A 57,671-nucleotide genomic window follows, 5' to 3' on the forward strand; every position below is an offset into this window, starting at 1 on the left:
GTTGACCAGGAAAGGAACTGGCTCAGTCAGATCTGCAAGACAGCACCTTGCTGCGGTTGAAGCGAGTGTTGACACCCAAAGATTGACTTAAATGCCGGGAATGTCAGAGCAAAGCTGGTTGGGCGGAGTGAAGGTTTTTGCCGTTACACAAGGTTTTTGGGATCACGCCCTACAGCGCTAGGCTGAATACCTGTCAGACCAAAGTGCCGGCAAGGAGCTGGACGGGGGCAGGAGCAAATACCAGCGTCGGCCCGCGCCTTCCTTCACGCCCAGCAAGAGTGAGAGTACCGCGAGAGCGGCCCTCATCTGCTCCCGCTGGGCCGGCCTTCATCCGGACAACGCTACGGGGTCGGCGATCACCACGTGCCACCGCAGCAGGGCGAACCGAAATCGCCCTGCTGCTCCGCTTCCCTGAACTCATCTCGCATCACCAGTCCCGGCGCTTGGGTGTGCAGGAGGCTGGAGAGATTGTCGGCCAGCAAGTGCAGAAGCCGCGCTTCGGGGTTGTCGCCAATGGATCAGGCCTCGTCCATCCCTGCCGCCGGATTGATCCAGTGAGCGCCTTCACCACCACAGACTCACGCACCGGGATCCAGTGTGTCAGGAGTCAGCGGCATTGCTCTTGGGATCGGCAAGGAAGAAAAAGGACTGAGAGGCACCACCGCCTTCAGGTCGATGGTGCTCAGGTGCAGGAAGCTTCCGCCTTCTAGGGCAATGGTCGGCAGGCGAGGTGGCAGGCCCACCAGGTGTGGGTAGATCAGGTGCAGATTCCGCACCGCTTGCCCCCGCTGAAACACCGCGCCGTAGGCCAGCATCTGATAGGCATCTGCATTCGCTATGTCGAAAGTCGGGGCCTTGTCAGGTTTGAGCCGCTTCCATTTGGTGTCGGCCACGATCACTTCGCCTGACGGCAGGGTAATCAGCAGGTCGGGGCGCAGCCGGAAGGCAGGGGTCGTTCCGACGTTGCCCAAAGCGCGGTCGGTGACCTGTGTCTGCACCCGCCACTCGGGATGCTGGAGCCGCAGCAAGTGCGCCACATACGCTTCGTAGACCTTGTTCATGTCGAACAAGACCGCCTGTGCCCGTGCTGTCATGCCTCCGACCAGCGGGTTGAGCTCGTACAGCACCATGCGGCACAGGCCCTCCAGCGCCACAAAGTGCGCGTGCCCCCGCTCCAGGCGCCAGGCAGCAAAATCACGCCGAATGTCACGGCTGGGCGGCACGTTCTCCAGAACGACCAACAGCTCCCGCGCCAGCTGCTTGGTGGACGCAGCGCGCGTTACGCGGGCCACCCGCTCCACCGTCAACCGGGTAAGGCGCGTCTCAGGGCGATCCGGTAGAAACTCGTCATACACAACGTTCAGCCGGTGGGCGCGGTGAGGTGGTTGCCGTACCTGCCGGGGCAAGTCCAGCCTGCCGCGTAGGGAAGCCCGCTCTTCGGAGACCGCGACATACGCATGGGGAATGCCGCGCCGCACCGCTGCCTTGATGCCGTCAAGCACCGAGCGAAGCAGGATCTCGAAGAGCGGCATCCGGGCCGTATCCAAGTCCGCAGGAGGCGCTGTTCGGAAGCGTTCGTCAGTGGCCACCAACATGCGCATCAACAGGGCGCGGCTGCCGTGCAAGGACGCCTCAGGATCAAGCTGCCGTGTGCCGGGCCGCTCGTGGGTCTTGGGTAAAATCTCGATGGTGGTTCCGTCTGGCGTGCGAATCAATCCCACCCACTGCGACAGCTTCAGGGCGTTTTGCCGGGCCAGCTTGGTCGGTGCCGCTACAGAAGCTAATTCACTGCCCTGCCCCAGCACGAGGGCTTCCACCGCATCGAAGGCTTCCGCACTGAGGGTGGTTACGTTCTGCTCCCCTAGGGCGCTGGCCTCCCCACGCACGAGGAAATCATGTTCACGGGCGCTGAGGTGAACGGTCATGGCTTAAACGGGAAGGCGTCGTCGTTCATGCGGCTGTAGACCAGTGTGAACGCCTCAACCTCTCGAAACGCCGACTCATTGACACGGTACCGAACGCCGTCTTCCACCTTGTCCTGCTGCACGAACTGTAGGTGCCGTTCTTTCCCTGCGTCGGCCAGAACCTCACGGATTTTCGACCAGTCATCGAAGAAGTGCTCTTCCAATTGCGGCAGGATGCGTTCTCGCAGGGCGCTGGCCACGCCAGCCAGGGTGGCGGGCAGGCCCAACAGGTAGGCGTGCCCGATCACCTGCTCCCGGCTGAGCAACCGCTCGATGCGGTCGTTGATGGCATACAGGAATTTCCGGAGATCCAAGGCTTGCCCGTCGATCTGCACGACCTGAAGCAAGCTCGGCTCCGGCCAGACCGGATGGAACACGAAGCGGCGGCGCAGCGCGGTATCCAGCTGGGTCAGGCTGCGGTCGGCAGTGTTCATGGTGCCGATCACGTACAGGGAGTCCGGCACACTCAGGGCGCGGCGGCTCAGGGGCAACTTGACCGTCAGGGCTTCCGGGCCGCCTGCCCGCTTCTCGGTCTCCAGCAGGGTAATCAGTTCGCCGAAAATCTTGGCGACATTGCCCCGGTTGATCTCATCGATGATCAGCACATGGGGGCGCGTCCCCGCTTCTTGCTCTGCTTCGTCCGCAGGGTGAGACTGCGAAAGCCCCAGGCGCTGCACAATCTCCGCGGCGGTTGCTCCGGCCACCCGCTGCAAAGTGGGCGGCGCGAACCTGCGGCCCGTGATGGCCTGGGCACCCACTTTCAAGTCTGTAGCCAGCCAACGAACAGACCGGGCATGCGCGTAATTCAGGGCAAAAATAGGGTCGCTTCCCGGATTGAAGTGGTACTCGCCGTCCACAACGCCTACGGCCCCGATCTGGTCTGAATTGGTCGCCAGCAGAATCAGGTCGCCCACTCTCATCCCGTCCCGGAACAGGACTTGCGATGGATTGAGTTCCTCGCTGCTGATGAGGGTAAGGTCTTGTGGGGGCTTGTTCCAGCTGCCCACCCGCACTTCGCCCCGTTCCAGACACCGCTCGCGCAGTTGACTGCTGGGTGCTGCGCCGTCGATGTAGATCCGCCACACCTGAGCGGCAGCGGGCGGGCCTTGCGGCGCTTGTACCGCAGATTGACTTTCCTCTTCTTTTTCTGCTGGAGCCAACTGACCCCCGGCAGCCCGCACGGCTTCCAAAAAGATGCCGTCTTCAATGCGGTACTTCAGTTGGCTGCCTTCCATGACGGGTTTGATGCCCTCAACAAAATCCTCGTACCCGAACGACTGGTGGAAGGTGACGAACGACACGGCCCCCGCTGTCACGAAGTCATCGTAGCGGGCTTTGAGTGCCGCGCGGTTTTGCAGGAATTCAGCCAAGAAGGCGGGATCAAGGACGGCCAGAGCGCGTTCCACCACTTGAAACGTTTTGCCTGTGCCCGGAGGACCGTACAGGATTTGATTCAGAGGAACCCGCGCAGTCGTGACCACATCAGCAAGAATCTCTTCGCGGTGCCCGTGCGCTTCCAGCATGCCAGTCTCCTCGCTGGCTGTTTGGGTTAGGCCGAGCCGCGCCTGTCTGACTTGAGGCGGAATCTTGGACGTTATCCCCATCCATTTTCCGTAGCTGACCTCTTGACCCTGTGAATCGGTGAAAATCCAAAGAGAATTTTCGAACCCCCGACGCAGCAGTATTACGCCACTGGCAGCAGCCGCACCCTTAAAAGTTGTATCGACGATAAATTCCAGCAGATCCGAGTCCGGTTTTTCTACAAGCGCCCCTTGCGCTATGAGGTGCTCTTTAAGTTCCACAACGTCTCTGTCCATCTTGTCAGAGACACCTTGCATAGCTTCACTGCCTGTCAGAACCACAAACTCGCCTTTTTGCATTTGCGCGTATGCCTTCAGCTGGTCGGTTTTTAAAGTGAAAATTGGCGTGTCCTGCCCGCTCCGAACCTGAGTCAGCCAATCCGCATGGGACTGCTTGGCTCCATCTGGAGCTTGAACGAACCAGTCACGAATGCCGTTGACCATCCGCCCGGCCACGACACAGCCTGCTTCCGTACTGCCATTGAATGCCTCGTCACGCATAAACTGCAACTCGCCTGTAACTTGATCGTGTTGCAGTACGCCTTCAGCAATCAGCCGCTCGCGGTGCGCTCTATAGCCAGCTGGAACGTTGCGTTCATAACTGTCTACCACTTCGGCCCGCGCCTGGCTGCCTGCCAGCACCACAAAGCGCCCGCCACGCGGTTGGGCCGTAGCACGAATCCCCACCGATTGAAGAAAGAAGGTCGGCGGGTCAGAGGGTTGTGTCATGGCCCTAATGTAAAGCGCCCCAGGCGTGAGCGGAGGCTGGAATCCACGAATGTTAGGGGGCTGGGTGCTCTGCAGTGATTGTGGTTTCCATTGCGTTAACTAGATCAGCGTAAGTGCTTTTGGTTTGCTCAACAGCACATGCCGAGCCCCTCCCACCAACACGGTTGGGCAGAGTTTGTTTAAGACCTAATGTCAACTGCTTGATTTTCCTACTCCAACAGTGCTTTGAACAGGGCGTCGCGGGCATCCGTGTAATACAGCACCGTCAGCTTGGCCGCCACCTCATCGCTCAGGTCATTGAGTTGCCGCCGGGCACTGATAGGCAGCAGGAGTGCGGCCGCCCGCTTCTCTGCGGCCAGTTCCGCCAGGTCAATGGCGTTGTGCACCGGATCAATGCCGCCGCCCAAATTCAGGTGTCCGGCAGCAATCAGGCCGCCGCGTAAACTTTTGCCCAACAGGGCGCTGCACAGGGCCAGCAGAGCAGGCAGGCCCAGTCCACTCCCGCTGCGGGCCGAGTCGAAAGCCCGCAGCTGAATGCTGAATTCATGCTGGCGGGGGTCACGCTCGCCCACCAGGGCCAGCGCCTGCGCATACAGGTTTTGCTCTGCAAAGCGGACGCTTTCTTGAAAGGGCCGGGGCACCGGATTGTTCAGCACCCGCACGCCGCTGCCCGGCCCCTCGTTCACGTCAATGCGATAGAGGCCCGCGTGCTCGTCGGTCATGCTGGAACCCAGCGCCCACACCTGACCGGGGGGCAATGGATCGGTGCCGATGGCGTCGTCACTTTGCAGTTCTGGCGTGGTCACAAACTGTTCGATGCCGTCCTCGCCCAGTTGATAACTGAAATGCGTGTTGCGGAACTCGGCGCTGCCGATGCGCTTTTGCTGTTCCTTGACGCGGCGGCGAACCTCGAGGGCGAGGCGCACGGCCCAGTCCAGATCCGCGTCGTCAATCTCTGCTGCCTCGTCGGGAGAGATCAGCTTGAGCAGCCCGCTCAGCGTGCGCTGCACCGCCGTGGTGTCCCGTCCACTCAGCGCTCCGCCCAACCGAACCCGGTGGGCCACCCGGTTCCAGCGGCCTTCGAAACGCAGTTGATGCCAGCACTCTGCGAGGAAATCGCTCACCAGCCCAAAGTGATTGGTGAACAGACCCGCATGCAGTTTCGGCACGTCCCACCCAGGCAGGTAGGCATGAATCCGGTCCATCAGCGCCGTGTCGTCGCGCATCTCGGCCGGCATAGGGCCGAACAGATGGCCGATTCGCTGCTGGTGGGCCACATCCACGTCGAAGTTGCCTACCATGATCACGCCGCCGTCGGCCCGAATGCTTTCGCGGCCCCGCGAAAACTCGCCGCTTTCCATGTAGCCCTTCATGATGTTCACGCCGTCTTTTTGGTCGAAGGACACGCCGGACACCTCATCGAAGCACACCACGTCGTACTGCGTGACCAGGCCGCGTTGACCGCTGGCATTGTTGACGAACATCCGGGCCACGCTGGCCTTGCCGCCTGACACCAGATGCGAGTACGGGGAGACCTGCTGGTACAGGTGGGATTTCCCGGTGCCGCGTGGCCCCAATTCCACAGCATTGTAGTTGCGCTCCACAAACGGCACCATTCTGAGCAGCAGCACGTCTTGGGCACGGGTTGATAAGGTGTCCGGCTCAAAGCCCACGCTCCGCAGCAGGAGAGCCTTCCACTGAGCCGTGGTAAAGGCAGATCGCCCCTGGGCCATCTCTGAGAGTGCCGAGCGCTTGGAGAGCTGAATGGGCCGCAGCGACGCCACACCAAAGGGTCGTCCGCTTTTTTCACCGGCAATCACGGCGTCGTATTCCAGTTCCAGCTCCGCGTAAAAGCCGCCAGTCAGCATGCGTTCATGCTCCTGCACCAGTTCCGGCGAAATACGGACATCTTTGAGTTGCAGGCTGGGCAACTCGACCAGGTAAGCATCGGTCTTCGCGTCAAGACGGGCGGTGACCAGATCGATCAGCTTCACGCTGCCCCGTTCGCGGGCCCGGGCCTTGAACAGTTCCTGCGTGCCTGCCCGCACCGTGCGCTCGTTCATCATGCGCTGCACGACTTCCAGACCTTCACGGATCTCTTCTTCGTCGGTGCTGGCACAGTAGCGGCCCAGCAAGAATTCACCCACATAGGTCGGCACCGGGTACTGCCCCTTGAAGGTCTTGGCCAGGTCTTTGCGGACGGTATAGCCCTCAAAAGAGGCAGCCACCAATTGGTCGAGCGCGTCCAAGGTCATGCGTTTTCTCCCACCGTGACGGGTTTTTGCCGGATGGGCTTGTTCTCTTGAAGGGCCACCAGAACAGCGGCCGTGCCGTCCGTGTCATCGCCTGCGACCAACAGGGACACGTTACCGTCTGCGCCCACCTCTTTCGCTGCCGTCAGGAGCGAACTGCCTGCGTCGTTGGCCCGGCGGCGCAGATCCAGAGTCAGGCCCGCTCCACCGCTGACCTTGACCCGGCAGCGGTTGCCCGTCCAGCGCACCGACTCGAACTCTACAGGCATGACCCCGCCCTGCGCCCGCACCGTCAGCACCGGAATGACGCACTCCTGCAGGCTCAGGCCGCCGTGCGTGTACACCTCGCCCGCCTCAAAGGAATGCACACCGGGAGCCAGCGTGATCTGCACGTCCGCATCCCACGTCCACGGCAGGGAAGGATACGAACTGGCGTTCAGCACTTTGAGGACAGCACAGCGGCCTTTTTTAAACAACGTCAGGGGCCCCGGAAGCTCTGCTTTGGGGAGGCCCCCCGGCATCAGGAGCCAACCGTGGTCGGTGATGATCCGTACCTCCTGAAATCCGGCGTCGAGGAAGCCCTGCACCCGGTCTCGGAGGCGTCTTACCTCGGCGGGCAAGAGTCCGGCAAGCCCCACACCCTGACCGTGCCCAAGACTGTCCAAGTTACCGGTCTCCATCCAGACGGCCCCGCCCGAATCGCCTTTGACTGGGATGCGCACGGCCTTGAAGCCGCGCTGCGTCAAGAGGTCGCGCAGCAGCGCAGCATTCAGGCTGCGGCCCAAGTGCCCCAGAGTGAGCTTCTCGCCGCTCAGCACGTCCAGAGCACCTGCAACGGGCGCGGCGGCAGGCTTGGCGGTCGCGGTGATCGAAGGCAGGGCAGAAAATTGCCACGACAACTGGGCCGAGTGGGGAGCAAGCTGTTTTGCCAGCGAGGCCGCCACATCAAACCGCAAGCCGTCGACAAAAATAACCGCCAGTCCGGGGACAGATTGCCAAGAGGACGATGTAGGTTTTGGCAGGCTGTTTGCGGCCAACGTGACGGCGGCAAACCGCTCGTTCACTCGGGTCAGCCACTCCAGATAAGGGATCCGTAGCACGCCCCCTACCAACTCAAGGTCTGCGTCGGCCTGCACGGCCCCGAGCGCGCCCATAGCCTCTTGATCCGTGCGGTAACCGCCAGCGGCATAGGCGGCGGCCAACTCCGGCGCCGTGTCGCCGATCAGCGGGACTGCCGACAGGGTGGTGAGGTGGGCCAAATGCTGCAGGGCACAGGCCAGGGGCGACTCCCCCAACCTCCCCCAGACGCTGACGCGCCGGAAAGCGTGCTGCTGATCCAACTCCAACAGACCGGCCCGCACAGCCACTGCAGGCTGGTCTTGCAAAGCCTGCAACGCTGTCCGCAGGGCCTGCTCTGCAGCCGAATTGCTTTGCGGCCACACCTCAGCTTGCTCCGCCGTCCAAGTTGCGCCCGCTGCCGGGCCTGCGGTCGTTAGAGCGGTTCGAACGCCGGGGTACAGGTCGGGATTCGCTGCATACCGTTCCCAGATACCGCCCAGAGCCCCCTGGCGCGTCGTAAGCCGCGTAGCCGCTACCGCGACGCCCTCAGACACCTCCAGACCGTACTCCGACCCGAAGGCTTCCACGAGGGCTTGTGGCAAAACCAGCTGGGGATCAGACAGCCAGGTCAGCAGTTGGCCCGGCAGGTCAGGAAAGGCCAACCGACTCAGGGCAGGTAAGGTCAGGGGCGCCCGCGCTCTCAACTCGCTGATGGGTTGCCCCAGCAAGGTTCCCAGATGGCCCACCAATGCAGGGCGCGCACTGTCCGCCACGTCTATTCGGAGGTCTTTGGCCTCCTTAAAAAACGACGCGACAGACCAGGCCTTTTTCCTTGGCCCCAGGAACACTGCGCCACGGAACTGCAGGTCAACCAGAGGTCTGACGCCCTCAGAGGCCACCTCGCCGCGCAGGTCGTCTCGGCCCAGACCCAGCAGATACACGATGGTCGGTTCAGGCAAGACAGGTTGCCTGTCCAACACCGTGCGAATCCAGATGGCTGGCCCGGTGAGGCGGGCTGGATCGTAGTGGCCCAGCGTCAACAAGGATCGGCGCTGTCTCAGCAGGGCCGCCGCTTCCTGCCATTCGCCCGCCGGATCAGGCCACAAAATGCAATTGGGCGCGAGCACTTCGCCCCGCTGATGCCCACCCGCTGCGAGCAGGGCACGTTCAAGGGCGTCCAGAACTGTCGTCATTGGGTTACAGGATAAAGGCTGGGTGTAGGACATGAGGCGCAGTTGACGCAAGTGAGGCAAGAACGCGTCGCCAGAGCGGGCATAGTGAGGAATGCCCTCACAACTCAATCCACTGGTGTTGGATCTGTACTTCCGCTCTCCGGGCGGCGAATTGGCGACCGCATACTTTGCCGAATTGCCAGAGTTTGCGGCACGGATGCAGCATGAGTGGCCGCGCTACGGAGTCACCGACTATGTCGGGAGCCATGAGGAAGGCTCGGAAATAGAGTGGGAAGATGAGGCCCTGAACGACGACGCCGTGCGCGTCGTGCAGGCCGTTCAGAGTTTTGCCAGCCAGCATCCGGCTGCCTCTCCAGAGCAGGTGCAGGCGCTCTTGACTGCCCTCGTCACCAGCGGCCAAGTGTCTTTGTCTGGAGATGCCGACGATGTGCTGAACGTCAAGTGGGCCATGGAAGACGTGCACCTGGTCAGCTTAGGGCTGCACCTCGCGCACCCAGACATATTTGTGCCTTATGGATTCAAGAGCATGGAGGTCCCCTCACTTCACCAAGAGCTGCTGCAGATCGCTGCGGCCTTTGACATTGCTCTGCCCGCTGTGGCCGCCAAAAACGACACTTTAGGCCGCTGGCTTTACTTGGGTCAATTCAGCGCGGCACTCCAAGAGTTCAGGCAGCGCCATGACCTGACGGTGGCCGGGTTGTTGGCCGTCCTGTACCACTTTGGCCCGGCCTATGTCGCTTGCGAGCCTAGAGACGAACTGCCTGCGCCCCGCCACGCCTGGCTGCTGGTGGGCGGCGGCGAACAGGACGGCGATTACGGCTTTTTAGAAGAGATTTCGCCAGAACACGTCACCCACTGGCAGGGCAGCCTCGACATGCAGCGCGGCGACGTGTGTGTGATGTACATCCGCTCGCCTGTCAAAGAGATACATTCCCTGCTGCGCGTCGTGGAGGACGCCTACGTCGATCCGTTCTTTCATTACAAGCACGCGGTGCAGATCGGCGGCATCGTGCGCGTGCCCCGCGTTCCTTTTCAGGCCCTGAAGGCAGACGCTGTGTTTGGGGCCAGCACCCACATTGGCCGCAACCTGCAGGGCACCAGTGGGCAGATGCTCAGTGCCGCCGAATACAACGCTGTCCTTCAGATGTTGGCCGAGCGGGGCCTAGATCTCTCCAGCGTGCCGCACCTGCCGGAACAAGCTGAAGTCGATCTGGCTGATCTGGCCAACGAACGCGACGTGGAACTCCAACTGGTTGAGCCTCTGCTGCACCGACTCGGCCTGACCGAAAACGACTGGGTGCGGCAACTTCCGGTTCGCATGGGCCGGGGAGAACGCAATTATCCGGACTACGCCATTGGCGTGACGGGGACGCATCCAGAGCAGCGCGTGCATGCCCTGATCGAGGTCAAGTACCGGGCGTCCGGTGACCTCGCTTGGAAAGACGCCTTTTATCAGGCCAAGTCGTATGGCCTACGGCTGGGTGCACAGGCTCTACTGCTAGCAGCTGCGGACGGTGTAAGGCTCTACCAAAGACATCAAGACGACTTTATCTTCGAGCGTGGAGAGCCTTCTGACTGGAGGGACTTACACGATGACAATCTGCTCCAAATGAAGCGTTTGTTAATGCCTAGACGGTGACACTTTGCCTCATATCGAATCTAGGGTGCTCGATCTCGCCGCGTAATGGTGTAATGGCTTTGTTTGGGAACTTGATCAAAATGGAGTGACCATGAACTTAGAAGACGAAGCGGCACAACTCCGACAAGACCTTGAAGAGGCGGATCGGGCAGAGGTTCGGGTCGCTGTATTCGGCCAGCCTGGCGCCGGGAAATCATCTCTCGTTAACGCCATCCTTGGAGTAGATGAAGCGGTGGTTGGGGTGCATACAGATACCACGACAGGAATGAGTAGCCACTCTACCGCTACTGTTCCTGGCGTGGAGTTCTGTGACCTTCCCGGATATGGTACGGCGCGCTTTCCAAAAGAAACGTATTTCAAAGAATTTAAAGTGGATTCCTTTGATGTGTACCTTTGTGTTAGCAGTGGGAAGATCGTTCAATCAGATGCGGAATTCTTTCGTTATCTTATAACCCACAGCCAGCCGTGCGTGTTCGTAGTTAACCAACACGATCAACTCTGGCAGAAAGGGAAAACCACAGAGCAACTTGAAGAAGAGAAAATTGCTGATATCCAGAAACAGGTTGGTCTTGGTATACGGGTCATTTTCACGAGCTGCCGTCCAGATCGTGATGACAATCTGAAGGGAATAGACGAAGTGAAGGATGCCGTGCTTGCGCTTCTGGATGATGTGAAAGCTGATCGTTGGCGACGATCAATGCAGGCGAAGACAGAGGCTTCGCTGGAAGCCAAAAAGGCAGCTAGCAAGCGTCGTGTCTTGAAAGCCTCCATGCTTGCAGTTGTGAACGGAGCACTAAACATTATTCCTGGCCTTGATATTGCTGTTGACATGACCGTCATTCGCAATATGTACAAGGAGATACGGCGGGATTACGGTTTGACAGAAAAAGATTTAGATGGACTGGGTGACTACGGGGGATCAGAAGCGGAATTTCTTCAGGCTCTTCTGAGGGCTGCCTTCAAAGCTGCAGGAACGACGGCAGCATTCAAAATTCCGTTGAAATTTGTTCCGATTGTTGGGAATATTGTCAGTGGTACTCTGTCATTGGGTGCATGTGTCACATCCGGCAACGCTTACGTTGATGCCTGTCATGATCTGGCTTCCAAGAGACTCACTGAACGCCTGAGACGCTGAGATGTGGTGGTTCCTCGTCTTTCCTGTGGTTAAGCTCATTATTGGTGTCGTGGACGCGGTAGCAAGTGAAGCAACGCCAACTGCACCAACCAAGCCATCAACTTCTGACTTCAACTCAGGAATTGAAGTGGAAACGATACTGACAAGTAATCTGTGCCGTCTGCAGACTGAGCTTCGTAACTCATCGCTCCGCAAAATCGCCTTCATAGGTCAACCTGGTGCAGGGAAGTCCACTGCCCTAGATAATCTGACGGACGAATGCCTGCAGCCCAGGCCAGGTATTGGTGTCAGCACAGATATGACGGATTGGTCTGTAGAACGAGACGTGACCCTCTACTCATCATTCAAAGACTTTATTTTCGTGGATGCACCTGGATACGGCACAATACGGCATCCGACTGACACCTACCTCAGGCTCTTTCCCTTCGACCTGTTCGATGAAATCTTTGTTTTCTTGAACGGTAAGCTGCTGGATTCTGACGAGCGGCTTGTTCAATACGCCAGAAATCAGAAGCGGAAAATCACGGTTGTCCAAACACATGCACACAGGTTCAGCGTCTTAGAGCAGGAGATACGGCATCACGATCTGCGTGCACGACTCGGCGTAGAAGATCACCAGATTCTATACCTCGAGAACAGGACTGGGAGTGGAATTGCTGAGCTCAAGAGTGCTGTGTTTGGACATGGCGCTGCCAACTCGGTCTAATGTAATCTGCCTGTTCTGTCAGAACAAAGATGGTTGGGCAGCGCCTGAATTTCGCTTATTTCCTAATGCATCTAGGAAAGCCTGCTGCCCAGCGAGTGCCTCTGTCCAAATACCTGCCTGGCGCAGGCCTAGGCGCATAGCCGCACACCGCGCCTGACAGGCTGACGATTTTTGCGGATTAAAGGCGATGTCTGTGAAGCCTGCATAACCTTCCAGCGCGGCCAGATGCTCTGGATGCTGCGCCAACGCCTGGAGATACAGCCAGTCGTAAAATGCGGTCATAGGCTGCCTCGGCCACACTTCACCGAAAAAATCGAACTGCTGAATGTCCGGGCGCCCTTTCACACGCTCATCCAGCTTGGCGTCGCGGCTGCTGGCCCGGTACAGGTCAGGAAAGTGGTCGCCATTCTGGAAGACTTTGCTGCCTTGATAGGCCGACTCTACCGAAAGCCGCTGCCCAGTCGGAGCTTCAAACGTGAGGTTGAAGGCGCTGAGCTTGATCCCCAGCGGGTCGCTGCCCTTCGACGAGATCTCCAGCAACGGGCTAACTGCTTGAGCGGCAGCCGAGGTATGCAGCTCAGCAATCGAACGCTGAGCCTGAGCGCGCGAGAGGCCCGCATGCCACTTGAAGCTGACGGTTTTCTCCTGCACAAAAGGGGAAGTGGAAGAAGGGAGGAAGACAGGACGCTCAGCCATACCTAGAACCGTACCGGATTTTGCCAATGGACATAGTCCTGGCGAGCCTCAAACAACTTGGGCCTCTGTAGCACGGCGATAGAACGCCCCTGCCCATCTTCAACCTGATGAACGTTGGGCACGAAATTGACGTGGATTTCACGGATAAACCGCGTCGAAATGGCTTCAAAAACCAACACTTCCGCTTGGGGATCAGTAGGAAAATGCTCTGGCAACCGCAGTTGAGTTCGGATTGGCACATTGCCAAACATTCCTTCCAGTGCTGCCGCGCCTTTAAGAGTGGCCTCATCCCGCTGGGGAATTCCTGCACTGGCCGCGTTGATTTCCACAAATCCGCAATCCAGTTCCCAAAGCAATGAAGGCTCCAGTACCAGCACCGCCCATTTCACCTGTGGATGTTCTTGACGGTAACGGTAGAACATCCTGTAATTGGGATGGCTGATGCTCAGGCAGGTGGCATGCTCACGTTGGTCGAGGCGAAGCGCATCGTTCCAATGAAAGGCCGTCTGAGCCAGATCACGGCGGCTCAGAATGCCCTGACGCACAATGCCGGGCAAATTGTCTAAGCGGGTAAAGTGAACCAGTTGCTTGATCTGCCGCTCGTGTAGCAGCGTTCGGATAGCTGCTGAAGTTTCGTTGAATTTCGGCTGAACAAAAGTCCGCTGTGCCGATTGAGCTTCTAATAGGAGATTGGGCGGTAGGGTTTTAGACTCCCCCCAGTTTGCGTAGGTGGCGATCAAATCCACCCGTTCTGCTGGACGGTAATGGGCTAGCCAACCCTGAGTGTCGAGCCATTGTGCAACGGTTTGGATATCAAAAGGAATACTGGACGTTTCGCTCATTACCTGCCGGCTTAGGACAGAAGTCCGGAGGGTTTCACTTAGTGCTTGACGGAAGATACTGACTTGATAGGAAGCGGTAAAGGCTAACGGCTGCCCACATACCACGCCGCCGCCAACTTCAAAGACATACATGAGCTGCTGCGTTGAGAGGGGGGCTACGTCCCTTTTTGTAGCTTGCCGCACTCCACTGGTTGGCAAAAATTTGTGGTAGATCTCCTCAAACTCTTCAAGCGCCCGCAGATCAAGGCTCCACTTCTCGACCACTTTTCTGATCCAGTCGGTGGCCAGTCTGAGGCTGAACGGCTTGGCTTGATGGCCTTTTGACACAGGCAAGCTTGTCACGCTCACTTTGAGCACTTCGCTCACAGCTTGCTGCAAAGCTTGTGCCTGAGCAGGATTAGAGAAGCTCAGCGCACAGTCACACACCACCGACCCACCCAACTGGAGGATGACAACGTGACGCGAGTCAGCAAGCACTTCTAGATTTAATGGCTCCGGTGAATCTATGTAATCATCTACCACAATTGTGACTTCATCTTCTATGGCTAGTTCGCTCTCTGAAGAATCGCTGTCTTCATTCAAATCCTCATCGAGAATGTCGATGTACTGCATAGATTCAAATGGCGTTCCTTGCATCTGCTCATACTCACGCTCATATTCCATGTCATGAAATGCTCTTAAACTGGACCGGGAGAATGGGTATTCTTCTCTGTAGAAAAGATCAGGCTCACATCCAGCAACTCCATGACCTGTAAAAATATAAGAATCAAAGTCCTGACGTGAAACTTTAGATTGGTCTGTAGCCCATGCATCCGGTGGCCAAACCAATTCTCGTAAAGACACATCAGGGCAGTTGTCTTGAACAATATGGCCAGGCTTGACCAGATAAACCATGTTTTTATCGAGCCAAGCATCGACTTGCACCGAGCTAAAGATGGGTGGGTTTTGAATACACCATCCTCGCTGTACAGCTGAAGCTCTTGCGCCAGTCAAATTTCCAAGCCGACGTACGAGCCTCTCAACGTCTCTTCTGGTTTCAAAAAGAAATGGCGTCGCACCCACCAGACGCCCATTCAATAAGATGGCGTACTGTTGGGCTTGCTCTGATATCCCTGATTTAGGTTCTTCACTCTTGTTGATGCCCTCGGGCTGAGTGAATGATACAGACGAAACTTGACTCGGCTGATCAGGGTCACCGACTTCACTTTCAACCGATTCAAAGACCTCGTCTTGTCCCGCTAAATCAGGGCGTGCTTCTGCTCCCTGACCGACCTTCGCTGCAGTTTGCGAAGGCAAGGGTGGCAAGGGGTAAGTACGCTCTACACGCTTGACCTGCGTCCTCTCGAATTCGGCATATTCGCTGTAAAAGGCAAAGGGGCGGAGCTGATCCGGCGACAGGAGGCCCAACAGGCAGCAGCCAAAGAGGGTGGGCTTGAGAGAAGTCAGCCCCTGCTGCGCCAACCACTGCGCCAGATCCACCGGTTCCAGTTCCCGGCTGTAGTCACTGTCGCCGGTATAACGGACGAAATAGACCTGTTCTTTACTGAGCCGCGTCAGTAGGATTTGAAGCCCAACTAAATGCCGGAAGCTCTGAAAGCGGTAAGCCGTCGCATTGACGACTTGCCCATTGATGAGCAGGACATAGGTGAGGGGGACGGAGGAAGACGGGATTGGGGCGTTATTCAGACCGCTTTCGCTCACGCTTGCCCTATCTCCGTTTTCCCAGCTTCAGCCTTCTCCGCCAAAGTAAAGTGCAGGTCGTTGTGCCGCTCGTTGCTGAGGTGTTTTTCGATGTCCGTTTGCGGCCCCTTTTCACCGAAATCCTGCTTGCCGGGATCGTTGCCCCGGTCTTTGCCCCACTTCACGTTCACCTTGCCCCGCAGCACGCCCGCTTCCACAAAGGGACGGATATTCAGGCGCACGCCGTCATTCAAGTCAGGGTTCCAGCCCTGCGGTTGCCCCGCCAAGTCCTTCCAGCGCACGTAGATGTCGTAGGGTGGCTCGCCCAGCAAGATCGCCTCTAGCTTGCGCTGTAGCCCCAGCGCCGCCGCCAGCCGTTCCTGCGCTCCCTTCTCGCCCGCTGCACTGGCCGCCCGTTGCCCGTCTATCCACGCGCCCAAGTACGTATAGGTCAGCTTTTCCAGCCGCGCCCGGTCGAGCAGATGGTAATTGACCACCGCCCCAAAGCCGTCTTTGCGCCCGTCCCAAATGTGCCACAGGAAGGGCCGATGATGAAACAGCTTGGTGTGCCCCTCAAAAAACCCGGATTGCAGCCAACCCTCCAGCGATTCTGCGCCCACCTGTGCCAGCAGTTCGCGCAGTTTGGCGGCGTTCCAGCTTGCGCCGTACACGCTCGCCAACGTGTCCATCAGGCGTTCGTAGGCGGGGCGGGCCGCACGCAGTCCCGGCAGGGGCAGAATGCCGTCTGGTTCGAGCACGATTCCGTCTTCTATTTGATCCGGCCAACGGTAACCGAGCAAGCGGGCGAGGGCCACATGCAAAGGCTGGGTTGTTTCTGTGACCCTACCCTTAAACAGCCATTGGGTAGGATCATTGCTATACGGTTCGGGCAACCCATTGGGATACTTCTCCGCCGCGACTTGCTGCCAGTAAGGCAGATCAAAGGGTACTTTGACTAAAGTGGCATTCGCTACGGCAAGTTTTTGATCGATTTCTCTTACAGAATCTCTATAAATATCGCTGGATAGAAAGGCGTATAAGGCGGTCAAATTAGTTCTGTCTTTTGGAATAATTGGTGAAGCATTACTATCAAACAAATCTCCCAGAAATACAGCAACTGGAAGATCAGCCATTTGACTTACAGATACTCCCAAGTTACCCCAAGCTTTCATCCCCTGCAATCTACTGATTTCCCGTCCACTACTCTGCCACTTTATAACTGACTCAAGGCCACCATAATCTTTTGAAACATCTATGGTACTTTGAAAAAATTTAAATCCGTCCAAATTTTCTATTTCCCAAAAGTTAAATCTAAAGCGCGCATCATCTCCGGTTTTAATTCCTTGATAGCTGTCTGCATATTCACTCAGCAATGGAATATTTAGAGCCTCTACTAGAGCAACCCTTGAATCAGGATTCCCCTTTTGTCCTTCCTGTCCTAACTTCAAAATTTCCCCAATTAGCAACGCCTCAGATTTTCCATCCGTCGTTTTAGCCTCGCTCACATCAATACCCATCATTTCGTGGGTTCTTAAAGGCATTTGATTCGTCAAAGTTACAAACGAAATATTGAAGTCCCACATTGGCGTAGAGAAGGATTTAACTCCCAGCCTTGCTACCCAGTCCCATTGCTGTTCTTTCAGCAACACCTCACGTAGCTTTTTGTAGCTTCCTAAGAACAGCCAGTTTTGTGGCGTGACTAGGCTATAAGTTCCCCCCGGCTTGGCAAAGGCACGGGCACGTTCCACAAAGGCAGTAGCGAGGTCGGCTTTGGCGGCGGCGTGGCGCTGTTCTATAAACGTTTTTAGCGTGTCTCCCTGATTCCCACGTCCTAGATACGGCACGTTGGTAATCACCAGATGGTAGGTGTCGCCCAACAAACGGGCAGCGCGGGCCACACCCTGCACGGTGTCTCCAAAAATAGCGGCGGCGGGATCGTGGGCCTGCTCGCGGGTCAGCAGGGCGTCTATCACCTCGGGCAAGCCCTCTAACGCCTGCTCGCCAAAAATGCCCAGATTCTTTTGGATGCTCTGGCGCGGGTTGATCAGGCTGCCGAGGTCGGGCGCGTCCCTGAATTCTTCGTGCAAAATGCGGAACACGTTGCGGGTATTGGGGTCGTCGGCCAGACTCAGCCAGTCGTCTATGCCCGCGCCGATGCTCAGGCCACTGCACGCAATCTGGGGCGTGGGAATCGGGCGGTAGCCTCCGGCCTTCCACGCTTCTAACGTCAGATTAAAGGCGGCCAGTTGGGTACAGCGTGGGTCAAGCTCCAAGCCGTGCAGGTTGTCGCGCAGCACGGCTTCGGCGGCTTCTATTTCGCTCAAATTCTCTTCCAGCATCCGCAGGCGGCGCAGCAGGGCAAAGGCCGCCACCAAAAAATGGCCGGAGCCACAGCACGGGTCTATGATTTTCAGGTCGCGGGTGTGGGCAGGCCAACCGGGGAAACTGCCCGCAGCGGGCGTGCCGTCTTCGTTCAGTCTTAAATAGCTTTGGTCGGTGGGCAACGGCTGATTCGGGTTGCGGGCCGTCCACCACGCGCCAATGGTGTTGTGCAGCATAAACTGCACCATGTAATGCTCGGTAAACAGCTGCGTGACCGGGCTAATGTCTGCGCCCGAAATCTTGCGCCCGCTGGCATTCACCTGCTGTTTGCGGGCCGTCTGCCAGAACTGGTACACCCACCCGAGGCTGTCGTCGGCCACAAAGGCGGGCTTGGGAATGCCTTCAATCAGGGCTTCTAATTTCTGGCGGTATTCGGGGGCAAAGCGCACCCTCAGCAGCGGGTCGGTGGGCCTAAAAATACCGGGCAGCATCCTGGCGGCGTAGCGAGCAGCGGCGGCGTAAGCATCCGCGTCGCCTTCTTCCTGCGCCAGTTCGTCCAAGTCGTCCATGCTCACGCTCACGCCGTGTTCCGGGTGCATCAGCAGATCGCTGGCTTCCAGAAAGCGGGCGAACAACATGGCGTGCCACTGCTCGTAGGCGCACTCGCGGGTCAGGGCGTCGCGGCTGCCCAGTTGGCTCTGTTTTGCCAGCAGCATCTCCCGTAGCGTCAACTCGTCTGAGGTCAGGTAGCTGGGCGCGGTGGGGCCGTCCCCAATCAATCGGGCCAGGGCAGCGGCGGCGGCAGACTCGGCAGTCTCCCGCGCCTCGATGACTTTCTTTTCCAGAATCTTGCGCAGGGGGGTTTCAAGGGCAGGCATAGGTACTCCAAAAGATGGGAAAGGGGCGGAGATAAACAGTAAATAGCAACTGGAAAGCGGAGCCTATTCCCCCTGCACGATCACGGGCTGGCCGCCGTCCACGATCTTCAGCAGTTGCGTCCGCAGGGCATTCACATAGGCGTCCACGTCGCCTGTGGTTTTGAGGGTCGCACTGGGAGGACGCAGCCATTTCGCAGCGGGTTCCAGGCTTTTCAGGAACGCTTGCCGCACCCGGTCTACCCGGCTGGGCACCAATTCGGTGGCGTCTTGCCATGCTTTCAGGCTTTGCTGCTCCAGGGCACTGACAATCTCGTTGATGCCGCCCAGCTTGTCCTCGGTCGGCGCAGTCAGACTCTCTCGGCGCAGCCAGGTGGACTGCTCGGAAGCGGTCAGGGCGGTCCACTGAGGCAGTGTATCGAGGCCCTGCACACTGCTGGTGTAGGCCGCAGCGTAGGCGGCCCGGGCCGCTTGCAGGTCGCTGCGGAGGCTGTTCATCAGGGCGGTTCGCAGCGGCTCCATCGGGTCGGGTTCGGCCAGCAGCAGGCGGCCTGCTTTAATTGCCCCGGCTTGGCCTCTTAAGTCAGTGTCGGAGGTGTGGCGCAGCAGCGTCTGAAGCTTTTGCCAGTGGTCCAGCCGCTTCTTGATCAGTTCGGCGCGGTCGTCGGCGGCCTTACGAAGGGCCAACAGCTCAGGATTGGCCTGGGCCAATTGCAACAGCAGTTCCGGCCCGGCGAGGCCCTGCAAGCCCAGCAAAGGAGCATTCCCCAAGCGCTCAGGGAGGGGCGCGTCTCCCCCTGAAGCATTGATTTTCTCGTTCAGCAGTTTGAGGTAGGCCGAGGCTTGCGCGGCTTCCTGCCCGGCGTCCCCTTTCAGACCAATGTCCTGGTACAGCTTGCGAACCATCAGGAGTTGCCCTTTGGTCAGCGTGACGTTCTCCAGCCGGAATTCAGCCTTACTGAGCGTAGAGGCGTCCAGTTGCTTGGCCTGCACGGGCGAGCCGTTCACCGTGGCCCGCAGATGTCCAGTCAGGGTCAGCAGGGTCAGGGCGGTGTCTACGGCGTCTTGCGGCCAGCCTGTGGGGACGCCCGTCAACAGTTTGCGCAGGTCGCTTCCCTTTTTTCCGGCCCCGATTTCGCCCTGCACGGCCCGTACCACGGGATGTTTCAGGAGGTCATCGTGAAAGCCTACGGCTTCCAGAGCACTGTGGTTCTCCAGCCGGGCCTGCTTGTACGCCGCTTCCCAGCGGGCATGATCGCCGTCGCCAAAGCGGGGGTAGAGACGCGACACCGCAGATTGCAAGGCCGTGGACAGCGCCGCACGGAGGTTGCCGTCCAGTTCCTGTCCGCCGGCCTGAAAGACCTGTGCCCCGTCCACCGCCTGCGCGATCAGCCGCTCTACTTCAGCCAGCGCGATGTTGCGGCGCGTTTGCATGGCCGAGCGGGCCTCCTGGGATTCCAGGGTACTGGCCGTGGGCCGGGCCGTCAGCACTTCCCCGGTCGCCAGCCAAGTCGTCAACTGTTCTTTGAACTCGGCGCGTTTAGGTTCAGGAATGTACACGTACACGGTGGATGCGTCGCTCCCGGCGGCTAGAGCGTCGTCCCGCACCTCCTGCACCGAATCGTTCCAGCCGGGGCGCACCCACACGGGCACGTTGCCGCTACTGATAGGTGCGGTGTAAGTGACCTCAGCCTTTCGGGGAGTTTTGCTGACACCTTGACTGATCGTCAGTTGCCCTTTGGTCACGGTCTCTAAAGCACGGCGGAGCAAAGCGTCCCGCTCTTGAACCTGCCTGACTTCATCGTCTTGCAGGGCATTGAAGGCGCTGCGGTAGCTGCTTTCCCACTCGCCGCCCTCTTTGGTTTGCAGGCGGTATTCCGATCCGGTCTGCATCACTGTGCCTGCATTGATCATGTCTTTCAGCAAGTCAGGCAAGCGGGCCCGCAGGCCGCCGCTCCCAGCGCCCAAATCCTCAATCAGCAGGTCGGCGAGGGTCGCCTCGGTGGCCCGCACACCTAACCGGGAGTCAATCTTAGACAGAATAAACAGCAGTTGGGCCACCCGTTGGCGCAGCCGTCCCGCCTCGGTGTTGTCGTCCAGCCGCTCAATCAGGGTGTAGGTATCGTCCAGCAGCACAGACGTGGAGCGCAGATGCCCCGCCAGCGGGCGATACACAAAATCTGCGCCCACCACATGCCCCACGGCCTGGTTCGCAACCTGCTGGGTCGCCTCGTGCGTAATCCGCAGCTGGCTGCGCAGCTGCCCGGTGCTTCCCGCCCGGTCAATGGCCCGCAGGAACTCCTCCCAGAGGCGGCGGCGGGTGGGCAGGATCGGATAGTCCTGCGTCAGTACGGCCTGGTCGCTGCCTTGCGGAGCCAGTTTGGTGCCTGGCAGATGCCGCGCAATCTCCCCACTCGCCCGTTCCAGCGCCTGGGTGATTTCCGGCAAATGTGCGGGGTCTTTTCGTAAAATGACCTTGCGCACCACCTGATCCACGTCCGTGCTACTCAGCTCGATGCCGATTGGGAAGCGGTCTTTGATCTTGGCGAGCTGCGGCGTGGCCCCCATCGCCGACTGCCCAGTGGCGATCAGGATCAGGCGGCCCCCAAAGCGCTTGGTGACGGTTTCAGCGAGGCGGGCCACCTGATCCACGCGCTCCCGGCTGTCCCCGATGTACTGCTGAACTTCATCAAGGATGACCAATGTGCAAGGCAACTTGCCCGGCTTCTGACTCTGAAGGGCCATCAATTCTTCGGCCACGCTGACCAGTTCGTCTTCGCTGATGTCGTCGGTTTTCCGGAATTGCAGGCGCAGCAGTTCCCGGACAGTGGCGTCGTCCTGATACCCCGGGACGTGCAGCCGAATGGCCGCGGCCAAGGGTTGCGACAGGTACATGTTGCCCAGCGCAAAGCGCCAAGTTTCGCTGGAGGCTTCCACTGCGGCTTTCACAGCCTCATAGGCACCCTTTTGCATCAGCCACATCACCAGGCGGCCCTGCTGGTACTCAGCGGGCAGGCCAGCGGCACGCAGCAAAATTCGGGCAAAGGCCAGCCGCACCGCGCCCTCGACCTCGGCCCCCAAGGTGCCAGACGCGGCCCAGAGCCCTCCTTCCCGCCGTCCGGTGGTCGTCAGCTCACGCAGCAGGACACTGACCTCATCGGGCACCGTGACGAGTTCGCGGGCCGTGCTGCCGTCTGGAAAGCGGGTGTCAGCCCAGAGGTGTTCCAGCACCCGCACGAAATGAGACTTCCCGGAGCCGTAAAAGCCGCTGACCCACCAGCCTGGCTGCTCGGCCTCGTTGACCCGGCCCAGATAGGTTTGAAGCAGCCGTTTGAGGCCGTCCGCATACTGGCCTTCGCATACGAAGCTCTCCAGTTCCCACCGCAGGACGCTCCATTCTTTGTCGTCGTCTGGTGCTCTCAGCGTGGTCACGCCGTTGTTGGGAATGATGAAAGTTTGAGGATTGCGGTAGAACACATCGGCATTGGTTAGGTCAGTCGTTCTTACATCAGTCACAGGAACACTCCAAGGGGAAAGAGCACATCAGGGAACCAGCGCGACAGAGTGGTAGTTCCAGCCGTCACGGGCGTTGAACAGGCGGTAGTTGTGGCCATCCAGCGAGCCGGGGAAAAACAGCAGCATGCGGCCCTGGAGAGCGGGGGCGGCGCGTTCGATGACTTTCGAAATGCGGGTCAGGCCAAACAGGGCACCGGCACCTGTTACGCCGACCACGCTGCGCGGGGGTAGGGCCGTCAATGTGGTTCGCAGCTGTTCGAGCAGTTGCTCCTCGAACTCCGGCAGAGTGGAAGACAGCAGTTCAGGTTCCCGGAAATAGTCGTCCCGGTAAGGATGGGCATTCATCCACTGCGCGAAGGCGTCTGTCAGGTCGACGTGTGCCCACTGAACCCCAGCGGCCTCCGTCACCAGCGCAAACTCCGGCAGGGCGGCCCGCATCCGCCTCTCTTCTTCTGGATCATAGACAGCGATCCACACGCGCTCAGTGGCTGATAGGTGCGGAGGCCAGCGCAACTCGAGGTGCGAGCGGTACCTCTGCAGCAACTGCTGAGCAGGGCTCATGCGGGATCTCCGGATGACCGGGCATCCCAGCCGGGAAAGGTGATCTCGACGACGTCGGCCAACCGTTTATAGGAGAGCAGCCGTTCCTGTGAGGCGGCGAAGGCCAGCGCGTCCTGCTGCTCTGCATCTAGACCCAGCAGATGGGCCAGTGGCGTGTCGTAGAGTCCCGCTCCACGCTGGCCCTGCCCATAGGCCGTGTACAGCAACCAGGCGGCGGCTCCCGGTTGCCACTGAACCGCCACGCGCCGCTTGGGGTTCAGGCCCGCCAGCCAGCCCGCCTGAGTCCAGGACGACAGCAGATTGCTGCTGATGCTTGCCAGAGTCTTTTCGCTGTAGGTCACGTTCAACCGCATCAATTCTGTGGCCAAGGCAGGAGCTGTCACCGCCTGCCCTACCAGCTGGGTCATGATCCACGGCGCGCTCAACCGCAACAGGAAATCACGCTCTAGGGTACGCAGCAGGGCCAGTTGGGGCCGGGCCTCTGGCACTGCTTGCCACAGGTACAGGAAGGCACTCATGACGGCAGAGGTGTCTGACAGGCCATAAAGCCGGTTAAGGTAGGTCCAGCTTGCCATGCGTGTGCGAACAGTCGGTTTTCCCAACACGTTTCCTTCCACCACAGCACGGCGCATCCCGGAGCTGCCGGCAACTGCCACGCCGCTGTCTAACACCGTCACAAGGTCACGCAGCATCAGGGTACGTCCGGTGTGTACAGACAGTTGGCCTGCACCCTTCCCACGGCTTTGGCGAGAAGTCTCGTCTACAACACTGTTCATTGGGCTTAGCATAGCGGAGGCCATCATCCATACAGAGCCCGCCCCTTTCCGTGCGCCTCCGCGACGTGGGCCCGCAGCTCAGGCGGCCCCAGCACTTCGACCTCACCGCCCCAGCCCAAAATCCACGGCACGAGTTCCTTCCATCCGCCCACCTGCAGGCACACCCGCGTGTGACCGCTGCTGAGAACCGCCACCTCGGCGGCTGGCCCCAGGTGCACCTCGCGCACCCGTTCCCGCATCTCCGGCGTGAAAAACAGTTCCACGCGCACCGGGTCGCCGGTCATGATGCCCCACGCACCCGACAGGTACTTCATCGGGTGGAAATCCTCGGGAATAGAGCACGCGTCGTTGAGCAGCGTCACGTCATGCATGCGGGCAATGCGGAACACGAAGGGCCGGTCTCCGCCCTTAAGACGGTTCACGCCAATCGCGTAGGCCTGACGGTTCTGTGGATTGAGTTCGATGAAATAGATCACCAGCTCCACCTGCGACGCCTTGACCAGCGAGTGGTAGGTGAATTTCAGGACGCGCCCTTCCAGCCAGGCGCGGGCGACCAGTTCGAAGGTGCGCGTCGTGGCCAGGTCGCTGGAGCCTTTCTTCTGGTGGTAGGCCTCGTTTGCTTGGGCGGCCACGCGCTGGGCTGGGGCAGGCAGCTGTGCGGTCAGCTTTTCCAGCGCTGTCAGGTAATGTTCGTTGTAGTCAGCGGCATGGTGATAGAGCATCCGCGCCGCCGAGTACACCGCCAGGGCCTCCACCGGATTCAGGGACGTGGGTTTGACGGGTCGCCTGTATTTCCCGCTAGAGAGCCGCTCGATGTCTCCACTCAGGGAAAGTTCTTCCAGATCACGCTGGATGCTGCGGAGCTTGTTCTCTGGCAGGCCCAGGCGGCCCGTGAGGTCTCGCGCCGAGCACTCGGCGTGCCCCAGCAGATCCAACACGGCCCGAACGCGCTGCGCTTTTGTTTCCGGGGCACTCACGGCTCAGTTTTCCAGCTGCGCGCGCATGTGCTCACGGAAGCTGCGAACCACGGCCTGCAGGCCGCCCAGATGCCGGTAAAACACGCCCTGCCAGGTCTGGTCTTCGGGAAAGTAGGCGGCCACATCGGCCATCACATTGTCTTCGAGTACCAGAATGCGGCCCACCTTCAGGTGGTTGTGAACGTGGGCCGCCGCCTCATGAACCCGCACCCGCTCGGCCGCGTCTTCGATGGGCCAGAACGGCAAAAACACCAGTTGGAAGTACTGCGCCTCACCGCTTTGCGCGGCCACGTAGTACGCATTCCCCTCGCAGCGGAAGTGCACGTCTCCGTCGTCGTCCATCTTGGGCCGAAAGCCTTCTTCCGAGAGAAATTCAAAGATGGCCTGCGCGTAAGGGGTTGGGGCAGCAGGGGTTGGGGCAAGTTCGGCATCGGTCATAGGGACTCCTTTGAAAACGGCAGAAGGGGAGCGTCAGAGGCCGCGTCACACACGCCCCGAAAGGCACACAGGCGGCAAACAGCTGGCCCCGGTGTCGGCGCGAACTCCAATTGGCTCAGGCGGTCGACCGCTTCCTCAATCCCTTCCCATCCACGCTGCAAATCCTCCGGCGTGAACACATGCAATGTCTGAACCTCAGGCCGCAGGTAGGCCAGAGCGACTTCAGTGGCCCCCAGGTGATGCGCGTAGAGCGCGAGTTGAGTCAGGTGGTGTTCCGGATGCACCGCCCGGTCGGTCTTGTAGTCCAGTACCAGGCTGCTGGCCGGATCAAAGGCATCCACCGTGCCCTCGAACAGGATAGAACCGACCTGCACCTGAATGACCTTCTCCCGCTCGTAGGGCAGGGTGTTCACCGCTGCAAAGGTCTCCGAGGCAAAGCCCTGCACACAGGCCACCACCGTCTGAAGGTCTGGGCCGACCAAGTAAGGAAAGTGCTCGGCCATCTGCGCCGCTGTCCAGCCGTGCTCAAGAGAGCGGTGGACGGCGTCCCCGATTTGCCGGCCGGCTACCCGGCCCTGCGGATTGCCGGCCTCAGCCTCCCGGCGCTCACTCCAGAGGGCTGCCAGCGGCTGACGGTTTTCCAGATGGCGGTAGGCAAAGCTGCGCGGGCACTGCCGGTAGGTCGCGAGGCTGGTGGCGGGGAGGCTGCCGGGCAGCATGACGCCAGGGCCGCTGCGCACCTTGAGGGTAGGACGCGCCCCACCCTGCTCTAGGACGAGAGGCTGCACCGAGGGCACCTCTGCCGCGCTCAGGTAATGCCGCTCCACGCCCGCCTCCGGCAGGTGGCCGGCAAAGGCGGCGAAGCGTTCCTGAGCTTTTCCTGTTTCGCTGGCCGGGGCGCTCAGGATCAGCAGGTCTGCCGCTCGCGTGAAGGCAACGTAGGCCACCCGCTCGGCTTCGCTGAGTTCCTGCTCGCGGGCCACTGCCTCCAGCGCGTCCCACTGCGGCAGATCGTCGTCCTGCAGCGGCAGGCGCAGGGCTACACCCAGGCGGGCATCGAAGCGCACCTTCGGGGGCGGCCCGCCTCCCTGCCGCAGTGCGTCGGCCACGATGACGACTGGGAATTCCAGGCCTTTGCTGCCGTGAATGGTCATCAGCTGCACAGCGTCCGGGTGGGGGCTGAGGGCTTCAGCCTCCTGCGCCCCCAGGCGCGCGAGGCTGGCGAGGTGATCGGCCACGCCCACCACATCGCGGATCCCCTGCACGGCCCAGCCCCGCAGCAGGGCCTGAAAGCGGCGAAGATTCTCGACCCGGCGCAGGCCGTCCGGTTGCGCAGCATGCACCAGCAGGGTGCCTGTCCGGGCGTCCGCTTCAGCCAGCAGCGCCGAGGCACTCAGGCTCACGCTGGCTTCGCGCAGCTCCCGCAGCAGGGTCACGGCAGCCTGCACCTGTGGGCGGCCATTGCGGCCCGCCGCGGCCCAGAGGCTCTCCCCTGTCCCTCGCTCCTGGGCGATTTCCAGGAGCACGTCATCAGTCAGGTGCGCGTGTGGGCCACGCAGCACGGCGGCCAACGCCACATCGACCGTGGGGTCGGCCACTGCCCCCAACAGGCTCACGGCATCCTGCACTTCAGGGCGGTCATACAGACCCCGGCCGCCGTACACCACATAAGGCAGCCCCGCCCGCACGAGCGCGTTTTCGTAGATTTTCAAGTCGGTTCGGGCCCGGAACAGCAGGGCGATGTCCGACAAGCGCAGGGGCCGCCCCTCTGAACGGCTGCGGTCATGCACCAAGCCGCCCGCCAGCAGCAACGCTTGGATGCGCCCCGCCAGCAGCGTGGCTTCCGCGGCCCGCAGACTGGCGGTATCCTCCTCTCCGGCCAGGGCATACAGCTCCACACTGGGCGCGTCCTCCCCGAAGGGATGGGCCGTCCGGTGGGCGCTCAGGGCCTCGAAGCGGGCCGCCGTGGGCCGTGCCAACTCCGGCCCCCCCATCAGGCTGCGGAAGAAAGCATTGACGGTCTCGACCAGGCGGTGATGTGTGCGGAACGACGTGCCCATCGGCACGAGTTCCCCGCCGCGTGCCAGCACGTCGGCCTGGGCCGCCCGGAACACGGTCACGTCCGCCCGCCGGAAGGCATAGATGGACTGCTTCTCGTCGCCCACCACCGTGAGGTTGACCCCCTCTCCGGCCAGTGCCGAAAGAATGCGCCACTGCACCGGGTTGGTGTCCTGCGCCTCATCGAGCAGCAGGTGCGTCCAGCGCGCAGCGTAATAGGCCCGCACCTGCGGCTGGGCCAGCGCCCGGTCGGCGGAAGTCTCGAGATCGGCAAAAGTCAGGCACTCCTGCTCGGCCTTGAGTTCAGTCAGGCGGCGGGTGACGTGACTGAAGATGTCTCTCAGCGCCAGCACGGCTGCTCCGTGTGCTACGGCGTCGGGCGTAGCTTCGCCCAACAGGTCGTCCCGGCCGGCCAGCGCCTTGAGGCTCTGCAGCGCCGCATGCACGGCAACCTTGTCGTCTTTGGCCCAGCCTTTGCCGATGCTGCCTTTGTGTGGAGCGAGAGCGGTGCGCACACCGTACAGGACGGGAGCGAGAGCAGGGGCAGGCACGGCAGCGGCCAGCACCTCCCGGCGAATTTGCTCCAGGCTGTCGCCTTCTGGCCCCCGGAGACCGGTCAGCACCTCCAGCGCCGCGTTCCAGTCGGCGGCCACGGTCGGCCACACTCCCAGGGCTCGGGTGGCCGGGTCGAGGGCCGCAGCGTTCGCGGCCACCTCCAGAGCCTGAGCGGCGGTGGTAGGGTCATCCAGCAGGGTCTCCAGCACGTCGGCACGGATCTTGCTCGGCACCGCCAGCAAGGTGGCCGCAGGCAGTTCGGCCAGGACGCCAGGCAGATGTTCACCCAACCAGGCCTGGGCCTCCAATTCATCGAGGACTTCGAAGCCCAGGCCTGCTCCACTTTCGGCAGGATGCTCACGGGCCACCCGTCCGCACAGGCCGTGGATGGTGCTGACCTGCATCAGCGGCAGGGCCGAGAGCAGCTCGGGCCAGACGCCGCCCTCCTCCGCCCGCGCTTCCACCACGCCCGTGATCCGTTCGCGCAGTTCGGCAGCCGCCGCTTCGGTAAAGGTCACGGCCACGATCTGTCCAGGCCGCACTCCTGTGCCCAGCAGGTGCAGGATGCGCTCGGCCAGCACGCGGGTCTTGCCGCTGCCCGCCCCGGCAGAGATCGCCACGCTGCCGGAAGCGAAGATGGCCTGCTGCTGCGCGGGTGTAAAGGGACTGGCGGCCTGGGTGTTCAATTCGGTCATGGCTGCCCCTCCAGAACAGGTTGCCCCCGGTCTCTACACACTGGTTTCAGGTTGCAGTAGGCACACGCTTCACGCTTGTCGTCCGGGCTGGGGGCTACGTCGCCCCGCGTCAGCGCGTCGCCCAACCCAACCAAAAAGTCGGTCACCCGGGTCTGATGTTCTCCCCAGCTGTACTTCTTGCGCGGGCCCTCGGCGCCCGGCCCGGCCCCTGGCGGCAGAGGGCGGCCCTGTTCGATGCTAAGGTAGCGGCCCCCGGTGGCTCCAGTTGCCGCCATATACAGCGGCAACTGGATTTCCAGATTCATGACGCCGCCGTGCACCACCTTGCTGACGTAGGAGCCGGTCTTGTAGTCGGTCACGGTTAACCCGTCCGGGGTCTGGTCGACCCGGTCAATCACGCCCACCAGCGAGAAGGTATGTGGCCCGGCCTGCACCTCAAACTCGCGGCGTGCTTCCAAATGCAATGGCCTCCAGCCTTCCGGCACGAAACTGGAACTTTGGACGGCACGTACCGCAGTTCGGCGGATCTCCTCGCGCACAACGGGCCAGAGGGGGCCAGGACGCAGTTCACCGCTGGCCCGTGACAGGCGGTCTTGGCGAGTCAGGGCAGTCTCAGCGCGGCGAACCCGGTCGGCCGTGGTGTCACTGGGTGCTTCGCCCTGCAAGGCTCCTTCCAGGGCCGCGTGCAGCAGCGTGCCCACCACCCGGCGGTCTTCGCCCTGATCGGGGTCAGTCGGTTCATCCAGCCGCAGCAGCTTCTGGGCAAACCAGCGGTAGCGGCAAGCGCCTGCCGAGTGAAGTTGTGTGGGACTCCAACGCCATCCACTGACCGCAACAGGGGTCTGAAGCTGTCCGGCGTGTGCTCCCGGCAGGCCTGCGTCCCGGTCACGCTCGACGGCCACCTTGATGTCAAGGCCATCTGGCAGCCGCCCACCCTGCAGGGCCAGGGCCAAGTGCCGCTCACTTTCCGAGCCCAGCGGCGAGGCCCTCTCTGCCGGGTTGACGTCACCCAGCCTGCTCCAGAAGCGGCTGGGACGCAGTTCCCGGCCATCGGCCCCGCGCCGCGGACGGCTCACCACCAGATCAATCCCTGCGCCCGCGACCGCTCCCAAGAAGAGCGCTTCTTCCACACTGGCCAGCGTAGACGCGTCGGGCACGGTCACGCCCTGCTCAGTCCAGCGGGCCCGGATGACACTGTCGATCAGGGGATGATCCACTGTCCGGGCTGGGAACAGCGTATCGGCCAGGCCCAGCACCCAGACATAGTCGAACTGGCGGCCCAGTGCCGCGAGGGGCGTGGCCACCCGCACGCCGCTGCGCCCCAGCAGCACCGGCACCGTCACCGTCTCGAGGGCATGCTCAATCAGGTTCAACACGGCTCCCTGAGAACACGAACCTTCCCAGCGCGACTCGGCCTGCAGGCGGTCGAGGAGCAGGCTCAGCGCCACGTTCAGGGCTGGGTCGTTTTTGCAGCGCGCCAAGACACCCAACTCGGCCATCAGGCGCTGCAAGAGACCGAGGCCCCCGCGCCAGGTGGTTTCTTCCGGCACCTCCAACCAGCCCAGGTCAGGATGCCAGGCAGTCAGCCCTGCAGGACAACCTGGTTGCAATGCCCGGCCTCGCGCCAGGGCGTCAAAGGACAGCGCGAGCAGCGGATGGCTGAGCAGGCGGCGAACCGCGCTGTAGCGCCACTCTTTGGTGTGGGCCTCTACCCAGGCCTGAATGAGCCCACCCAAGGGCGTGTGCAGCAGCGGCACCTGCTGGCCACTCACCAGCGGGAGCCCGTACTCCCGCGCCACGTCCATCAGGGTGCCCAGATAGGTCTGCTCGCTGCGGACGATGACGGCCAGCCGCTCAGGGGCCGTTCCTTTCGCCACCCAGTCCCGCACCTGCCGCAGACAGGCCCGGACTTCACTTTCGATGTCGGGAAACGTTTCTTTGTGCAGGCTTGTGGGCGCCGCGTGAGCACCCACGTAGGCGGCCATCACCTGATCCCCCGTCAGGCGGGCCGGGCCGTCCAGCGGCGTGACCTCAAAACCCAGCCGGGTCAACGCCTCCAGCGTCGCCTGCGTTCGGCCCAGTCCGCGGACACCCGCCGTAAACGGCAGCGTGATCAATGAACCGGGAGCCAACAACCGGTCGAGCAGCGCCACTTGCGCCGCGTCGAAATAGGCGAAGCCATAGACCAGGGTGGGCCGGGCCGGCAGGAGCGAAGCCGTCAGCCGCGCCGCAAAGAACTCACTGCCCGCGCTGTCGTAAGTTTTCGTTGCCTCGCAGCGGGCCAGCAGCGCCGCGTAGGTTTGAGCCACGTCCTGCTCGCGTCCGGGGGCGGCCACGCGCAGCAGGGCATCGGGCTGCACATTCGAGCGCATGAGTTCCCCCATCAAGCGCTGCAGGCTGCGCAAGGTGCCGCCCCGAAGCTGCAGTGGCTCCAAATAGCTCAGGGGCACGTCAGCCAAAATCTGCCTGAAGAAGGCGTCGCGAGCCCCGGGACTCAGGAGCGTCCAACCCGCAGTGCGCAGGGCTTCGCGGGCCACTTGGGTGAGGGTGACGGCCTGGCCCGCCCCGCGCAGTGCCCCCCGCAGGTCGCGCCCAGCCTGCACATTGGGCACCACCACCTGCAAGTGGGGAACAAAGCGGGCGGCCACCGCTGCCCGCAGGACGCTGGGATACGGGTGGGTGAGCAGCAGCCGGGTCACGCCCTCAGCCTAGCGGCTGAGGGTGACACGCAATGACGCAGATGCGGCAACGGTTCGCTGCACCACAGGTCTTCGCTGGGGGGGGGAGGGGGCCAGCGCAGGCGGTAGACGGTGATGAGCAGGCCGTCTTGGATGAGAAAGCGCATGTCCTGCAGCGCGTAAAGCCGGGCATGGCCGGGGCGAACCGACACGAAGCGGGCGCGGCGCAGCAACCGCCGCAGGCGCTCTTGGGCACCGTTCCAGCTGAGATTGCCGGCGAACCGCTCCTGAAACCTCTCTACAGCATGTGCCGTCATCATCACGTCATTCATGGGTCTGGCCTCCTGAGAGCAGTGTCGCAGTGAGGGACGGCAGTGGCTGACAGCTGGAAAGGAGAGGCGGCGCGTCACCCAGTGACGTGAACTCAACCAACTCCCCCGCAACCCTTGACCTGAATGGAGATCGAGCGGAGGCAACTGCTCAAAAACACCTCCGTGCAGACAATTTTTACCGGCCACAACACACCTGCTGTTCTCAATCCCTCAGCGCTGTGGCAGGAGAAGGTCGATGGTGACAGACTTCAGTGCTGTCACTATCACGCCCATAGAAGCTGGAAGAGGATACGTTGGTAACCCAGCACTGACGTTTTGGGGATTCAGGGATTGAGCTGTATCTGAAGACCTACATCGGCATGACCATGATAGCGTTTCTCCGTCTGAGAACCCATTTTCCAGCTCACCTTGCACCACCCTGTATTCCCAAGAACCAACCTGTGTCGGCCCGGTTGTGGTCAAATTGTCGTCACCTTTGCCACCATAGCCTTCGGCCTGGACGCTGTTGTGCGTTGTAATTAGGAAACACGACCTGCCAGCCCACCATCTCGCCGTGGCCTACGACGTGTTCTAGCCTTAACACGTCCTGCCGTCGTGCAACGGCCCCGCAGCACGCTGTGGATCAACTTCGCCCGACTGACTCAACTCGCCTATGCTGAGGCATGTTCGACCCTATTGAGCTTCTCGACCAGGAGCACATCACACTGGCCAGTCTGCGGCAAATCCCCGCGCTGCAGTTTCAGACCGCCCGTGCCGTCAACCTGGACGCGACCCGGCTCGCTGCCTTGACGAATGCGATCACCCATATCTGGGAAGCGCGGCAAAGTACGTTCCGGTCTGGAGGAAAGAGCGCTCTGCCAGCAGCCTGCCGCCGCCTGCCCCTCTCGCTCAGCAGCGGAACTGAGTCATTTGGTGTGGATCTACAGCATGATTACCCTTGCTTTGGCAGTGGACTTGCCTTCAGGGCAGGCTAGAAGCCATCAGGAAGGAACGACGGTCTACCAATACCCTATGCAAGCTAGGACAGGGTCTTCCGCGCGAAGCGGGACAGGTCTGAGAGCTGCTGTGCAGGCGTTCGACTAGGTGTTCATCACGCTTGAAACGTTTTTCACACATGACGACGGGTGGGAATCTGAGATCCGCTGCTGCGTGTGATCACCCAGATTGCCTTAAAGGTGTTGCGGCCTTACGCACTCAAACCTCTGCCTGGGACGACGTCGGGTCCCTATCATCTCGGGCTAGACGACGGCAGTCATCATCGCGCTTCTCCCCGAACCAACCGAGAAAGTGAGGGTGCGTCACCCTACCTCTGCTCTAATGAGGCCTCGGCGTAAAGCACTCCATATCTCCCTCGGATCGTGCAAGCTCATATCAGGCATCTCCCCTTCAGAAAGATGTGGCGACATGGGGAACTGATCGGCTAGAAAACGTGACGAAACCGGGAGCCAGTCGCTGAACCTGTAAATTCCTTGGAGCTGTAGGAACCGTTGCAGGGCATTGACCTCGTCTCCCCCAAAGGACAACCCCAAGCCCTTCAATTCAGGATCAAAGACATCTTGTTTCGCCATCAAAAAACTTTTGAACGCCAGATAGAGTGAAATCTCTTCATATGGTCGCAGGTCTCGTATGCTTTCTGCAGTCGACGGTGCATTTGAATGAAAATGCATGTACAAATCAAGTTTCACCATATGAGCCAGCAGCACGCACAGGTGACGGCTGTCGCTCCCTCCCAAAGCTGCCAGGCCCTGCAGATCGGCCAGCAGCACCTCATCCAGCCGTGTCCTGAACTCTTGATTGCCAACAATCTTGGTATATCGGTACCCTCGCCCTCGACTCAGGAACAATAGGTCTGCCACTTTCACTTCACGCCAAGACCGCGTATGAACGATCAGATTCGACCTCTGAAGCGCCCGTTCGAGCATCAACGCGACCGGTTTGGTGGTAGGAACAGCCTGAAGATGGTTCAGAACGTCAAGCACACCCTCCTCCAACTGAAGAGATGTAGCCCGGTCGTTGGTGAAGGTGCGCAGAGCGAGGAGCATGAACTCTGCAAAGGTGGCTGGCTTGTACGAGAGGGGCTGCAGACCATAATGCGCCATGATGTTCAGAACGGCGCGTGCGGCAGTCTGACTGTTCTTGATCCGGAGTGGGTCGAGAGTCACTTCCGGCCCTTAGACACAGCAACAGGTTGACTCACCAGGTTACGCCCCATGAGTCTCTCGTTGGGCCACGCCAGCTGGTTTGACGAGAGCGTCTCAGAGCTTGTGTCCGTAATGAAGCAGTGCCAGCTGCTGGATGTCATGGACGGCCAAGCGGCCTAGGACCTCCAATGATTGAGGCTCGACCCCCACGATATGGAGCGCACTTTCTTGGAACTCCAAATCCTGATGGGCAATGTCCTCGGCTAGGCTGCCATCGACGGAGACTACCCTTAGAATTTCTCCTCTGGCCAGCAGCGGCAAAGGCTCGGACTGGGCAGCAAACCGGACTATCCAGTCCCGCCCCTCCACCTGCAGTCCCGTCAACTGCAGAACCTGCACTTCACCACTGGAAAGATCATGCAAAGTCAACACCTGTTCGAGAACCTCCGCAGCTTCTTCGGGAAAGGCATCGTCTGCAAGCAAGGCATCTACTGCCTCTGCATTCTCCTGACGCATCACGAACGCTGTGCTGGAGGATAATTCGTCCATGCCCGCGTAAAGTTCCTGTAAGTGGTCGAGGAGCGTCTGCCAGGCTTGCAGATACGTCGTCACAGGACTGCCTGGTGGAATCGTCATCGGGGAGAGACTCCGGTCATCCAAAGCCTGCTGGAACCGCCGCACCTCCGCTACAGGTGGCGTGAGATTTGGTGTGTCCATCATGCCCCGTGTAGCGTCCTGTGCTCCTGCGGGAGTGTCGAAGCTGTAGACCCTCAGCACCTCGGCAACCAGACTGGCTGAAGCTGCAAGCTCGCGTAACAGAGTGTCTAACTCCTGCGCAAGCTCTACTTTTTCCGCATTGATCTGCGCAGACCGTGAAGGAGACGGATTCACGAGTGACCGCGCCGTCGTGAGCCGTTGGCGCTCCTTTTGCACCAGCAGACAGACCCGGTCGATTCGGGCGAGCAGTGGGTCTGAACCGTCCTCAGGACTGACGTATTCTCCGGCGACGGCCAAGAACAACCCCGCCTGCATTCGCTGCGCCGCCAGCTCCTCTTTCCAAAATTCCTCGTTCATATTTACCACCCTGGTTGCCCGATCGACTTCATTTCATCAGCATCCCGCACAGAGCTGCATCGTCCTGAAAAGAGGGAAATCCTATCAGTAGTTGACTGCCCAGCTGTGGACCCGTTCAGTTCCCGATGTCATCCGCTTACGGATAGGTTTCCCGCAGATGTCGCGGTACCTGATCGGCGCGCCACTGACCCATCAGGTAGTACACCGTATTCATCCTGACAGCTTCAGGTAACTGCCCTGCCTGGAGCGTCTCAAATGTTGCCGTTACGACCTGACGATACGCCGGGTAGTGCGGATCACCGCTCCGCTGCCGGTAAGTCACGATTTTGCGGTGTACTGCGGACACATTCGGTCTGAAAAAATCCATCCAGGCCTGATACTCGATCTGGTCGGCTTCCAACCGAAGGCGAACTTGTGGCGTTACCTCTCCCTGAAGAACTGGCCCCGCGGTTCCCGCTACGACGGCCCAGGAGAGGCTGACGGGATCCTGCGTCTCCAAATCTCTGACCAGACTGAGTCCGTAAGCCAAGGTGTCATCCTCACGCCGGTACAGGCTCACTATTCCGAACCCACGAATACCGAGGGGGACGGAACTGGTCTGCACACGGTGGATCAAGGCCGGGGGCAGGGCCACCCATACGTGCATTGCTTTTCTACTCTCTGGTTTTTGAGGGAGTGAACGGCCATTGACTGCGATGGGTTGCAGGCACAGGTAGGGCGTCCCACGAATCGTTCGCAGGTTGCTCCGTCTTGGGGAGAGACAAACAGTCTGGGCCTCGAAATAAATTCTTTTGCCTACAAGAGGCTGCAGTGCGATGCGTTCTGGCATGACGGTGACGATTCTAGAGGGCCACAAACTTCAGAAGTTGTTGCGGGCTTTGAGAGGCCTGTTCTTGAACAGCCTGGCATCTCGGAAATACCTTCCCGGAGATTTCCCTCTTTTCAGTGCCCCTGCCCTAAGCCGTTCATGCTGCACCTCGCTGGAACGCGCGGGTTGCCGCCCTACACCAGTCTCTAGATTTCAGGGAGAAATGCATGCCTAAGACCAGAACCTACCTTGTGTCATCTAACCCCTTCGGAGTGGAGCCAGGTGTCTATGAAGCGGTTTACGACGAAAGCCTGCGCCTTACCTTCCGGTCTAACCCGAGGCTCTGCAAACGTGTGACGTCCACGAATGCAGAGGAATCAAAGGCGCGCCGCCTCACGCTACAGAAGGCCGCCGCCCTGGGGTACCGCTGTTGGTACTGTGGTCAGGCCATGAATCCGCTGACTATCGGCGCGCCTGAGAGCGTCGAGATCGAGCATCAGATCCCCAGATCAAGCGGCCGTTCAGAGGTAGAACGCTTGGAAAATATGGTCGCAGCGTGTCGGCGCTGTAACAACGGGGCTTATCCCGGCAAAGGGGAACAGGACGTTGAAGGGTTCCGTATGATTCTGGCCGACTACCACGAGGCCGGGAGGGTCGTATTTTTCGGCGAAGTGCTCCGTTGGGTGCGCGACCACGCTGCGCAGCTGCACCTGAATCTTCCGTTGACAGCACACGACGCTCAGAGAGCGCTCGGCTGGTACAGAGAAGGCTCCTGCGTCAAGCTTCACAGCTGGAACGACGACGCGGACTATCTGCAGGGCCTGTGCCTTGCTCTCCCCGCGGACGGCTTCCTGTTTCCACTGGGAGTCCCAGCTCAATACTGGAAACCGACGCAACGGACTTCTACCGAAGCCAATGCGCTGCCAAGGGCGAGAAGTGCGTGAATCGTTCCTCTCGCTTCCTTATTCTCCAGCGCTGCACATTCGCCAACACGACAGACCTCAATCCCCTAAGTTAGGCTACACGTCTCATTCCGCAGTATTTAAAGGAGTTCTATGACCAATGATCCCCAAGCTTCTGCCTTATTCAGCCAGTTCCTCAACGTCACAGCGGATGGGCTGACTTCTGAAGCTATGGATAAGTTTCAAGCACAGCTGCACACACAATTCCCCAAGGCATTTGATCTCCACTTCATTTTGATTGAGCTGATCGCCTCGAAAGAAGATGACTCTGCAAACGAGCATCTCCCAATTTTACGCCGTGCTCTCCGTCGGCAGCATGCGCAGATGCATGGGCGTCCAAAAACGTATCTCGGGCATGCACGTAGGCTTGGAATGCAATACATCCAAGACCGGGCTTTGCACCTCGCCGCTCCAGTATTGGAAGAGGTATCGAGTGTTTCACGCCATCACGCTCCTAGCGAGTGGTTATCTGACCTCGTCAACCTGGCCACATTGCAGAAGGAACTGCAGCATTTCGAGAAGTCCATCGCTACCCACCGGGAAGTTTTAGAACTTCTGGGTGGCGAGCGCGAAGCTACGCCTGTACACGCGAATGCCTGGCACAGCTTAGGTCAGGTGTACGGATCGTTGAAACAATACCCTCAAGCTGTTGAGAGCTATACCCAAGCTCTCAAGGTGTACCGCGCTTCACGCGCTGCTGAGAACAATGACATTGCGGATGTTTTGAACGACTTGGGAACCGTCTACCGTGACCAGGGCCGTCTGGCTGATGCATTCAGGGTTCACCGTGAAGGCCTTGACCTTCAGAAGGCCGCAGCCAGACCGAACCACGCCGCAATCGCTCTCAGCCTCAACAACCTGGGAAACCTTCACTTCGACCGGGACGAACTCGACGAAGCTGAGGCTTTCTACCAGGAAGCCTTCCCGTTGGCACGTCGATACTCCACGGCGGCCGATCAGGCGCTGGCCATTACCAACAATAATCTGGCGCAAGTAAGGTCTAGAAGAGGGGACACCGAGAAAGCAGTGCGGCTGATGGAAGAAGCAGTGCAGCTTCGCCGTATTTCCCACTCCTCTCACCACTCTGACCTAGCGGAGACGTTGCGCAACCTTGCCAATGCCTACTCCAAAGCCAGACAGTGGAATCAGGCAGTGACTGTCGCCAGTGAAGCCTTCGACATAGAGATTGCCAATGAGCAATTTCCTGTCAGCAGTAAGCATCTGAACGCTGACGAGCGACGGGCAGAAAAAGGTCTTGAGCTTTTACTACATCTCATGTTCCCTCTGGTACAGGTGGGAGAGGCACGGGATTGGACGAATCAGGTGACTGCTCTCCTGACTTACAAGGGAAATGCGGAAATCGAGCAAGGACTTGCCAGCATTCTTCATGCTGCAGCCAGCGGTGAGCTCGAGGACATTCTTGAACGTCGTCAACACCTCCAAGGAGCCATCGCTCAGGCACGTTACGGCGAACAACGCAGCGACGGCGCAGTCGATCAATGGATGCAAGAACTTCAGAGCTTGGACCTTTCTCTCGAGAAGCACCCGGAAGCCCGCCGGTTGGCAGATGAATTGCGACTTCGGAAGATCCAACCAGCAAGTGTCACCGACGCCCTCCAGAGCGGCGAAGCACTGTTGAATTACCTTGTCGTCGGCGAGAAGTTGTTCGCTCAGATCCTGCATCAGGACGGAGAGCATCACTTCGTGTACTTTGATGCCACTGGCGTCAAAGAGTGGGTCGGGGAGCTGCAGCATATTCTCCGCAGTCAGGCAAGCGAACAACTGTACCTTTCTCATCCAGAGTTACAGCGAGTGTTGCGGCATCTCTACGACGTTCTGCTGGCTCCGATGGAGCAGATGCTGCGCCTCGGCACCAGACTCGACAGTCTCGTGATCAGCGGTGACAGTTACCTGTATGGCCTCCCCTGGGATCTGCTGCTGCGAGAGCACGAATCTGGCTCCGTCGCACTCATCGAACAGGTGAGCATCCGCCTGATTCCGACCCCCAGAGACCTCGTTCGCCTGCACCGTCTGGAGGAACTCCAAGCGGCCGAGCTCAGTTCAGCGCTCCTTCTCGGCGTGCAGACCTTTGAGACGGGGACTGATGAGAGCGGGGAAACCGGCGACCGGGCTGCAGAGCTCGACTTTCCAACCCGGGCTGGCCTGGGCGGACCAGGGAGCCTGGGGCTTCCCCGGTACCGAAATCTGGCGGGCACCCGGCTCGAGGTGGAACTGCTCACCGAAACCCTGCAGCAGCACGGGCTGAAGGTTCAGGCACTCCTGAGCCCGCGAGCGACTGAACAAACGTTGCTTCATCTCTCCCCCGCCCCTTCCGTGCTTCACTTCGCCACACATTCCGACGTGTGGACTCCAGAAACAGCGCAGGCCCATTACGTCACCTCGGCTGCAGTCAATGACGTACGGCTGAACCCGGCGCACCCATTCTCGAGAGCAGTCGTAATTCTCGACGGGTATAACGGGAAGTCGTTCCGAGGTGTACTGCGCGGTTGGGAACTGGCCAGTCTTCACCTCTCCGGGACTCAGATGGTCATGTTTTCCTCGTGTGACTCCGGCCTCGGTGATATGACCGCTGGTCGCAGTGTCGCCGGGTTATCCCAGGCTGCCTTCCTGGCTGGCGCCAGGAGGACAATTACGACGCTTTGGCCTGTCTCGGATGCCGAAGCACCTCAATGGATAGCGGATCTTTACCAGCGTCGGCTTGAGGGAGCCTCGTGGCAAGAGGCAGTACGGTCGAGTAAGTTGACGATGTTGGAGGATGAGCACCCTCTGGGATCGTGGGCTCCGTTCGTCCTGAACGGTTTGGCTTGAAAGCACTTGACGTGACGCAGTCAACACGGTAGCTCCTCTTCAGGCGAGCCGGGAACGTCTTTAGGGGCGATGGAGGGCAGTTCTCGGATACCTGCCATCGGCAAGTTGTTGGCGCGATGGGGTGACCTAATGAGGTCATGCAATGAAATAAAACTAAAACGTCCTCTTGGGAGCCAAATGGATAAGAAAAATAGGCACAGGAAATTTCAGCCATTTCAATCAGATCAATTTCAAAAATCTATAGAGAACTACCCACGTTCCACGAGAACAACCCCGGACTACAGCTCAATCCGGGCAACCGCCATTGATATCGGTTTAGCTTGGGAAGAAAGAGATGGTGGTGTACCGATATGTGTGTTCGCCCCAGACACTCGAATGCCATTAAAGGACAACTGGGAACGTGGCCCGTGGCAGGATATGCACCGCAAAGTGCTGCACGCTGTTGAGGTCTGTGAACAGTGCCAGTTCGACCTGGGCGCCTTACTAGAATCGTCTCCCTGGGGCCCAGGCGAAACGATCATAAGTCTCCAAGATCTTGCCACACACTCATCGTCGCAAGGACGGTTGGCTCAGCGCGTCGTTTCGACGTTGCTGGCTCCTCCGGCGGAAACCGGCGAGGAATTAACTGGCCCTGAACGGCTCTACCAGCAAGCGGCCTTTGATCTGCTGTGGGGACTGGCTGTCGAGGCGTGGGGAACCCAATCACAGTACTTACGTCGTCCCGGCCTTATAGGAGGGAGCACAATAAAGGTGGGGAGAAGCTCTCAAGTTCACCTGATTGATGACGGTATACGAGTGTATTACGGACGGCCTAGAGACCCAGAAGACGATTACACCTCCAGCTTACGGATCCTGTTTCCCGTGGATCGCCGTTTACTCCCCAGCCTCGATACATGGCGGGAGAATTTGCCAATTACTGGCAAAGAAGAGCCTGACATACACTGGGAGTCCGACTATTGACAACGCTGTCCTCCGACGGTCGCGTTGTCTTGACTTGGCCTGCGGCAGACGGACTGCAGGGGTAGCCTCAAGTTCGAGCCATCCCTGCTGCGACCGTAGACCACGTCTGGAACGCTCGATTCTGATTGTTTCTTCTGATCGTGGCAGGAATGATGATGGAGATTCTCAATTCGAGCGTGCAGTTCCAGAAATTTTTGCCCTCGTTTTCTTCGCGTGAGCCCCTGCTACTGTCGCTCTTGACGCCGTGTAGAGCGGTGGGACTGTAGGGTCATAGTGTTACAGCGCGCTGTACAGGTTACCTGTTGGTGATCGACGGATGCCAGGCTCGGGCACGGAACAATGAGGCCGACGCGCTCTACTGCGAGGGGCAGGTACCACCGGGCACGGACGTCATCTAACTCCTGTGGAACATCTCCTGCAAAATCACTTGCAGGAAGCCTGCCTGGTTCTGCGGGAGGCCCTGCAGATGACGGAGGAACTCGGTGCACGTGGACGGGAATCCATCTTGCTAGCCCTGCTGAGCCGTCTCCATCCAAGCGTCTGCTTAGGAAAGCCTGTGTGCCGCTTCGGTCTCGCGGTGCCGATCAACGAGGGTACCCTGCACGAAGCCATTCCCGTCGGCCACGCGCCGTCTGGACGCCGACCACACCCGCACAGACCTTGTCCAAGTCCCACCGGGAGCAGGGGGCAGGATTCCCGGTGGCGCAGGTCTTCTGCGAAGAGGGGTTCGAAGTTGATATGCCAGATTCGCGCCAGGCTTCATGACTGACCTCAATACCGCGCGGGTGCAGCAACTTCTCGACCATCTTGGGCGCTCAGTGGAAACGGTGGCGGGAGGGCTCGAAGTCGGTCACGGCGGGTCAGACTCCCCTGACCCAGTTGAGGCGACACGATCCAGAACCGTCCTGATTACGGCAGGCGGGTCATCATCTCGGCGAAGAACCCGACGCTCTGGTCCCCGGGCGTGCCGATCACCAGACCGCGGTCGAGCATGGTGTTGAACTCTTCGCAACTCGTTTCGGCAATCAAGGTGCAGCTGTGGCAGGCAGCGAGGTTCAGGCTGTTCGGACCCTGCAGGCACTCCATGCACACCGGATCGTTGCTGCACCAACGGGCGTTCTGCAGCGCATTGAGCAGCGTGCGCTCGAAGCGTTCAGGTTCACCCTGGCGCACCAGGCCGCCCAGGGAGCCGTCGCTGTCACCACTGGCGGTGTAGATCAGTAGGCCGGACGAGACGCTCCAGCTCATCGGAGAGGCGCTCGCCCTGCCTGACCTTCCAGAGCGCTGGCACCGCTTCCTGGCCATTACGCGGGTCAACACGCTTCATATGTACAGCCGCCACGATCAGGCCCCGACAGACCTCTGGTCCATAGCTTGCGCTGCATGGCTTCCAGGCCGCTGATCCACAGGCGGGCGGCCTCATTGTTGGACTGGGCTTCTTTTTTCTCTTCTCCTCTCAGGTCACCCTCTAGCGCGGCGTCGGGCTTCTCGCGGTAACAGTGGTGGGCTTCATCTGCAGAGCGTTCGTGAAGAGGCTCAAACGCGCTAGACAGAGGTGCAACGCCAGCAGGTCAGCATACAGACCGTAGAGCAGGCTCTTGAAACGCTCCGTGCAGGCATGGCGAGACGCCAAGACGAGTTGCAGCGGCGGCAGACCGACACGCCTACGCTGGTTCATGACTTACAGGCAGTGGTTCAAACGCACCGCCTACAGCAAGGCGAACTGATGGCGCCGAAAGAAGCGCGTTGGGGAAGTGACGCTGCCAAGCTCAGGGAAGAACTCAAAGACCCACTCGCTCAACTCCAAGTTGAGGTACGGCGGCAAGGAGCTGCACAGCTCACCTTCAGTCATGATTTGCAAGCTCAAGAACAACGGCTACAACGATTCTTCGAAGCAGGGTTGACCTTGTCGCAAGGGCGCCACGAGCAAGACACTGCCCGCCTTCAGAACGAACTGGAGACGGTTCGAAAAGATTTGGAGCAGCTGCTGACGTCGTCCAAACAGCACTTCACCGATCAAGCGGCCGCCCTGGGGGCAGTGGAAAAACAGGCCCACGCCACCGACCACGGCCTGCAGCGCTTCCTGACTTGGTTTTCAGAGGCAGGGGCCATGATCCGGATGCGGGGCAAACCATGAGGTCTGTGCCAACTCCATATCAACGAAATATAGACAGGCTTAGGCCGGTCTTGACCTAAGACTCTCAGAGTCACCTATTTTCGCCTTCTGATCCCGCAGACCCGTGATATTCATAAGTCTCACCATCAACGTCATAACAGAGTCGTGAGGCACACTGCCGGGGCGACGCTGTGGCAGGAGCAGAGCCTTGGCAGGATTTATCCGCAGCAATCTGACCGATATCAAATTCCTCCGCAACCTGTTCAATTCTGAAACCAATGATCTGCTGGTTTTGAAGGAGATCATTCAGAACGCCGATGACAGCAAAGCCAATTTTGTCGTCATCGGTTGCACCGAAGGCATCGCTGACGCCGAGCATCCCCTCCTGCGGGCACCGGCCCTCTTCGCAGTCAATGACGGCCCGCTGAGCCAGGAGGACGCTAAAGCCATCATCAGTCTGGGGCTCAGTACCAAAGGCGGCGATGCCAGTACTGTCGGCAAGTTTGGTCTGGGACTCAAAAGCGTGTTTTACCTCTCTGAGGCACTGTTCTTTCTGGACGCACGGGTGCCACCAGAAGACGTCTGGCCCCACGCCCATTTCGACATTCTTTCGCCGTGGTTGGGCGGTGAGAATCCGTTCCGGCCTGAATGGGCGGCGTTTGGCGCGGCAGACAGAACCCGCATCCTGGCTCGACTCCAGCAGCTCAGCTTGCCGGACGGCTTCGTAATCTGGGTGCCGCTGCGGCGCAAATTGGATTGTCAGGTCGCTGGCAATGAGCGCTTGGCCCCGATCATTCCGAACTACCCAGGAGACGAGCCTTTTCACATCACGCCAGACACCGTGCGGGATGTAGGGGCCTTGTTGCCCATGATGGGCCACGTGCAGCGCATCAGCCTCAAGCCGCGCCCAGCCGCGACCACGCCACTGATGAAGTTTGAACGCTTGGGCAGCACACGGACGGCCAAGTTCAAGCAGCAGGCCTTTGAACGGAGCTTTAGCGGATTCATTCAGAAAGATCAGGCCGAGGCCGCGGTGTACCTCGGTACAGAAGTGCTGATGGAGGATCCTGCCCTCATTGCCCTCAATACCAGCGAGTATTGGCCGACGACCGAAGTCACGACGCCGTTCGGAGACGTGCAGGAGAAAGATCCTTCGGTGCCCCACGGCGCCGCCCTCTGGCAGCGGATCACGGGTAAACCAGGCACTACAGCAGAGTTGCGAGGACAGTGGTCGGTCTTTTTGCCGGTCGAGCAGGCTTTTGAGCCTCAAGTCCTCGAAGGCCCGGACTCGTACACCCTGACCCTACACGGCTACTTTTTTCTGAAACCCGACCGCAAATCGGTGTACACCTGGACGAGTGGCCTACTGGGAGAACAGCCCGATAGTGAAGAGCGCATGCGGCAGCACTGGAACGGCCAACTGGCCACCAAAGCCACCCTGCCTTTTGTTCTAGACGGGCTCTCCAAAATCACGCTGGATGTGGCCGACAGGTGGGTTGGTGAGTTGACTGCCCGGCTTAGGAATTCACCGCTGGGTCAAGACCACCTCGAAGCGCTTACCTCCAAACACCAGTGGGCCCGCATCTGGCAAGAAGGTGCGTTTCGTTGGACGCTGGTGAACCCGCAGGTGAGGTTCTTACCCCTGCCCGATGAACCTGATCTGCTTGCTTGGCTGCCCAGTCTTCCGGAGCTGGCCCAAGAGTATGCCCTGCGGGATGACAGCAGTGCCAATTTTATCCGCCGGGAAAACCGGCTTCGGTGGCCGTTGGAGCTCACCAAGCAGCTGTTTGAGCAGCTGAATTTCACCGCGTTGCTGGAGCAGCCGGCCCAAATGCGCCTGCTGGGAACCCTGCTGCCCCATCTCCCCAGGCATGATCTCACCGCAGACCTCCTCCTGCACCTGCGCGCCGCGTTTCACACGGCCACTCCAGCCCTCCTCATTCGCCACAAGAGTGAGGTGGCCAACCTGTTGTTGGCTCTCCTGCCCTCCAGAACCATCAACCTTCCCGCTGAAGGCCTATCGCCCGACTTGGTTCAGCGTCTGATGCAGGCCCGGGTGAGTGTCTTGCTCGTTCCGAATGGATACGCGGCCCAACCCGATCCCAAACGATTGACAGGCACAGACGCTCAAGTGCTACTGGACTGTATTCGGGACGCCGAAGATATTGCGCCGGTCTTGCGCTTTTTGTCGCGCCAGATGCAAGATCCCGCGACTCTCGAGCAACTGACCGAAGACCGGCCCTTATTGCCGACGCTGCTGGGTTCAGCAGGAACCGGACCGTGGCTCACGCCTCGACAAGCCAAAGTTTACGCCGAGCAGGCCCGCATCTTCCGGCAACAGCGGGATGACGCCGCCCTGCTCAGTCACCTGCAAGACGTTCTTGGGGACGAGCCGTTGTATTTGGTCGAAAGCCGCGTAGTAGACGCCTTAGAGTTGGAAAGCATTCCCAGGTTATCTACGGCCGCCGCTCTGCTGACCGTACGGCAAGCCAAAACTTTAGGCCCGGTGTCCTCCAGGCTGGCTCTGCTGCAGCGCTTGATGGAAGCGTCGACGACCATCACCGACCGGGTAGAAAACCGCGAGGTGTTACGGCTCCTGCTGCATGGAGAGGTCTCGCATACCAGTGATTTGGATACACCGCTGCTGATCGGCGACGGCAAGAAGGATGTCTGGTGGCGGGTCGCGTCCCTGACCAGCGCGTATTCCCCGCTCGGATGGTCGGTGGTCACCGAGCGTGTGGATTTCTTAACGCCCCGCAGCATGGCCCAGTTGCGGGTGGTGCGGAGCGACGCCTCGAGTTTGACCACCCTGCTTGCGGCGGCGCCGCACACCTTTCCGGGGAGTGTCCTGACAGCTGATGAGCGGCGACAAGTGATCTTGGAACTGGACGACTCACTCCTCAAACAGCTGCCCGTGTTTGAAACCCAGACCCGGCAACTGATTTCCATTTCGCCGGGTGTGCATGTTGCGGGTGGATTTTCGGTCAGTGAAGCGCTTGAGCAGTGGGTCACCCTGCTAGCCTTGCCCGAAGATGACCACGTGCTGCGGCGGCGCCTTGAGAGACTGGCCCCGCCCCTGAGTCCAGTGCATGTCTGGGAGTACCTTCAGAACGAGCCGCAGCCCTGGGAACACTGGCAGGCCCTCGGTGAAGCGCTGCGTGCCTACCGGGGCGGTGTGCTCCCACACCGGGCGGCGGAACTGCCCTGGTGGCCCCTAAAAGAAGGAGGGGGCGTGGCCCCCAAAGACCTGCTGTTCTTGGTCAAACACCCAGAGAGTCGGGGTGAAATACAGCGGCTGCGCCAGGCCAGTGGCAAAGACCTGCGGGTCCAAGACGACTTGTTGCCGGAGTTTGTTGAGGTCTTAGGCGCAGATGTCAGCCGGCTATTGGCCGCGGAAGACCGGCAACGGGAGCGGCTGGCTGAGCTGGCCACCTCGGCCAAGCCGTATTTTGTGGGCAGCGTTTCTGAATCTGCGCAGACCTGGTTGCGGGCGTTTGATGGCATCCCCCCAGAAGACCTGCCCCTAGTTGGATTACTGCGGGCCTTTGCTGGATCCCGTGAAATGCAGGAGCTGCTCCTGCAGAGCGCGGCGCGGCCAGTCTCCGCTCCGCAAGTCGTGCGTCAACTGAGGTTTCTCTATCAGCAGGCTGTGGGTGCGGACGACCCAGACATTCGAGCGGCGGCTGTGGCGGTGTTCCCGGCGCTCCTGGCCGACGTCAGAGATCAGCGGCAGTCCGCGGCGATGCTGACGTCCCTGCACCTCCTGAATGCCAGTGGCGAGTGGCGCAAGGTCGACGATCTCACGCGCCACGGAGCTCAACTTGATCCTCATTTCGTCCTGTGTGCCGAGCACACGGTGGCGCTCTACGGGCCAGACGCACAGGAACAGGGACAGCTGCCGGTGCAGACTAGCCCGCCGGGCCAGGCGCCGCCCATGACGGCGCTGGTGAACGGCGTTCAGGCCCTACGCAGTCACCTGCGAGACTGGGAAAATACGGCCGTTCCCCGCGAGCAGCTCGGTGCATTCCTAGGTCTGCTTGACGGCAATCCCAAACTGCATGCGGCAGCGGAAGGCTACCTGGCCAACTTCAACCTAGACGTGCTGCGCGAGCAGGCTCTGCGGGACGTTCCACGGGATAAGTTGCCTCACGGGTTCGATTCGTATCAGGAGATGCTGGGCCGCACGCGCCTTCTGATTACCATGTCTAAGGGCGAGCACCGAACCGTCCCCAATCTGCTGGGCGACCCGTTGCAGGTGCCCTTTAAAGACGACGCAGGCCTCACGAGCATCTTTACCAAAAAGCATGACGCCCGGCCCTTTCAGTTTGAAGGTGCCTTTATCTACCCAGTCGATCTGAAGCCGGTTGACCTCAAGCGGCCAGATCTGGATCTGTCGACCCTGCTGTTTGAATCACTGAAATGGGTGCTGGAGCAGTACCACCGTTTCACGCCCCCACACCTCCATCAGGAGTTTAGCCGCGTGGTGGACAGCAGCCAGACCACCGTGGCTGCCACCCAGCAGCGCCTGATTAAAGCGGCCTCTCAAACCTGGGGCAGACAACTGGGGATAGACCGCACGAGTCGGGTGCGGGACATTCTCAATGCCATTGATCAAGCCGACCGCACGGCGGAGCAGGCCCGCGCCCTGCGCACAGGTGAAACTGAACGTATAGCAGAACGCCAGATCCGGGCCCTGCAAGACGAACTCAAGGGGCTGGTGGAATCCGATCCCGTCACCCAGCGCGCCCTGCTGAGCGGCGTCTGTAAAAAAGTGGCTGAGATGCAGTACGTGCCTGACAGCGTGCCCTTCGAGCTGCTGCAAAATGCCGATGACGCCCTCCAAGAATGGCAAGAGATGGTGGGCGACATTGACGAACGCCGGCAGACCTTCACGCTCGACCTTTCCAGCAAAACCCTGCGCGTCTCCCATTGGGGCCGGCCCGTCAACTTCTTTTCATTCGGCGACTTTGATGGCAAGAGGCGGGGATTTGACGGCGACCTCGAAAAGATGCTGACCTTGATGTCGTCTGATAAGGAAGCAGGGGTCACGGGAAAATTCGGTTTGGGGTTCAAGAGCGTCTTTTTGCTCAGCGAGCAGCCCACGGTTAAGAGTGGCCGCCTGGCCTTTACGGTCAAAGGCGGGGTCTACCCAGTCGTGCCAGACGAGGAACACGTACAAAAGATGCGGGCCTACCTTGAGCGCGTGTCTCCGCCAGGTGTGCTGGACGGCACCTTGGTCGAGTTGCCGCTGGCCACCTCAGAAGCGGCTGCCGCCGCTGTCCAGCGGTTTATTGATCTGGCTCCTCTGGCGCTGGCCTTCACCCGGGCCATTCGGAAGTTCCAGATTATTGAAGGCAGCAAAAAGCAGCGGGTGGTGTGGCATGAAACCCCACTGTCAGATCACGTCTCGGCTGTTCAATCTCAGGTGAGCAATGGCAAGGGATTCCGGGCGCTGGCCCTGCATTCACCAGCAGTGAAACTGCTCATTCCGCTGGACGAGCAGGGGTTTACCACACTTCCTGCGGGCACACCGAACATTTGGGTGACGGGGCCGACAGGTGAGGTGTTGGGCCTGCCATTTCTGGTCAATGCAGCCTTTCCACTTGATCCCGGCCGGGCCCAGCTCGCCCGCAACGAGAGCTTGGTCAGCGCGCTGATTCAAACGCTGATCCCAGGGCTGCATGCTGCTTTTGTCTCTCTGCTGAACGAATCTATCCCACCCGAACATCTCTCCTCTACGGTGGGCGCCGCCATTTCGACCAAAGCCTCACTCGTGAGAGAGCTCTGGAGTGCTTTGGCCCTCCCCTTGGCCCGGGACAATGACGCCCCCGCGTACCTGACCCTGCGCTCGCTGCTGTGGGGCACTTCCGGCGCGTACGGCGCCCTGACGCTGCAAGATGAGGTGGTGCCCTCCGGATTGCCAGGTGCGTACCAGACCCTCATTCGGGTCGGCAATCTCAACTTGAGCACTGTGGACTTTCCCAGCTCCACCCTCGCGCTCCTGAGCAAGCAGTCTGCTTTTCGAAAAGCGTTTCCCCCCGGCACCTTGGTGGCCAAAGACGTCTCCCGTACCCTGCAGGCCCTGGGCCTGCCTGCCCCCCAACGCACCGTGACGCTGCTCCAGGTGCTGCAACTACTGTTGGCAGATCAAAGGATCACGCCGGCGGCAGCACCTTGGCTGCCAGCGGTGTTGACCGATGATGTCCTCAAAACTCTGCGGGAAGACGAGTCCACCGACGAGTGGCTGGACGCCTTGGCGTTCCTGGCCCAGGACAACCACTACTATCCTGCCCAGACATTATTGATTGGCTCCAGTCAGCAGGCGTCAGACGAGGCTGCGCGCTTCCCTTTCGCGCCAGAATCCGCCAAGCTATCGGACAGCTATAGCCCTGCAGCATTGCCGCTGTTTCGCCGCTTGCGCGGAGACGCGCCCGCTGCCCAAACGGTGCCTTGGATCCTCTCGGCACAGGGCAGTGCCAGGCTGGCGGCCCTTCAGTACATCGCAGCCTTGGGGGCATCTCAGCCTGTCTCCATCAGTTTGAGGGAAAAGATGGCAGGCAGTTGGCTTGAGTACAGCCGCTTACTGGTTACCGAAGAATGGGGGCAGTTGGGAGAAGATCAGCAGACCGATGTGCTCAATGTGCTGCGTCAGCTTAAAAAAGCCGCGCCGATGATTGCGGAAACGGTGGCCGATTTTGGTGTAGACGACGAGGCGGAGTTCGAAGAGTTTATCGCGCCAGCTGCAATGCCCACTGACACGCTGCAGCGCCTGAGCGAATGGTGGCGCCGAGAAGGCCCCGTGGCCGTGCGCCGGTACAACGAGCGCCTCTATCCCGGCGGAGTGCCTTTTGTCAGCAGCAGTGATTTTGATGCCGAAGACCCCACCCAGCGGCAGCGTTGGTTGTCGCTCCTTATGCTGGGCAGCTTTCAGTCGATGGGCCGCACTCAACCTGGAGCCCACCGCAACTTTTTGCGCCTTTGTCAAGACCAAGGCTGGCTTGAACGCTTCAGTCAAGACGGGGCCACAGACGAACACTGGATGGCCACGGTGCGCGAGTATTTGGGGGGGAATCCAGAAGTCCTTCAGTATTACCAGTGGATGCGCGGCTTCATCGGGTTTTATCAGTTGGGCCAGTGGCTGCCCGAGTATGTCGAAGTGTTGTTGGGACTGAACCGCCTGCGGGACGGGCAAACGTTGCGAACCATTTTGGCACCCAATGTCAATCCTGCCCTGCAGGGCAGCGGCCTCAGTGCGCCGCCTCTCACGCGAACCTTGGGGATCGGGGGGCCTTTTGTGATCCGTGAACTGCTGCGCCACCAGGTGCTGACCCATGAAAGCCTCCATTGCCTGGCCTATGTGCCGACCCGGCGGGTGCGGCTGATGATGGGCGAACTGATGGGGCTCACCTTCCCTGACGAGGCCCATGAGGAAAATTCACGGGCCATCCACGCTCACTTGGTACAGCGCCTGGGCTCTAAGGCTGCCATCTTTGGCGGTGACTTCGACCTGCCGCTGCAGGCCTTGGCTGGAACCGGCCGAGATGACGTCGAGGCGGCCGCGCTGCAGCGCACCTTGTTGGGCCGTCCCTTGTTCGGGAGCCACGTGTGAATCTGAAGCGGGGAGACCAGGTCGCGCACCGGGAGCATGGGGTTGGGCAAGTCATGATGGTGGAAGACACTACCGCAGTGGTGCGCTTCGACACGGTTATTCACGAAGTGCTGCTTACTGAACTCAATCTGCGGCGGACGGCCTTACAAGCGTTGCAATTGGGGGTCGTTGCCCCAGCGGCCGAAACGCAGCTGCGGGTGCAAGCGGAGCTGATCGCTAGCCTGAACGACGCCTGGGGCGTCTTTTCACGGTCGAGGATTGCGCTGCTGCCGCACCAGCTGTGGGTGTGTCATCAGGTACTGAACACCTGGCCTCCGCGCTGGCTGATTGCCGACGATGTGGGGCTGGGCAAAACCATTGAGGCCGGCCTGATTCTGTGGCCGCTGCTGAGCCGCAGGCAGGTCACGCGCCTGCTGATCATCGCGCCCGCGGCCCTAACGGCGCAGTGGCAGGAGCGGATGAAAGCCATGTTCGACATCCGGCTGACGATCTATGACCCAGGTCAAGACCGCCCCAACGCCAAGGCAGGCACGACGTATTGGGACATCCATCAACAGGTAATCGCGTCTCTACAAACCCTGCGGGATGACCGAGACGACAAGCACGCCCGCCTGTTGGCGGCCGATGGGTGGGATCTGGTGCTCGTGGATGAGGCGCATCACCTCAACGTTGATGAGGTGACGGGTGCAACGCTCGGTTACCAATTGCTGCGGAAACTGCAGGACGCAGGCAAAATCAATGGGCTGGTCTTCTTCACCGCCACGCCGCACCGGGGGAAGGATTACGGCTTCTTGTCTTTGCTCCATCTCCTGCGCAGCGACCTGTTCGATCCCGAACTGGACTTGGGCCCTCAACTGCCCCGGTTGGCTCAAGTGGTAATCCGCAACAACAAGCAGCTCGTCACCGATCTTCAGGGCCGGCGGCTGTTTCAGCCTCCCATCGTGGCCAGCGAGGAGTACAGCTATTCTTCAGAAGAAGCAGAGTTCTATGCCAAATTGACCGAGTTTATTGCGACTGGGCAAGCTTACGCGGCCACCTTGGGCAATACCTCCAACGGTCAGGCGGTTATGCTCGTGCTGATTGCTCTTCAAAAGCTCGCTTCTAGTTCTGTCGCCGCTTTGCGGCGGGCCCTGCGCGGCCGGCAGCAGCGGGTGACCCAGCAAATCAAAAATGCCCAAGCTGGAGCGGCCGCCTACCAAGCGCTGCTGGAAGCTGGAGACGGCGACGCGCTCAGTGCAGCTGAAGAAGCGCTGGGGGACTGGGGGGGCGGCCTGCTCTTGATGGAAAATGAGCGGGTTCACCTTGAGGAGCTACTCATACTGGCCAACCGGGTCAAGGTCGAGACCAAGATTCAAGCGGTGTTGCTGGCCCTAGAAACGCGGTTTCAAGACCGTTCCGTCTTGTTCTTTACGGAATACAAGGCCACACAGTCCCTGCTGCTCGGCGCGCTCACCGAACGCTACGGTTCGGGCAGCGTGACGTTTATCAATGGAGATGGACGCGCTGAAGACGTGCGGGGGCAGACGCTGACCATGCGGCGAGAGCGGGCGGCGGAACTGTTCAATTCAGGTGAGGTGCGCTTCTTGGTGGCCACTGAAGCGGCGGGTGAAGGCATTGACCTTCAGCAGCACTGTCACACCCTAATTCATGTCGATTTGCCGTGGAATCCCATGCGCCTCCACCAACGGGTGGGTCGGCTCAACCGCTATGGACAGACCAAACAGGTCGAAGTCCTCTCCTTGCGCAATCCCGGCACAGTGGAAGCCCGCATTTGGGACAAACTCAACAACAAGATCAATGCCATCATGCGGGCCTTTGAACATGTGATGGAAGAACCTGAAGACCTGTTGCAATTGGTGCTGGGCATGACTTCACCCAAAGTTTTCCAGACTATGTTCAGTGGCGCTGGACGAGTTGACCGTCAACATTTGGACGGGTGGTTTGACCGCCAGACAGCGCAGTTCGGAGGCAAGGACGTGCTGGAAGTGGTGCAAAATCTCGTCGGACACAGTGCGAGCTTTGATTACGGCCAAGTGAGTGCCCTCATTCCACGGGTCGACCTCCCGGATTTGCTTCCGTTTTTTAGGGCGTCGTTGCGGCACAACCACCGCCTGCTGGAGCAGCAAGGCAACACACTGTCATTCAAAACCCCGGAAGCTTGGCTAGAAGAGCTGGGGGTGCGCCGCAGTTATAAACAGCTGGCCTTTGAGCGCGCCGCTGGAAACGATGATGTGGCGGGTATCGGTCATAAGGTGATTGACGCGGCTGTGGCCCAAGCCCGGCAGTTTCAGGGCAGTGTGGCGGTGGCCCGCTGGACAGGATTGGCAGGGGCACTGTATGTCTACCGGGTTTCCGACCGCGTCACCGCGACACCCAACGTGCGCCGAACCCTGGTCGGGCGATTGATGGGAGAGGAGTGCCGGTGGCTGCGGGACTGGGAACTGTTGAAGCTGCTCAACGAGATGAAGCCAGAACGGAGCGGCGAGCCTCAAGCAGCCAGTGCGCTGAGCACGTTGGCGGCCAGCGTCGAAGCGGAGCAGAGCAAGTTAGCGGATTTCTTGCCCGAGTTGCAGCTCAACTACTCAGCACCTACCATTGAACCTTACGCTGTCTTCGTGCCGCACCTCTCCAGCGCTGAGGGGTAATCTCATTTTCAATCACCGGATCGCTCAGTACCCTCAACAGTGTTGATCCACTCAGTGCGGCTGTTAGAATCGTTCCCGTTCCGCACCCTGATTGGACAGCAGCCTTTTATGCTGGGCCTAGGTAGTTCAACTCCAACCGCGGCACGATCAAAGAATTATGATTCTGACTAAATTCATGATTCAACAGTTCTCGCAAATCCTTCATCCTATTGATAACGGCGAAAGTGGGGAACGCTAGACTGTGGGTGTGACACTTCCTTGAAAGCTGCCTACGAATGGCACCAAGGCCAGTATCGCAAGGTCCCCAACGGCGAACCAGAAACCATTCCGTACATTTCGCATGTGTTGGGGGTGGCGTCCATCGCCCTGGAGTTCGGTGCGACCGAAACGGAAGCCATCGCGGCCCTCCTGCATGACGCCCTGGAGGTCGGTCGCCCCAGGCTGGGATGGGTGGACAGCTCTCCCCTGATCTGCCCAGGAGGGCTCAGCCCCACACCTGCCAGATCGAGTCAGATGATGCCTCGGCACTGTCGGCACCTGATGTGCTGATCACTCCCACATCCTTAACGGAGGCCTTCCTGCTCCGGCTCTGGGGTGTCCATCAGGATCAGTCCGCCAGAAGCTGGGCCTGCCTCTTCCAATCGCCGTGCCCCTGGTCCTCCTTCGGGGTGACCATCATCCCCGTGCGTCTGGTAGAGCTTGATGAACTTCGCGCAGCCGTTATTAACCTGCTCTTTAGTGGCGCCAGGCTTCAGGTACGTCTTGGGCTTGCTGGCAGCCTTCGTCAGGCCCAGCGTGGCCATCGCCTCGTCCCCACACCACAGGAACCGCCTCGGCCTTGACGTCACCGTACTGCCAGCTCTCAGGGGCGTGGGACGCGCCGTGCAGATCGCTGCCGATGGCGCAGACACTGGCGAACGTCGGCAGCGCTGAGGCCGCCTGTAGACTGCCAGCCCAGTACCAGCCGTTCTTGAGTAGCCCTTTGAGCGGCGCTCAAGTTGTCGAGCGGCGCTTGACCGGCGTACTCCCATTGAAGGCAGGTACGTCAGGCAGGCGGATGCTGCGACACGCGTTCAAGGATGCGCTTCCTCCGCGGCCGGCTGGGCTGACGGCATGGCTCTCAGGCCTATTCAAGTGGATGTGACTCTGCATGCAAGCCACCATGTGGGGGTGCTTTATAGTGGCGGGCAATGTCCGACTCTGGCCTCTCGACGCCTGCCACACTGTCGGATGAAGTGATCCGGCTGCGTGAGGCCCTGGCGGCCGCTCAGCAACAGAACGAGGTGCTGTCCACCTTCGTGGCCCTGAGTGAGGCCGCGGCCACCACCGATGACGTGACCGCGCTGGCGCGCCACGTCGGGGGCGTGCTTCGCCGCAACATCCCCAACCTGTTGGCGGTCTACTTCACGTGCCAGGGCGAGCGCTGGGAGGCCGATGTGGTCAGCGACGCGGTCCCCCCTGAGTTCATGGTGCTGCTCCGGTCTGGGCTGCCCCTGGACACGCCGTTCCTGGCCCAGACGGTGGCCGCCCGCACGCCGCAGTTCTTTGACCACTGGAACTCGGCAGAGCAGGGCATGCCGTATGCCGAGCAGTTCCAGGCGGCGGGCGTGGCGCCGTTCTTCCAGGGGCATCAGCCTGCTGCACTGCTCGTGGTGGGCCTGGTGGGTCAGGCCGTGTGGACCGCGCAGCAGCGGCAACTGTTCACGGCGGTGTATCGGGCGCTGTACAGCGCTCAGCAGCGTAAAGCCCTGGGCCAGGAACAGCAGCGCGCCCTGGAAGCGTTCATGACGCTGACCGAGGCCATCGGCCTGGAGACGGACCGGGTCCAACTGGCGGAGCGGGCCAGCGAATTGTTCCTGGCCTCCATGCCGGACTGGTCCACCGGCTACTACGAATGGAACGGCAGGTTGTGGCGGGCGCGGCATACCAACGTGCCCGACCCCGTCCTGCGCGACGCGCTGTTCGCGGGCATACCGGCGTCCACCCGTGGTCTGTCTGAGGCCGTGGAGACCAGGGGGCCAGTGTTCTTTGACCGGTTGGGGGCCCACGACGAGCTCGTCGCGGGGGCCGGGTCCTCCCTTGCGGCGGCCTTTATCCCGTACTTCCGGGACGGTCAGCCAGTGGCCATGTTCGCCATCAGCAGTGAGCAGTATCAGATGTGGCTACCTGAGGACCGGGCCCTGTTCGAGGCTGTCGGCCGCAGTCTGGGGCTGGGGCTGGAACGGGCTTGGCAAGCCCAGGATCTAGAGGAGCAACGCGGCGAGTTGCAGGCGGCCAACGAGGACCTCGAAGCGTTCGCCTACAGCGTTTCGCATGACCTGCGGACTCCCGTGCGGCACGTCAAGGGTTTTACCGAGTTGGGCCGCCGCGCCATGGCCCAGGGGCAACTGGACAAAGTGGAGCGTGCCTTCCAGGTCATGGAGGGGGCCGCCGATCAGATGAACCGCATGATTGACGCGATGCTGGCCCTATCGCACAGCACCCTGCAACCGCTGGCCCAGGCCAAGGTCAACCTAAGCGCACTGGTAGACCAGGCCCGCCAGGATGTCGCAGACGAGAGCGGGGGCCGCCAGATCGAGTGGTATGTGGCGCCGCTGCCGCAGGTCACGGGGGACGCGGCGACCTTACAGCAGGTGCTGACCAACCTGCTGAGCAACGCCGTGAAGTTCACCCGCATCCGTGAGCGGGCGGTCATCGAAATCGGTGCGCAGGCAGGAGATGAGGCGTGGACGGTGTGGGTGCGCGACAACGGGGTGGGCTTCGAGCCAGCGTACGCAGACCGGCTGTTCAGCCCCTTTCAGCGCCTGCACGGGCAGAGCGAGTTCGAGGGCACGGGCGTCGGGCTGGCGACCGTGCGCCGCATCATCGTGCGCCATGGAGGCCGCATCTGGGCGGACAGCGTGCCAGGGCAAGGCACCACGTTCTCATTCACGCTGCCCCACGTCCGCTGAAGCTGGAGGACGGCGAACCCAGCCAAGTCGCGGACTCTTTGGCAGTGGTGGCGCCCTCCGCGTTCGCCTGATGCTGACCCTCGAGCCTGGGCGTGAGCGGCGACGCCAGACATGGAAAAAGCGGCCCGAAGGCCCATCTTTTCCCGTTCGAAGCGCAAAAACCCACCCTCCGCGTTCGGGGGGTGGGTTTTGAATGAAAGTTCAGTCTGCGGAGAGTGCTTCGCTGCTGCCGCCCACTGCGGGAGCTGGTGGGGTGCCTTCTCCGCGCATCTTGGCGAGTACCCGCTCGCGGATTTCTTCGAGCAGGTCTGTCCGCCCTTCCAAGAACGCGACCGCTTTCTCCTTGCCCTGTCCGATGCGCTCCTCCCCGTAAGAGTAGAAGCTGCCGGCTTTCTTGATGACCTCGTAGGTGGTTGCCAGCGTCACCAAGTCGTCCATCGCGTCAAAGCCGTGACCATACTTGATGGTGAGTTCGACTTCCTTGAACGGAGGCGCGACCTTGTTCTTGACGGTCTTGACCTTGACGGTGTGCGACACGGCAACATTATCAACCATGTTGGACTTGCCGCCGACCTTGCGCACGTCCAGACGGACGCTGGCGTAGAACTTCAATGCTTTCCCGCCAGTGGTGGTTTCGGGGTTGCCGTACATCACTCCGATCTTCTCGCGCACCTGGTTGATGAAGATGGCGGCGGTGTTGGTGCGGCTGAGAATGGCGGTGAGCTTGCGCAGGGCTTGAGACATCAAGCGGGCCTGCAGACCGGGCAGGCTATCGCCCATGTCGCCTTCGATTTCGGCCCGCGGCGTTAGGGCGGCCACAGAGTCCACGACCACGACGTCAATCGCGCCGCTGCGGATCAGCAGTTCCATGATTTCGAGGGCCTGTTCGCCGTTGTCGGGCTGAGACACCAGCAGGGCGTCCGTATCGACGCCCAGCGCGCGGGCGTACACCGGATCCAGAGCGTGCTCGGCGTCGATAAAGGCGCAGGTGCCGCCTGCTTTCTGGCTCTGGGCGACGATGCTCAGCGCCAGCGTGGTCTTGCCGCCGGACTCGGGGCCATAGATTTCCGTGACGCGGCCTTTGGGAATGCCGCCTATCCCCAGAGCGACGTCCAAGCTGAGGCTACCGGTGCTGATGGCCTGGATGTCCAGCCGGCTGTCGGCGCCGAGCCTCATGATGGTGCCCTTGCCGAACTGCTTCTCGATCTGACTCATGGCATTTTCGATGGCTTTCTGCCGCCCAGCAGCGTCGGAGGGCACGGTCATTTCTTTGGGGTTGTCTTTGCTCATGGGAACTCCAGGGAATCTGTTGGGAAGGGGATTAGAGGACTGAGGTTATGATTGGAGCGTAATTCTAGCAGATTTCTTAGGCGAGAGGCGCAGGCGATTCGGGGGGAACTTCCAGTTAAGCTGGGGCATGCTGCCTGACGACTTGTCCCCACCCGCGTGGGCGGCTTGGTGCCCGCCCACGGTGTTGAGGGCGCATGCAGCGCTGGGCGAAACGTTTCCGCTGTAGCCGCTGCCAGAGTCACCGGGGGCCCAGCTGAAGTGCCGGAAGCTGTGGTACCGCCTTTCAGACGGTGTGCGGGCGGGCGATCCGGCCTGTGTGGCGCTGGCTGTGAACCTTATTGAAGCGCGCCTGATGACCTCGTATGCCGGGTACGCCCGCGAGCGGTTGGCCCGGGCCCTGCAGAGTGCCGCGCTGAGTGCGGATCAGGCCGCCCGGCTGTCCGCGCACTTCCTGGATCTTCTGGAGCGCGGCGAGCGCACGGCTGAATTCCGCGCGTACCTGAAATGATGGCCGGACGTCATTGTGCCGGTGCATCCGCAGCGCGTGGCGCAGCTGACCGCGGTGATGCATGACCCGCGCCTGAAGTTCCGGCGTGGTTTGGCCGCGTTGGCCGCGCGTTAGGGATAGCTTTCACGGAACGGGGCGACGGACGCGTCCGGCAGGGTCCACGGCACGCGGTAGCGCCGGCCCGAGAGGTCGAGCGCGTCGGCGGCCAGATCGCCCAGCAGCTGGATGACCGCTTCGTTGATGAGCAGCTGCAGACTCTCCCGTTGGAAGTCTCCACGCAGTGCACCGTTAATTCAGCGCAACGACGAGGCCTACGTCCAGGAAATCACGCGCTTTGCACTGACGACCCCGCTTGAGCGAGCCCGCATTGAGGCGTTGACGCTTCTGTCTGGCGTAGCGTGGCCGACCGCGTCCGTCATCCTGCATCTGTATCACCTTGAGCGATATCCCATTCTGGATTTCAGAGCGTTATGGTCTGTTCAAGCCGATCTGAAGCATGCGTACGACTTTGGCTTCTGGA

General features: G+C 60.4%; 34 protein-coding genes (1 of these 34 running past the window's edge). 13 read left to right on the forward strand and 21 right to left on the reverse strand.

What is annotated here, in order from left to right; all coding sequences use genetic code 11:
* Nucleotides 1-578 precede the first annotated feature (578 nt).
* The 4 genes from M1R55_RS19455 to pglZ all read right to left on the reverse strand — a co-directional run bounded on the left by M1R55_RS19455 (nt 579) and on the right by pglZ (nt 8,777).
* A complete protein-coding gene (locus tag M1R55_RS19455) occupies nt 579-1,925 on the reverse strand; it encodes an McrC family protein (protein ID WP_249395087.1) in 1,347 nt (448 codons plus the stop codon).
* Nucleotides 1,922-4,273 (reverse strand): AAA family ATPase, encoded by a 2,352-nt coding sequence (locus M1R55_RS19460; RefSeq protein WP_249395088.1) that lies wholly within the window; start codon nt 4,271-4,273, stop codon nt 1,922-1,924. Before M1R55_RS19460 ends, M1R55_RS19455 begins: the two co-directional genes overlap by 4 nt.
* Nucleotides 4,274-4,482: 209 nt before the next feature.
* Nucleotides 4,483-6,528 carry a BREX system Lon protease-like protein BrxL gene (gene brxL / locus M1R55_RS19465; protein ID WP_249395089.1) on the reverse strand — a complete coding sequence of 682 codons (2,046 nt, stop codon included), beginning with the start codon at nt 6,526-6,528 and terminating at the stop codon, nt 4,483-4,485.
* Nucleotides 6,525-8,777 (reverse strand): BREX-1 system phosphatase PglZ type B, encoded by a 2,253-nt coding sequence (gene pglZ, locus M1R55_RS19470; RefSeq protein ID WP_249395090.1) that lies wholly within the window; start codon nt 8,775-8,777, stop codon nt 6,525-6,527. Before pglZ ends, brxL begins: the two co-directional genes overlap by 4 nt.
* Nucleotides 8,778-8,868: 91 nt before the next feature.
* Here pglZ and M1R55_RS19475 point away from each other — a divergent pair, with 91 nt between their 5' ends.
* From M1R55_RS19475 to M1R55_RS19485, 3 genes are all read left to right on the forward strand, one after another.
* Complete coding sequence (locus M1R55_RS19475) at nt 8,869-10,416, forward strand: hypothetical protein (protein ID WP_249395091.1); 1,548 nt, start codon at nt 8,869-8,871, stop codon at nt 10,414-10,416.
* Nucleotides 10,417-10,507: 91 nt separating this feature from the next.
* Nucleotides 10,508-11,551: a GTPase gene (locus M1R55_RS19480; RefSeq protein WP_249395092.1), complete on the forward strand. Its 1,044-nt coding sequence runs from the start codon at nt 10,508-10,510 to the stop codon at nt 11,549-11,551.
* A gap of 1 nt (nt 11,552) precedes the next feature.
* Nucleotides 11,553-12,257: a GTPase domain-containing protein gene (locus M1R55_RS19485; RefSeq protein ID WP_249395093.1), complete on the forward strand. Its 705-nt coding sequence runs from the start codon at nt 11,553-11,555 to the stop codon at nt 12,255-12,257.
* Between the two features lie 18 nt (nt 12,258-12,275).
* Here M1R55_RS19485 and M1R55_RS19490 read toward each other — a convergent pair whose 3' ends face one another.
* The 11 genes from M1R55_RS19490 to M1R55_RS19540 form a co-directional block, all read right to left on the reverse strand.
* Nucleotides 12,276-12,953, reverse strand: a complete 678-nt coding sequence (locus M1R55_RS19490; protein ID WP_249395094.1) for a hypothetical protein — start codon at nt 12,951-12,953, stop codon at nt 12,276-12,278.
* 2 nt (nt 12,954-12,955) lie between these two features.
* Nucleotides 12,956-15,496: a DarT ssDNA thymidine ADP-ribosyltransferase family protein gene (locus M1R55_RS19495; RefSeq protein WP_249395095.1), complete on the reverse strand. Its 2,541-nt coding sequence runs from the start codon at nt 15,494-15,496 to the stop codon at nt 12,956-12,958.
* Nucleotides 15,493-18,675 (reverse strand): Eco57I restriction-modification methylase domain-containing protein, encoded by a 3,183-nt coding sequence (locus M1R55_RS19500; protein WP_249395096.1) that lies wholly within the window; start codon nt 18,673-18,675, stop codon nt 15,493-15,495. The genes M1R55_RS19495 and M1R55_RS19500 overlap by 4 nt, the downstream gene beginning before the upstream one ends.
* A 63-nt stretch (nt 18,676-18,738) precedes the next feature.
* Nucleotides 18,739-22,188 (reverse strand): BREX system P-loop protein BrxC, encoded by a 3,450-nt coding sequence (gene brxC / locus M1R55_RS19505; protein WP_249395097.1) that lies wholly within the window; start codon nt 22,186-22,188, stop codon nt 18,739-18,741.
* Nucleotides 22,189-22,215: 27 nt separating this feature from the next.
* The gene (locus M1R55_RS19510) at nt 22,216-22,749 is read right to left on the reverse strand and encodes a BREX protein BrxB domain-containing protein (RefSeq protein WP_249395098.1); all 534 of its coding nucleotides are present in this window, start codon (nt 22,747-22,749) and stop codon (nt 22,216-22,218) included.
* Entirely contained in the window at nt 22,746-23,525 is a 780-nt protein-coding gene (locus M1R55_RS19515) for a hypothetical protein (RefSeq protein WP_249395099.1), read from the reverse strand. Before M1R55_RS19515 ends, M1R55_RS19510 begins: the two co-directional genes overlap by 4 nt.
* A 23-nt stretch (nt 23,526-23,548) precedes the next feature.
* Nucleotides 23,549-24,502 carry a YafY family protein gene (locus M1R55_RS19520; protein WP_249395100.1) on the reverse strand — a complete coding sequence of 318 codons (954 nt, stop codon included), beginning with the start codon at nt 24,500-24,502 and terminating at the stop codon, nt 23,549-23,551.
* Nucleotides 24,503-24,505: 3 nt separating this feature from the next.
* Nucleotides 24,506-24,940 (reverse strand): hypothetical protein, encoded by a 435-nt coding sequence (locus M1R55_RS19525; protein ID WP_249395101.1) that lies wholly within the window; start codon nt 24,938-24,940, stop codon nt 24,506-24,508.
* Complete coding sequence (locus M1R55_RS19530) at nt 24,937-28,248, reverse strand: UvrD-helicase domain-containing protein (RefSeq protein WP_249395102.1); 3,312 nt, start codon at nt 28,246-28,248, stop codon at nt 24,937-24,939. Before M1R55_RS19530 ends, M1R55_RS19525 begins: the two co-directional genes overlap by 4 nt.
* Nucleotides 28,245-30,947 (reverse strand): PD-(D/E)XK nuclease family protein, encoded by a 2,703-nt coding sequence (locus M1R55_RS19535; protein WP_249395103.1) that lies wholly within the window; start codon nt 30,945-30,947, stop codon nt 28,245-28,247. Before M1R55_RS19535 ends, M1R55_RS19530 begins: the two co-directional genes overlap by 4 nt.
* Nucleotides 30,944-31,258, reverse strand: coding sequence for a hypothetical protein (locus M1R55_RS19540; protein ID WP_249395104.1), 315 nt, complete (start codon nt 31,256-31,258; stop codon nt 30,944-30,946). Before M1R55_RS19540 ends, M1R55_RS19535 begins: the two co-directional genes overlap by 4 nt.
* A gap of 662 nt (nt 31,259-31,920) precedes the next feature.
* Here M1R55_RS19540 and M1R55_RS19545 point away from each other — a divergent pair.
* On the forward strand, nt 31,921-32,232 hold the full coding sequence (locus M1R55_RS19545; RefSeq protein ID WP_249395105.1) for a hypothetical protein: 312 nt from the start codon (nt 31,921-31,923) through the stop codon (nt 32,230-32,232).
* A 324-nt stretch (nt 32,233-32,556) separates the two neighbouring features.
* Here the strand turns inward: M1R55_RS19545 and M1R55_RS19550 are convergent, their stop codons facing one another.
* The 3 genes from M1R55_RS19550 to M1R55_RS19560 all read right to left on the reverse strand — a co-directional run bounded on the left by M1R55_RS19550 (nt 32,557) and on the right by M1R55_RS19560 (nt 35,119).
* On the reverse strand, nt 32,557-33,420 hold the full coding sequence (locus M1R55_RS19550) for a hypothetical protein (RefSeq protein WP_249395106.1): 864 nt from the start codon (nt 33,418-33,420) through the stop codon (nt 32,557-32,559).
* Between the two features lie 93 nt (nt 33,421-33,513).
* Nucleotides 33,514-34,473 (reverse strand): hypothetical protein, encoded by a 960-nt coding sequence (locus M1R55_RS19555; protein WP_249395107.1) that lies wholly within the window; start codon nt 34,471-34,473, stop codon nt 33,514-33,516.
* A 136-nt stretch (nt 34,474-34,609) separates the two neighbouring features.
* Complete coding sequence (locus M1R55_RS19560; RefSeq protein WP_249395108.1) at nt 34,610-35,119, reverse strand: hypothetical protein; 510 nt, start codon at nt 35,117-35,119, stop codon at nt 34,610-34,612.
* A 389-nt stretch (nt 35,120-35,508) separates the two neighbouring features.
* Between M1R55_RS19560 and M1R55_RS19565 the strand changes: the two genes are divergently transcribed.
* From M1R55_RS19565 to M1R55_RS19575, 3 genes are all read left to right on the forward strand, one after another.
* The gene (locus tag M1R55_RS19565; protein WP_256566032.1) at nt 35,509-36,225 is read left to right on the forward strand and encodes an HNH endonuclease; all 717 of its coding nucleotides are present in this window, start codon (nt 35,509-35,511) and stop codon (nt 36,223-36,225) included.
* A 111-nt stretch (nt 36,226-36,336) separates the two neighbouring features.
* Complete coding sequence (locus M1R55_RS19570) at nt 36,337-39,072, forward strand: CHAT domain-containing tetratricopeptide repeat protein (RefSeq protein ID WP_249395110.1); 2,736 nt, start codon at nt 36,337-36,339, stop codon at nt 39,070-39,072.
* A 177-nt stretch (nt 39,073-39,249) separates the two neighbouring features.
* Complete coding sequence (locus M1R55_RS19575; RefSeq protein ID WP_249395111.1) at nt 39,250-40,032, forward strand: hypothetical protein; 783 nt, start codon at nt 39,250-39,252, stop codon at nt 40,030-40,032.
* A gap of 909 nt (nt 40,033-40,941) precedes the next feature.
* Here the strand turns inward: M1R55_RS19575 and M1R55_RS19580 are convergent.
* Nucleotides 40,942-41,280: a hypothetical protein gene (locus M1R55_RS19580; RefSeq protein ID WP_249395112.1), complete on the reverse strand. Its 339-nt coding sequence runs from the start codon at nt 41,278-41,280 to the stop codon at nt 40,942-40,944.
* A gap of 370 nt (nt 41,281-41,650) precedes the next feature.
* Here M1R55_RS19580 and M1R55_RS19585 point away from each other — a divergent pair, with 370 nt between their 5' ends.
* The 3 genes from M1R55_RS19585 (at nt 41,651) to M1R55_RS19595 (ending at nt 52,402) form a co-directional block, all read left to right on the forward strand.
* Entirely contained in the window at nt 41,651-42,169 is a 519-nt protein-coding gene (locus tag M1R55_RS19585; protein WP_249395113.1) for a hypothetical protein, read from the forward strand.
* A 187-nt stretch (nt 42,170-42,356) separates the two neighbouring features.
* Nucleotides 42,357-49,757, forward strand: coding sequence for a sacsin N-terminal ATP-binding-like domain-containing protein (locus tag M1R55_RS19590; RefSeq protein WP_249395114.1), 7,401 nt, complete (start codon nt 42,357-42,359; stop codon nt 49,755-49,757).
* Complete coding sequence (locus M1R55_RS19595) at nt 49,754-52,402, forward strand: helicase-related protein (protein ID WP_249395115.1); 2,649 nt, start codon at nt 49,754-49,756, stop codon at nt 52,400-52,402. Before M1R55_RS19590 ends, M1R55_RS19595 begins: the two co-directional genes overlap by 4 nt.
* Nucleotides 52,403-52,965: 563 nt before the next feature.
* Here the strand turns inward: M1R55_RS19595 and M1R55_RS19605 are convergent.
* Entirely contained in the window at nt 52,966-53,205 is a 240-nt protein-coding gene (locus M1R55_RS19605; RefSeq protein ID WP_249395116.1) for a hypothetical protein, read from the reverse strand.
* A gap of 387 nt (nt 53,206-53,592) precedes the next feature.
* Here M1R55_RS19605 and M1R55_RS19610 point away from each other — a divergent pair, with 387 nt between their 5' ends.
* The gene (locus M1R55_RS19610; protein ID WP_249395117.1) at nt 53,593-55,353 is read left to right on the forward strand and encodes an ATP-binding protein; all 1,761 of its coding nucleotides are present in this window, start codon (nt 53,593-53,595) and stop codon (nt 55,351-55,353) included.
* A 201-nt stretch (nt 55,354-55,554) separates the two neighbouring features.
* On the opposite strand, the gene recA is transcribed toward M1R55_RS19610, so the two are convergent.
* Nucleotides 55,555-56,643 (reverse strand): recombinase RecA, encoded by a 1,089-nt coding sequence (recA, locus tag M1R55_RS19615; RefSeq protein ID WP_305880279.1) that lies wholly within the window; start codon nt 56,641-56,643, stop codon nt 55,555-55,557.
* 328 nt (nt 56,644-56,971) lie between these two features.
* Between recA and M1R55_RS19620 the strand changes: the two genes are divergently transcribed.
* Together M1R55_RS19620 and M1R55_RS19625 are read left to right on the forward strand one after the other, a co-directional pair.
* Nucleotides 56,972-57,151 (forward strand): hypothetical protein, encoded by a 180-nt coding sequence (locus tag M1R55_RS19620; RefSeq protein ID WP_249395118.1) that lies wholly within the window; start codon nt 56,972-56,974, stop codon nt 57,149-57,151.
* Between the two features lie 225 nt (nt 57,152-57,376).
* Nucleotides 57,377-57,671, forward strand: partial view of a hypothetical protein gene (locus M1R55_RS19625; protein WP_249395119.1) — the 5' portion only. 104 nt of this gene lie beyond the right edge of the window; 295 of the gene's 399 nt are visible here — the first part of the coding sequence; it begins with the start codon at nt 57,377-57,379; its stop codon lies off the right edge, out of view.

The organism is Deinococcus sp. QL22, from assembly GCF_023370075.1.
Classification (GTDB): Bacteria; Deinococcota; Deinococci; order Deinococcales; family Deinococcaceae; genus Deinococcus.

What these genes read in the sequence shown, in the direction of transcription:
- M1R55_RS19480 (WP_249395092.1), top strand. Translation starts at nt 10,508, where the DNA reads ATGAACTTAGAAGACGAAGCGGCACAACTCCGACAAGACCTTGAAGAG.
- M1R55_RS19490 (WP_249395094.1), bottom strand. Translation starts at nt 12,953, where the DNA reads ATGGCTGAGCGTCCTGTCTTCCTCCCTTCTTCCACTTCCCCTTTTGTG.
- M1R55_RS19485 (WP_249395093.1), top strand. Translation starts at nt 11,553, where the DNA reads ATGTGGTGGTTCCTCGTCTTTCCTGTGGTTAAGCTCATTATTGGTGTC.
- M1R55_RS19575 (WP_249395111.1), top strand. Translation starts at nt 39,250, where the DNA reads ATGGATAAGAAAAATAGGCACAGGAAATTTCAGCCATTTCAATCAGAT.
- M1R55_RS19580 (WP_249395112.1), bottom strand. Translation starts at nt 41,280, where the DNA reads ATGAGCTGGAGCGTCTCGTCCGGCCTACTGATCTACACCGCCAGTGGT.
- recA (WP_305880279.1), bottom strand. Translation starts at nt 56,643, where the DNA reads ATGAGCAAAGACAACCCCAAAGAAATGACCGTGCCCTCCGACGCTGCT.
- M1R55_RS19610 (WP_249395117.1), top strand. Translation starts at nt 53,593, where the DNA reads ATGTCCGACTCTGGCCTCTCGACGCCTGCCACACTGTCGGATGAAGTG.
- M1R55_RS19460 (WP_249395088.1), bottom strand. Translation starts at nt 4,273, where the DNA reads ATGACACAACCCTCTGACCCGCCGACCTTCTTTCTTCAATCGGTGGGG.
- M1R55_RS19500 (WP_249395096.1), bottom strand. Translation starts at nt 18,675, where the DNA reads ATGCCTGCCCTTGAAACCCCCCTGCGCAAGATTCTGGAAAAGAAAGTC.
- M1R55_RS19560 (WP_249395108.1), bottom strand. Translation starts at nt 35,119, where the DNA reads ATGCACGTATGGGTGGCCCTGCCCCCGGCCTTGATCCACCGTGTGCAG.
- M1R55_RS19565 (WP_256566032.1), top strand. Translation starts at nt 35,509, where the DNA reads ATGCCTAAGACCAGAACCTACCTTGTGTCATCTAACCCCTTCGGAGTG.
- M1R55_RS19540 (WP_249395104.1), bottom strand. Translation starts at nt 31,258, where the DNA reads ATGAATGACGTGATGATGACGGCACATGCTGTAGAGAGGTTTCAGGAG.
- M1R55_RS19555 (WP_249395107.1), bottom strand. Translation starts at nt 34,473, where the DNA reads ATGAACGAGGAATTTTGGAAAGAGGAGCTGGCGGCGCAGCGAATGCAG.
- M1R55_RS19605 (WP_249395116.1), bottom strand. Translation starts at nt 53,205, where the DNA reads ATGGCCACGCTGGGCCTGACGAAGGCTGCCAGCAAGCCCAAGACGTAC.
- pglZ (WP_249395090.1), bottom strand. Translation starts at nt 8,777, where the DNA reads ATGACGACAGTTCTGGACGCCCTTGAACGTGCCCTGCTCGCAGCGGGT.
- M1R55_RS19475 (WP_249395091.1), top strand. Translation starts at nt 8,869, where the DNA reads ATGCCCTCACAACTCAATCCACTGGTGTTGGATCTGTACTTCCGCTCT.
- M1R55_RS19510 (WP_249395098.1), bottom strand. Translation starts at nt 22,749, where the DNA reads ATGAGCCCTGCTCAGCAGTTGCTGCAGAGGTACCGCTCGCACCTCGAG.
- brxL (WP_249395089.1), bottom strand. Translation starts at nt 6,528, where the DNA reads ATGACCTTGGACGCGCTCGACCAATTGGTGGCTGCCTCTTTTGAGGGC.
- M1R55_RS19515 (WP_249395099.1), bottom strand. Translation starts at nt 23,525, where the DNA reads ATGAACAGTGTTGTAGACGAGACTTCTCGCCAAAGCCGTGGGAAGGGT.
- M1R55_RS19525 (WP_249395101.1), bottom strand. Translation starts at nt 24,940, where the DNA reads ATGACCGATGCCGAACTTGCCCCAACCCCTGCTGCCCCAACCCCTTAC.
- M1R55_RS19455 (WP_249395087.1), bottom strand. Translation starts at nt 1,925, where the DNA reads ATGACCGTTCACCTCAGCGCCCGTGAACATGATTTCCTCGTGCGTGGG.
- M1R55_RS19570 (WP_249395110.1), top strand. Translation starts at nt 36,337, where the DNA reads ATGACCAATGATCCCCAAGCTTCTGCCTTATTCAGCCAGTTCCTCAAC.
- M1R55_RS19530 (WP_249395102.1), bottom strand. Translation starts at nt 28,248, where the DNA reads ATGACCGAATTGAACACCCAGGCCGCCAGTCCCTTTACACCCGCGCAG.
- M1R55_RS19585 (WP_249395113.1), top strand. Translation starts at nt 41,651, where the DNA reads ATGGCGAGACGCCAAGACGAGTTGCAGCGGCGGCAGACCGACACGCCT.
- M1R55_RS19545 (WP_249395105.1), top strand. Translation starts at nt 31,921, where the DNA reads ATGTTCGACCCTATTGAGCTTCTCGACCAGGAGCACATCACACTGGCC.